Annotated in this window: 57 protein-coding genes and 1 tRNA gene (2 of these 58 running past the window's edge); 23 read left to right on the top strand and 35 right to left on the bottom strand. The window is 71.1% G+C overall.

Annotated features, from left to right (window positions below; translation table 11 throughout):
- Nucleotides 1–31: the end of a hypothetical protein gene (locus tag FJ658_RS06780; RefSeq protein ID WP_219995728.1), read on the top strand. 242 nt of this gene lie to the left of the window's left edge; only the last 31 of its 273 coding nucleotides appear in the window; the start codon falls outside the window, past its left edge; it ends in the stop codon at nt 29–31.
- Nucleotides 32–167: 136 nt separating this feature from the next.
- Nucleotides 168–845 carry a response regulator transcription factor gene (locus FJ658_RS06775; RefSeq protein ID WP_181408350.1) on the top strand — a complete coding sequence of 226 codons (678 nt, stop codon included), beginning with the start codon at nt 168–170 and terminating at the stop codon, nt 843–845.
- Here the strand turns inward: FJ658_RS06775 and FJ658_RS06770 are convergent.
- The 4 genes from FJ658_RS06770 to FJ658_RS06755 all read right to left on the bottom strand — a co-directional run bounded on the left by FJ658_RS06770 (nt 778) and on the right by FJ658_RS06755 (nt 4,423).
- Nucleotides 778–1,452: a hypothetical protein gene (locus tag FJ658_RS06770; protein ID WP_219995727.1), complete on the bottom strand. Its 675-nt coding sequence runs from the start codon at nt 1,450–1,452 to the stop codon at nt 778–780. The two genes, FJ658_RS06775 and FJ658_RS06770, sit on opposite strands and share 68 nt — an antisense overlap.
- Nucleotides 1,449–1,880 (bottom strand): VOC family protein, encoded by a 432-nt coding sequence (locus tag FJ658_RS06765; RefSeq protein ID WP_141144601.1) that lies wholly within the window; start codon nt 1,878–1,880, stop codon nt 1,449–1,451. The genes FJ658_RS06770 and FJ658_RS06765 overlap by 4 nt, the downstream gene beginning before the upstream one ends.
- Nucleotides 1,881–1,932: 52 nt before the next feature.
- Nucleotides 1,933–2,892, bottom strand: coding sequence for a pirin family protein (locus FJ658_RS06760; RefSeq protein WP_141144600.1), 960 nt, complete (start codon nt 2,890–2,892; stop codon nt 1,933–1,935).
- A gap of 67 nt (nt 2,893–2,959) precedes the next feature.
- Nucleotides 2,960–4,423: an MFS transporter gene (locus FJ658_RS06755; protein WP_141144599.1), complete on the bottom strand. Its 1,464-nt coding sequence runs from the start codon at nt 4,421–4,423 to the stop codon at nt 2,960–2,962.
- Nucleotides 4,424–4,494: 71 nt separating this feature from the next.
- On the opposite strand from FJ658_RS06755, the gene FJ658_RS06750 reads away from it, so the two are divergent.
- The gene (locus FJ658_RS06750) at nt 4,495–5,085 is read left to right on the top strand and encodes a TetR family transcriptional regulator (protein ID WP_141144598.1); all 591 of its coding nucleotides are present in this window, start codon (nt 4,495–4,497) and stop codon (nt 5,083–5,085) included.
- A gap of 582 nt (nt 5,086–5,667) precedes the next feature.
- Here the strand turns inward: FJ658_RS06750 and FJ658_RS16975 are convergent.
- The 6 genes from FJ658_RS16975 to FJ658_RS06715 form a co-directional block, all read right to left on the bottom strand.
- The gene (locus tag FJ658_RS16975; RefSeq protein ID WP_219995726.1) at nt 5,668–5,781 is read right to left on the bottom strand and encodes a LysR family transcriptional regulator; all 114 of its coding nucleotides are present in this window, start codon (nt 5,779–5,781) and stop codon (nt 5,668–5,670) included.
- A 95-nt stretch (nt 5,782–5,876) separates the two neighbouring features.
- Nucleotides 5,877–6,863, bottom strand: a complete 987-nt coding sequence (locus FJ658_RS06735; RefSeq protein ID WP_141144597.1) for an ABC transporter permease — start codon at nt 6,861–6,863, stop codon at nt 5,877–5,879.
- Nucleotides 6,864–6,940: 77 nt separating this feature from the next.
- On the bottom strand, nt 6,941–7,942 hold the full coding sequence (locus FJ658_RS06730) for a sugar ABC transporter substrate-binding protein (RefSeq protein ID WP_141144596.1): 1,002 nt from the start codon (nt 7,940–7,942) through the stop codon (nt 6,941–6,943).
- Nucleotides 7,943–7,989: 47 nt separating this feature from the next.
- The gene (locus tag FJ658_RS06725; protein WP_141144595.1) at nt 7,990–9,021 is read right to left on the bottom strand and encodes an ABC transporter permease; all 1,032 of its coding nucleotides are present in this window, start codon (nt 9,019–9,021) and stop codon (nt 7,990–7,992) included.
- A complete protein-coding gene (locus FJ658_RS06720; RefSeq protein WP_141144594.1) occupies nt 9,018–10,550 on the bottom strand; it encodes a sugar ABC transporter ATP-binding protein in 1,533 nt (510 codons plus the stop codon). Before FJ658_RS06720 ends, FJ658_RS06725 begins: the two co-directional genes overlap by 4 nt.
- Before the next feature lie 106 nt (nt 10,551–10,656).
- Nucleotides 10,657–11,499, bottom strand: a complete 843-nt coding sequence (locus FJ658_RS06715) for a helix-turn-helix domain-containing protein (RefSeq protein WP_219995725.1) — start codon at nt 11,497–11,499, stop codon at nt 10,657–10,659.
- A gap of 81 nt (nt 11,500–11,580) precedes the next feature.
- Between FJ658_RS06715 and FJ658_RS06710 the strand changes: the two genes are divergently transcribed.
- The gene (locus FJ658_RS06710) at nt 11,581–12,963 is read left to right on the top strand and encodes a Xaa-Pro peptidase family protein (protein WP_141144593.1); all 1,383 of its coding nucleotides are present in this window, start codon (nt 11,581–11,583) and stop codon (nt 12,961–12,963) included.
- 179 nt (nt 12,964–13,142) lie between these two features.
- On the opposite strand, the gene FJ658_RS06705 is transcribed toward FJ658_RS06710, so the two are convergent.
- Both FJ658_RS06705 and FJ658_RS06700 read right to left on the bottom strand, forming a co-directional pair.
- Nucleotides 13,143–14,504, bottom strand: coding sequence for a dihydrolipoamide acetyltransferase family protein (locus FJ658_RS06705; RefSeq protein ID WP_141144592.1), 1,362 nt, complete (start codon nt 14,502–14,504; stop codon nt 13,143–13,145).
- Nucleotides 14,504–16,708 carry a thiamine pyrophosphate-dependent enzyme gene (locus tag FJ658_RS06700; RefSeq protein ID WP_141144591.1) on the bottom strand — a complete coding sequence of 735 codons (2,205 nt, stop codon included), beginning with the start codon at nt 16,706–16,708 and terminating at the stop codon, nt 14,504–14,506. The genes FJ658_RS06705 and FJ658_RS06700 overlap by 1 nt, the downstream gene beginning before the upstream one ends.
- 149 nt (nt 16,709–16,857) lie before the next feature.
- Between FJ658_RS06700 and FJ658_RS06695 the strand changes: the two genes are divergently transcribed.
- The 5 genes from FJ658_RS06695 to FJ658_RS06675 all read left to right on the top strand — a co-directional run bounded on the left by FJ658_RS06695 (nt 16,858) and on the right by FJ658_RS06675 (nt 20,463).
- Nucleotides 16,858–17,382 (top strand): VOC family protein, encoded by a 525-nt coding sequence (locus FJ658_RS06695; RefSeq protein WP_141144590.1) that lies wholly within the window; start codon nt 16,858–16,860, stop codon nt 17,380–17,382.
- On the top strand, nt 17,379–18,350 hold the full coding sequence (locus FJ658_RS06690; RefSeq protein ID WP_141144589.1) for an NAD(P)-dependent oxidoreductase: 972 nt from the start codon (nt 17,379–17,381) through the stop codon (nt 18,348–18,350). The genes FJ658_RS06695 and FJ658_RS06690 overlap by 4 nt, the downstream gene beginning before the upstream one ends.
- A gap of 26 nt (nt 18,351–18,376) precedes the next feature.
- A complete protein-coding gene (locus FJ658_RS06685) occupies nt 18,377–19,063 on the top strand; it encodes a GntR family transcriptional regulator (protein ID WP_141144588.1) in 687 nt (228 codons plus the stop codon).
- 68 nt (nt 19,064–19,131) lie between these two features.
- Complete coding sequence (locus tag FJ658_RS06680; protein WP_181408349.1) at nt 19,132–19,434, top strand: Dabb family protein; 303 nt, start codon at nt 19,132–19,134, stop codon at nt 19,432–19,434.
- A gap of 3 nt (nt 19,435–19,437) precedes the next feature.
- Nucleotides 19,438–20,463 (top strand): ketopantoate reductase family protein, encoded by a 1,026-nt coding sequence (locus FJ658_RS06675; protein ID WP_141144586.1) that lies wholly within the window; start codon nt 19,438–19,440, stop codon nt 20,461–20,463.
- An 84-nt stretch (nt 20,464–20,547) separates the two neighbouring features.
- Here the strand turns inward: FJ658_RS06675 and FJ658_RS06670 are convergent, their stop codons facing one another.
- The 3 genes from FJ658_RS06670 to FJ658_RS06660 are packed head-to-tail and all read right to left on the bottom strand — an operon-like array spanning nt 20,548 to nt 22,669.
- Nucleotides 20,548–21,252, bottom strand: coding sequence for an SDR family NAD(P)-dependent oxidoreductase (locus FJ658_RS06670; RefSeq protein ID WP_141144585.1), 705 nt, complete (start codon nt 21,250–21,252; stop codon nt 20,548–20,550).
- Nucleotides 21,249–21,698 carry a hypothetical protein gene (locus FJ658_RS06665; protein WP_141144584.1) on the bottom strand — a complete coding sequence of 150 codons (450 nt, stop codon included), beginning with the start codon at nt 21,696–21,698 and terminating at the stop codon, nt 21,249–21,251. The genes FJ658_RS06670 and FJ658_RS06665 overlap by 4 nt, the downstream gene beginning before the upstream one ends.
- Nucleotides 21,695–22,669 (bottom strand): zinc-binding dehydrogenase, encoded by a 975-nt coding sequence (locus FJ658_RS06660; RefSeq protein ID WP_141144583.1) that lies wholly within the window; start codon nt 22,667–22,669, stop codon nt 21,695–21,697. Before FJ658_RS06660 ends, FJ658_RS06665 begins: the two co-directional genes overlap by 4 nt.
- 154 nt (nt 22,670–22,823) lie before the next feature.
- Here FJ658_RS06660 and FJ658_RS06655 point away from each other — a divergent pair, with 154 nt between their 5' ends.
- On the top strand, nt 22,824–23,108 hold the full coding sequence (locus FJ658_RS06655; protein ID WP_141144582.1) for a hypothetical protein: 285 nt from the start codon (nt 22,824–22,826) through the stop codon (nt 23,106–23,108).
- A gap of 428 nt (nt 23,109–23,536) precedes the next feature.
- On the opposite strand, the gene FJ658_RS06650 is transcribed toward FJ658_RS06655, so the two are convergent.
- The 12 genes from FJ658_RS06650 to galU form a co-directional block, all read right to left on the bottom strand.
- Nucleotides 23,537–23,609 (bottom strand) — tRNA-Ala (locus FJ658_RS06650).
- Nucleotides 23,610–23,706: 97 nt separating this feature from the next.
- Nucleotides 23,707–24,189: a nitroreductase family deazaflavin-dependent oxidoreductase gene (locus FJ658_RS06645; RefSeq protein ID WP_141144581.1), complete on the bottom strand. Its 483-nt coding sequence runs from the start codon at nt 24,187–24,189 to the stop codon at nt 23,707–23,709.
- 78 nt (nt 24,190–24,267) lie between these two features.
- Nucleotides 24,268–25,263, bottom strand: coding sequence for an ABC transporter permease (locus FJ658_RS06640; RefSeq protein ID WP_141144580.1), 996 nt, complete (start codon nt 25,261–25,263; stop codon nt 24,268–24,270).
- Nucleotides 25,260–26,222 (bottom strand): ABC transporter permease, encoded by a 963-nt coding sequence (locus tag FJ658_RS06635; protein WP_141144579.1) that lies wholly within the window; start codon nt 26,220–26,222, stop codon nt 25,260–25,262. Before FJ658_RS06635 ends, FJ658_RS06640 begins: the two co-directional genes overlap by 4 nt.
- Entirely contained in the window at nt 26,219–27,844 is a 1,626-nt protein-coding gene (locus FJ658_RS06630; protein ID WP_255447605.1) for a sugar ABC transporter ATP-binding protein, read from the bottom strand. The genes FJ658_RS06635 and FJ658_RS06630 overlap by 4 nt, the downstream gene beginning before the upstream one ends.
- Nucleotides 27,845–27,969: 125 nt before the next feature.
- Nucleotides 27,970–29,040: an ABC transporter substrate-binding protein gene (locus FJ658_RS06625; RefSeq protein ID WP_141144578.1), complete on the bottom strand. Its 1,071-nt coding sequence runs from the start codon at nt 29,038–29,040 to the stop codon at nt 27,970–27,972.
- A 181-nt stretch (nt 29,041–29,221) separates the two neighbouring features.
- The gene (locus FJ658_RS06620; protein WP_181408348.1) at nt 29,222–29,983 is read right to left on the bottom strand and encodes a DeoR/GlpR family DNA-binding transcription regulator; all 762 of its coding nucleotides are present in this window, start codon (nt 29,981–29,983) and stop codon (nt 29,222–29,224) included.
- Between the two features lie 192 nt (nt 29,984–30,175).
- A complete protein-coding gene (locus FJ658_RS06615) occupies nt 30,176–30,832 on the bottom strand; it encodes a recombinase family protein (RefSeq protein ID WP_141144576.1) in 657 nt (218 codons plus the stop codon).
- A gap of 144 nt (nt 30,833–30,976) precedes the next feature.
- On the bottom strand, nt 30,977–31,651 hold the full coding sequence (gene pdxH, locus FJ658_RS06610; protein WP_141144575.1) for a pyridoxamine 5'-phosphate oxidase: 675 nt from the start codon (nt 31,649–31,651) through the stop codon (nt 30,977–30,979).
- Nucleotides 31,651–32,610, bottom strand: a complete 960-nt coding sequence (locus tag FJ658_RS06605; protein WP_141144574.1) for a hypothetical protein — start codon at nt 32,608–32,610, stop codon at nt 31,651–31,653. The genes pdxH and FJ658_RS06605 overlap by 1 nt, the downstream gene beginning before the upstream one ends.
- Before the next feature lie 129 nt (nt 32,611–32,739).
- Complete coding sequence (locus FJ658_RS06600) at nt 32,740–33,387, bottom strand: GNAT family N-acetyltransferase (RefSeq protein WP_141144573.1); 648 nt, start codon at nt 33,385–33,387, stop codon at nt 32,740–32,742.
- The gene (gene galU / locus FJ658_RS06595) at nt 33,365–34,312 is read right to left on the bottom strand and encodes a UTP--glucose-1-phosphate uridylyltransferase GalU (RefSeq protein ID WP_141144572.1); all 948 of its coding nucleotides are present in this window, start codon (nt 34,310–34,312) and stop codon (nt 33,365–33,367) included. The genes FJ658_RS06600 and galU overlap by 23 nt, the downstream gene beginning before the upstream one ends.
- A 71-nt stretch (nt 34,313–34,383) precedes the next feature.
- Here galU and FJ658_RS06590 point away from each other — a divergent pair, with 71 nt between their 5' ends.
- The 3 genes from FJ658_RS06590 to mscL all read left to right on the top strand — a co-directional run bounded on the left by FJ658_RS06590 (nt 34,384) and on the right by mscL (nt 35,894).
- Entirely contained in the window at nt 34,384–34,971 is a 588-nt protein-coding gene (locus FJ658_RS06590; protein WP_141144571.1) for a 5-formyltetrahydrofolate cyclo-ligase, read from the top strand.
- Nucleotides 34,972–35,046: 75 nt separating this feature from the next.
- Complete coding sequence (locus tag FJ658_RS06585) at nt 35,047–35,367, top strand: FmdB family zinc ribbon protein (RefSeq protein ID WP_141144570.1); 321 nt, start codon at nt 35,047–35,049, stop codon at nt 35,365–35,367.
- A gap of 41 nt (nt 35,368–35,408) precedes the next feature.
- Nucleotides 35,409–35,894, top strand: a complete 486-nt coding sequence (gene mscL / locus FJ658_RS06580) for a large conductance mechanosensitive channel protein MscL (RefSeq protein ID WP_141144569.1) — start codon at nt 35,409–35,411, stop codon at nt 35,892–35,894.
- A gap of 62 nt (nt 35,895–35,956) precedes the next feature.
- Here the strand turns inward: mscL and FJ658_RS06575 are convergent, their stop codons facing one another.
- The 3 genes from FJ658_RS06575 to FJ658_RS06565 form a co-directional block, all read right to left on the bottom strand.
- Nucleotides 35,957–36,163 carry a hypothetical protein gene (locus tag FJ658_RS06575; protein WP_141144568.1) on the bottom strand — a complete coding sequence of 69 codons (207 nt, stop codon included), beginning with the start codon at nt 36,161–36,163 and terminating at the stop codon, nt 35,957–35,959.
- Nucleotides 36,156–39,863 carry an AAA family ATPase gene (locus FJ658_RS06570; protein WP_255447604.1) on the bottom strand — a complete coding sequence of 1,236 codons (3,708 nt, stop codon included), beginning with the start codon at nt 39,861–39,863 and terminating at the stop codon, nt 36,156–36,158. The genes FJ658_RS06575 and FJ658_RS06570 overlap by 8 nt, the downstream gene beginning before the upstream one ends.
- A 222-nt stretch (nt 39,864–40,085) precedes the next feature.
- Entirely contained in the window at nt 40,086–40,361 is a 276-nt protein-coding gene (locus FJ658_RS06565) for a Fe-S cluster assembly protein HesB (protein ID WP_255447603.1), read from the bottom strand.
- A gap of 333 nt (nt 40,362–40,694) precedes the next feature.
- Between FJ658_RS06565 and FJ658_RS06560 the strand changes: the two genes are divergently transcribed.
- From FJ658_RS06560 to FJ658_RS06550, 3 genes are all read left to right on the top strand, one after another.
- Nucleotides 40,695–41,195 (top strand): MarR family winged helix-turn-helix transcriptional regulator, encoded by a 501-nt coding sequence (locus FJ658_RS06560; RefSeq protein WP_141144565.1) that lies wholly within the window; start codon nt 40,695–40,697, stop codon nt 41,193–41,195.
- 187 nt (nt 41,196–41,382) lie between these two features.
- Nucleotides 41,383–41,565, top strand: a complete 183-nt coding sequence (locus FJ658_RS06555; protein ID WP_141144564.1) for a hypothetical protein — start codon at nt 41,383–41,385, stop codon at nt 41,563–41,565.
- Nucleotides 41,562–41,861 (top strand): DUF3263 domain-containing protein, encoded by a 300-nt coding sequence (locus FJ658_RS06550; protein ID WP_141144563.1) that lies wholly within the window; start codon nt 41,562–41,564, stop codon nt 41,859–41,861. Before FJ658_RS06555 ends, FJ658_RS06550 begins: the two co-directional genes overlap by 4 nt.
- Nucleotides 41,862–41,977: 116 nt before the next feature.
- Here FJ658_RS06550 and FJ658_RS06545 read toward each other — a convergent pair whose 3' ends face one another.
- On the bottom strand, nt 41,978–42,217 hold the full coding sequence (locus FJ658_RS06545) for a hypothetical protein (RefSeq protein ID WP_141144562.1): 240 nt from the start codon (nt 42,215–42,217) through the stop codon (nt 41,978–41,980).
- 194 nt (nt 42,218–42,411) lie between these two features.
- Between FJ658_RS06545 and FJ658_RS06540 the strand changes: the two genes are divergently transcribed.
- Entirely contained in the window at nt 42,412–43,869 is a 1,458-nt protein-coding gene (locus FJ658_RS06540) for an NCS2 family permease (RefSeq protein ID WP_255447630.1), read from the top strand.
- Between the two features lie 74 nt (nt 43,870–43,943).
- On the opposite strand, the gene FJ658_RS06535 is transcribed toward FJ658_RS06540, so the two are convergent.
- Together FJ658_RS06535 and FJ658_RS06530 are read right to left on the bottom strand one after the other, a co-directional pair.
- The gene (locus FJ658_RS06535) at nt 43,944–44,795 is read right to left on the bottom strand and encodes a PhzF family phenazine biosynthesis protein (RefSeq protein ID WP_141144560.1); all 852 of its coding nucleotides are present in this window, start codon (nt 44,793–44,795) and stop codon (nt 43,944–43,946) included.
- 44 nt (nt 44,796–44,839) lie between these two features.
- The gene (locus FJ658_RS06530; protein ID WP_141144559.1) at nt 44,840–45,673 is read right to left on the bottom strand and encodes an alpha/beta fold hydrolase; all 834 of its coding nucleotides are present in this window, start codon (nt 45,671–45,673) and stop codon (nt 44,840–44,842) included.
- 259 nt (nt 45,674–45,932) lie between these two features.
- Here FJ658_RS06530 and poxB point away from each other — a divergent pair, with 259 nt between their 5' ends.
- Together poxB and FJ658_RS06520 are read left to right on the top strand one after the other, a co-directional pair.
- Nucleotides 45,933–47,675 (top strand): ubiquinone-dependent pyruvate dehydrogenase, encoded by a 1,743-nt coding sequence (poxB, locus tag FJ658_RS06525; RefSeq protein ID WP_141144558.1) that lies wholly within the window; start codon nt 45,933–45,935, stop codon nt 47,673–47,675.
- Between the two features lie 58 nt (nt 47,676–47,733).
- Entirely contained in the window at nt 47,734–49,524 is a 1,791-nt protein-coding gene (locus tag FJ658_RS06520; RefSeq protein ID WP_141144557.1) for an AarF/ABC1/UbiB kinase family protein, read from the top strand.
- 540 nt (nt 49,525–50,064) lie between these two features.
- On the opposite strand, the gene FJ658_RS06515 is transcribed toward FJ658_RS06520, so the two are convergent.
- Entirely contained in the window at nt 50,065–51,237 is a 1,173-nt protein-coding gene (locus FJ658_RS06515; RefSeq protein ID WP_255447602.1) for a hypothetical protein, read from the bottom strand.
- Nucleotides 51,238–51,426: 189 nt separating this feature from the next.
- On the opposite strand from FJ658_RS06515, the gene FJ658_RS06510 reads away from it, so the two are divergent.
- From FJ658_RS06510 to FJ658_RS06500, 3 genes are all read left to right on the top strand, one after another.
- Nucleotides 51,427–51,819 carry a DUF3592 domain-containing protein gene (locus tag FJ658_RS06510; protein ID WP_141144556.1) on the top strand — a complete coding sequence of 131 codons (393 nt, stop codon included), beginning with the start codon at nt 51,427–51,429 and terminating at the stop codon, nt 51,817–51,819.
- 100 nt (nt 51,820–51,919) lie between these two features.
- Complete coding sequence (locus tag FJ658_RS06505; protein ID WP_141144555.1) at nt 51,920–52,354, top strand: hypothetical protein; 435 nt, start codon at nt 51,920–51,922, stop codon at nt 52,352–52,354.
- Between the two features lie 129 nt (nt 52,355–52,483).
- Nucleotides 52,484–52,888 (top strand): DUF3592 domain-containing protein, encoded by a 405-nt coding sequence (locus FJ658_RS06500; protein ID WP_181408347.1) that lies wholly within the window; start codon nt 52,484–52,486, stop codon nt 52,886–52,888.
- A 40-nt stretch (nt 52,889–52,928) separates the two neighbouring features.
- On the opposite strand, the gene FJ658_RS06495 is transcribed toward FJ658_RS06500, so the two are convergent.
- The gene (locus FJ658_RS06495; RefSeq protein WP_255447601.1) at nt 52,929–54,491 is read right to left on the bottom strand and encodes an alpha-L-fucosidase; all 1,563 of its coding nucleotides are present in this window, start codon (nt 54,489–54,491) and stop codon (nt 52,929–52,931) included.
- Nucleotides 54,492–54,698: 207 nt separating this feature from the next.
- Between FJ658_RS06495 and FJ658_RS06490 the strand changes: the two genes are divergently transcribed.
- A protein-coding gene (locus FJ658_RS06490) for a nucleotidyltransferase domain-containing protein (protein ID WP_141144553.1) crosses the window boundary here: on the top strand, nt 54,699–55,287 show its 5' portion. The gene runs 29 nt beyond the window's last position; 589 of the gene's 618 nt are visible here — the first part of the coding sequence; the start codon lies at nt 54,699–54,701; its stop codon lies beyond the right edge, outside the window.

Raw genomic sequence — 55,287 nt, 5'->3', positions numbered from 1 at the left:
CGTCTGGCTCATCGTGCCCTTCTTCCACTGAGGGGAGACCCGAAACGACCCTCGAACCGATCTGCGGCAGGTCGTCGCCGGCCGCTGAGCCGATTCCCGGGCGGCGTTCAGCGGACTACTCCCGCCGGATGACGTGGCGCACGGCTGGGCGGCGAAGAGTGGGGGGCATGGAATCCGACCCCGCGCTCCGCATCCTCATCGTCGACGAGGAGGAGCCGATCACCCACGTGCTGCGCATCGCGCTCGAGCTGGAGGGCTGGCGCGTGACGACCGCGGCGTCCGGCGAGGCCGCGATCCCGCTGGCCGTCGACGCCGACGTGGTGCTGCTCGACATGATGCTGCCCGACCGCCTCGGCACCGAGGTGGTCGCCGGGATGCGCGCGGCCGGCAGCCGAGCCCATGTCATCTTCCTGACCGGGAGGGCCGAGCTCGACGACCGCATGGCGGCGTTCACGGCCGGCGCCGACGACTACGTGACGAAGCCCTTCGGCGTCGAGGAGGTCGTGACCTGTGTCGCCGGAGCCGCCCGGCGCCGCGGACTCACCGCCGGCAGCCTGCGGGTCGACGACCTCGTGCTCGACATCCGCGACGGCTTCGCCTGGCGCGGCGACACCCTGCTCGACCTCGATCCGCTGCAGTTCGCCCTGCTGCGCGAGCTCGCCGAGCGTCACGGCGAGACGCTCGACTCGGGCGAGCTCGTCGCGGCCGCCCGCGCGCACGACGTGCACGTGCCCGCCGCGCTCGCGCCCGAGCTGATCGGCCGGGCCGGTCGCGCGGTCAACGAGCTCGGCGATCCGATCGTGCTGGTCGACGAGCGCGGCTGGATGCTCGCCGGATCGTCGTGACGACGGCGACCATCGACGGGGTCCGCGGCGGCGAGGCGAAGCCGAACCCGACCGGCGGATCGACCGGCGCCATCGCCCCCAGACCGACGCCGTCGAGTCGCGCCGCGGCGGCGTCGAGGCGCCAGGCGTCGGTGACGCCGTAGAACTCCCGCGCGCCGCCGCCCGCGGACCCGGCGGTGCCCGAACCCGGTGCAAGGCGGCGCGCGACGGGGTCGATCGCCGCCAGCCAGCGTGGATCGACCGCGAGCGGCCTTGGGACGAGTCGCAGCAGCCGGCCGAGAGGGGTGCGCCGCCCGACCGCAAACGACAGCTCGAGCCGCGGCGAGCGCAGCGCGAGTGTGCGGCCCTCGCGATCGACGTCCAGCGGCGCGACCACGACCTCATCGAAGCGATACGTCTGCGCCACGAAGTCGGCGAGCGCGGGATGCGGGGCGAACAGCATCCGGTGCCCGTCGGCGTTCTCGACCATCACGTCGGTCACCGCGCCGAAGGGCGACCGCGCCCAGTGCCCGACGACGAGCCGGGTGCCCGACGCCGCGCCGAAGCCGGCGATGCGGCCGTGGAAGCGCACGTCGCCGCCGACGTCACGGCGCCGCTCCCTCGTCACTGCAGGCAGAACTCGTTGCCCTCGGGGTCGCGCATCATGATCGCGTACTCCTCGTAGGGCCCCCACGGCTCGGTGAGCTCCTTCTCGAGCGTCGCGCCGAGGGCGATGAGCCGGTCGCGCTCGACCTCGAGCTCGGCCCGGGATGCGCGCCGGTCGTCGAAGGGCGTGACGTCGATGTGCATCCGATTCCGCTGGCGGCGCTCGTGCCGATAGCGGGTGAAGTAGAAGCGCTGGTGCGCCGGATCCTGGTCCCAGGCCTCGGCCCGCGCCGCGATGTCGTCGTCGCTCAACCCGGCGGCGCGCAGCTCGGCGACCTCGTCCGCCGGCCAGCCGGTCGGCTTGGGGTATCCCATCGCGGCCGCCCAGAAGCGGGCCAGCTCGGTCGGGTTCTCGGCGTGGAACGTCACGTTGCTGATGCGGGCGACCATGCCTCCACGCTAGGGCGGGGCCGGCGCGAGCACCCGCGTCGTCAGGCTCTGCTCAGTCGCGCGGGCGCAGCCGCACCGGCGGCAGCTCGGGCGCCGGCAGCGGGGCGCGGTCGTCGTCGATCGCGTCGAAGCGCGTGTCGGCTCCCCCGAGGCGCTGCTGCCAGTCGGCGCGGGCCTGCGCGATCTCGTCGTGATCGCGGCCGACGAAGTTCCACCACATCACGAGCTGCTCGCCGAAGGGCTCGCCGCCGAGCAGCAGCAGTCGTGCGCCCTCCGCCCCGGCCGCGAGCTCGATGCTCCCGGACCCGGGCGCGCGGTACGCCAGCTGCGTCGGCGCGACCTCGACGCCATCCACGGTCACCGCGCCCTGATCGACCAGCACGCCGTGCTCGAACGACGCCGTGACGGGCAGACTCACCCGGGCTCCGGGTGCGATCCGCACCTCGGCCCCGAGCAGCGGCGAGAGCACCGCGGCGGCGGCACTGCGGTCCGCCAGCTCGCCGATGAACAGCTGGATGCGCGCCTCCCCGATCTCGAACGCGACCGCCTCCGTCGCCGCGAACGCGGGCTCTCGACGGCGCTCCCCGCCGGGCAGCGCGACCCACAGCTGCACGCCGTGCAGCATCCGCGTCGACGCCGTGGAGTACTCGGAGTGCTGGATGCCGCGCCCCGCCGTCATCAGGTTGAGCGTGCCCGGCGTCACGGTGGCCCGCGAGCCGACCGAGTCGCGGTGCTCGATCTCGCCCTCGAACAGCCAGCTCACGGTCTGCAGCCCGATGTGCGGGTGCGGCGGCACGACCATGCCCGCGGTCTCGGCCAGGTCCGCCGGCCCGTAGTGGTCGACGAAGCACCACGCGCCGATCAGGCTGCGCGCCCGCTGCGGCAGGGTGCGGTGCACGAGCATCGCGCGGGGTCCGCCGAGCGGCACCTCCCGCGGCTCCAGGATCTCGATGCCGCTCGCCGGCGGGCTCGCCAGCAGCACCTCGCCGGGCTCGTGCTCGAGGTTGCTCATCCTCGGATCGTAGAGCGCGGGGCGAGGTGCCGCCGGGAATCCGGCAGGCCGCCGGCCGTGCCCGCCGCTACTCCGCGAGCTCGATCGCTCCCGTGTCGAGCTTCTTCGGGCGCGGGATGAACGCCGCGATCACGAGACACACGACCGCCGCGCCGAGTCCCAGTGTGAGGGCCAGCAGGAAGCCGCCCTCGCTCGGGCCGGGAACGCCGTTCACCGTGGTCATCGACTGCGCCAGGATCGCGCCGACGACCGCCGAGGCGACGCTCGTGCCGAGCGAGCGCATGAGCGCGTTGAGTCCGTTGGCCGCGCCGGTCTCGTGCGCCGGCACCGCCTGCATGATGAGCGTCGGCATGGCCGCGTAGCCGAGGCCGATGCCCACGCCGAGCAGGATGTTGAGCACCAGGATCTGCCACCACTCGGCGTGGAACAGCAGCGCCCCGCCATACGCGATCGCGATCACGGCGGCACCCGCGATCAGCAGCGGCTTCGGCCCGTGGCGACGCTCGAGCCGGCCGGCGACGGGCGACATCGCCATCATCGCGAGACCCGACGGGGCCAGGATGAGCGCCGCGACCGTGAGCGTCAGCCCCAGTCCGATGCCGGTCGCCGCCGGCAGCTCGAGCAGCTGCGGAAAGACGATGTTCGACGAGAACAGCGCGAAGCCCATCGCGACGGAGGCGAGGTTCGTGAGCAGCACGGGTCCGCGCACGCTCACGCGCAGGTCGACGAGCGGCTCGCGCACGCGCAGCTCGACGACGCCCCAGATGACGAGCACGACCACGCCGCCGATCAGCAGCGCGAGGGTGCGCGGGTCGCCCCAGCCCCAGTCGCCGCCGCGCGAGACGGCGACGAGCACGCCCACGAGACCGAGCGCGAGGCCGACGATGCCCGCGATGTCGATGCGACCGGGGCTGCGCATCCCCGTCGACGGCACGATCACCGCATAGAGCAGCACGCACAGCAGGGCGATGCCGGCCGCGACCCAGAACAGGACGTGCCAGTCGAGATTCTCGGCGACGACGGCGCTGAGCGGCAGGCCGAGCGCGCCGCCGACGCCGAGCGTCGCGCTGACGAGGGCGATCGACGAGCCGAGCTTCTTCGGCGGCACCGTGTCGCGCAGCAGCGAGATGCCGAGCGGGATCACGCCGGCCGCCATGCCCTGCAACACGCGCGCGATGATCATCGGCAGCAGCGCGTTCGAGAGCGCGGCGAGGATGGCGCCGGCCGCCTGCACGATGAGCAGCGCCATGGCGACGCGGCGCTTGCCGAACATGTCGCCGAGGCGTCCGGCGACGGGCGTGCAGACCGCCGCGGCGACGAGCGTCGCCGTGATGACCCACGCCGTGTCGTCGCTCGAGGCGTTCAGCAGACGCGGCAGCTCGGGCTGGATCGGGATGAGGATCGTCTGCATGAACGAGGCCCCCATGCCGGCCAGAGCCAGCACGGCGACGACGAGGTTCGGGTGCCTGGCGCGGGCGGGCCGGCTGGATGGCGCGGCAGACGTCGTGTCGGATGACGATGGGGCAGTCATGATCGGGGATCCTCTCGTGTGAGACGGCGTCTCAGTACCGCGTCACCGTATCATCTTGTAGACTCGGTCGCATGGCGGAGCTGCTGAGAGACCGGAGTCGCGAGATCCTGCGAGCGCAGCTGGCCGACGCCGCGGCCGACTTCTGCGCCGAGCGCGGCTTCGACGCCGTCACCGTCGAGGAGATCGCGCAGCACATCGGCATCTCGCGCGCGACGTTCTTCCGCTACTTCGAGTCGAAAGAGGATGCGGTCGTCACCTCCACCCGCACCGGTCGCGGCACCCTCATCCAGGCCCTGCGCGACGCCCCCCGCTCCCCTGGCGCGAGTGCGATGGATGCCGTGCGCGCCGCCCTCGAGACCACCGCCGCGCTCGCACGCGAACGCCCGGAGTCGCTGCGCGCGCACATCCGCATGATCTCGGCCACCGCATCCCTGCGCCGCCGACTCGCCTTCGACCGCGCCGAGCAGCGCAAGCAGCTCGACGACGCCCTCGCCGAGCTGATCGGCTCCCCCGTCGAGGCGCAGGCCGTCGCCTCCGCGTCGATGGCCGCGAGCGAGCTCGGCTGGGCGCTCTGGGTCGCCGACGAATCGGCCGACCTCGGCGACTGCCTCGATCGCGCCTTCGACCTCATCGCCCGCGCGAGCGAGGTGCGCCTGGCCTGAGGCGCCGGCGACCGCGAGCGCCACGGGGGGTGTCCGGCGCGATCCCCGAAACGACGAAAGCCCCGCCTGAGCGGGGCTTTCGTGTCGTTCTCCGGTGGACCCAGGGGGATTCGAACCCCCGACCTTCTCATTGCGAACGAGACGCTCCAGCGGGGATCGTCGCCTCTGTTCTCCAGGGTTTGCAGGCCGGAGATCCGACTCGATCCGACTGCATCCGACACCGCCAGTGGCAGGAAAGAGGAAGGTCTTCCGTCTGCTCGAGACGATGCGGCGCACCCGAGAGCCGACCGTTCGACATCATCAGACCCGACCACTCGTTCCTGGCTCGATAGACGGTGAATGACTCGAGCGGCGGCTACGCCCGGATTCGCGACCCGGAACGCCCCCGACGACGCCGGGATGCTCGGGAGATCGTCGCCGACGGCGACGCCGAGTCGTGCTCGACCGGACACTTCCCCGGCGGCGCTGCTGACCGCATCCGCGCCACCTTGGATGGCCTCGGCCGAGCGGCGCGCCCACGGCAGCAGCGCCTCGCCCGCGGCCGTAAGCGACGCTCGCCGCGTGGTCCGCTCGAAGAGACTCTCACCCCAGCTCGGTCTCCAACGCCGCCATGGTCGCCGACGCCGCCGACTGGACTACCTGAAGCTCTCGCTCTGCCGCGGTGAAGCTCCCGAGACGAGCGACCTCGGCGAACACCTGCAGCTGTCGACCGTCACCGTCTCTATCGTCTCAGACGATCAATGCGCGCGGTCCGATTCACCGTCCGTGCGGAGACGCCGTGAATGCCGACGTCAGATCGCGCGAACGGCAGCTCGGCTCCCCCGCGTCCATCGGCGCGTGAGCTGAGTGCCGAGGAGGATGACGATGCCGAGCACGATCGACTGGTCCCAGAACTGGAATCCCATGAGGCTGAGGCCGCTGCTGAGCGCGATGATGACGAGTGCTCCGAAGACCGTGCGCACGACGCCGCCGTGTCCGCCGGCGAGAGCGGTGCCTCCGATGATCGCGGCGGTGATGGCGCGCAACAGCAGGTCGTCTCCCGAAGCGGGGTTGCCTGATCCGAGCCGCATCGAGAGCATCACCCCGGCGATTCCACTGAGCAGTCCGGCGATCGTGTAGGTGACGAGCTTGATGAAAGGCACGTTCACGCCGTTGAAGCGTGCAGCCGTCTCGTTCTGCCCCACCAGCCGCACGTAGCGCCCGTAGCGGGTCTTCGCCAGCAGTACGGCGGTGACGGCGACCACGACGATCGCGAGGACGAAGAGATTCGGCACGGCGGCGATGAAGCCGCGGCCGAAGAGAGTGGCCGACTCGGGCAGGTCTCCCACGGCGGCGGCGGTTCCGCCAGCACCGGCGGCGACAGCCGCGGCGAGGTAGGCCACCGCGCGCACGACGAGGAGCATGCCGAGAGTGAGCACAAAGGGAACGAGCTTGGCGTAGCCGATGAGCAGCCCGTTGAGCACTCCGATCACGATGCCGATCACGACCCCCACCACGACGCCGAACAGCACGCTGCGGGTGGTGCTCATCGCGATCGCGGCGCCGACCGCCGAGCCGGCGACGACCGATCCCACCGAGAGGTCGAGGCCGCCGATGAGGAACACGAGAGTGGTGCCGGTGGCGGCGACCATGAGGACCGAGCTGTCGCGCAGGATGTTGTAGAGGTTCGTCGGGCTCGTGAACCCGTCCGCGAGCAGCGCGAACGCGATCACCGCGATGACGAGAACCGGCACCATCGGCGCCGTGCGCAGGATTCCGGTGAACGGTCGACGGACCATGATCGTGTCTCCTCGAGGTGGTGGAGTCGGTGAGAGGAATGCGGTGGCCGGGCGTGCCCGGCCACCGCACGAGGGCTCTAACTCGCGCAACCCCACACCTGCGACGCGAGCTTGTCGACGTCAGCGGGCGTGTAGGGGGTGCCGGGCAGGAACTCGGCCTTGTTCTTGGGCTTGCCCTTCGCCGCAGCGATGGCGGCCTCGAGAGCGTTCTTGGTCATCGCCGGAATCGGTGTGGCGATGTCCATGTCGACGTACCCGTCCTTGACGGCCTTGCAGCCGTTCGAGTCGCCGTCGATCGCGACGATGTCGACGTGCCCCTCCTGACCGGCGGGCACGAAGCGGTTGGCGGCCTTCAGCGCGGAGTACGCCGGCGGGATCTGACCGTCGGTGGGGATGAAGATGCCGTCGAGGTCGGGGTACTTCTGCAGCGTGTTCTGGATGCCGGTGAGCGCGGGCTCCGGCTTCCAGTCGGTGGGGATCGACGACACGATCGTGATGTTCGGCGCGTCCTTGATCCCCTCGTGCAGACCCGACGACCGGCGGATGCCGTTGTCGTTGTTCAGCGCGCCCTGCAGCTCGAGAAGCTTGTACGGCTTGCCTGCGGCGAGCTCGACAAACTTCTTGCCCGCGGCCAGGCCGTCGGCGTGGGGGTCGCCGCCGACGTGGTAGCTGACCCAGGAAGTCTCGGACGGGGCCTGGTCCAGCGTGACGATCGGCACACCGTCGGCCTGAGCCGAGTCGATGTCGGCCTTGATGGCCTCGATGTCGCTCGGGATCGCGACGATCGCCCTGGCGCCCTGAGAGATGAGGGTCTGGATCTGCGTCGACTGGGTCTGCGCGTCGAGCTGCGCGACCTGGTACTTCAGCTTCACGCCGAGCTCTTTCGCAGCCTTGTCGAGTGCGGCCTTCTCGCCCTCGCGGAACGCGGTCATGTTGTCGAACGAGACGCCGATCGTGATGTCGTCACCGCTGGCCGAGCCGGACGAGGTGCCTGGCACCTCCGAGCTGCATCCGGCGAGCGCGCCCGCCATGACGACCACGGCGCCGACGGCGAACGCCGTCATTCTGGTCTTGCCCATGATCAATACCCTTCGTTGCGTACTGTGTGATCGCCGCGGCCGGTGGCTCAGGCGTGTGCTCCCGCCGAGGTGGCTTCGGCAAGGATCTGCTTCTGTCGGCCGCGTCGGCGCAGCGACAGACGTCGAGTGGTGAGCGAGTCGGCGAGCACCGCGGCGACGAGCACGAGGCCGCGAACGACGTCGTACACGTAGATGGATGCGTCGATGCTGTTGAGCCCGTTGACGATCACCGTCAGCAGCAGAGCCCCGAGCGCGGTGCCGACGATCGAGCCCTTCCCCCCGAAGAGGCTGGTCCCTCCGACGATCACCGCGGTGATGACAGTGAACTCGTAGTTCACGCCGAGAGAGACCTGAAGTGTTCCGATCTGGCCGACGGTCAGGATGCCGGAGATGACCGCGCAGAGCGCCGAGATCACGTAGACGGCGATCCGGAGCCGTCGGACCGGGAGCCCGGTCTCGCGAGCGGATCGCTCAGATCCGCCGAGCGCGACGACCTGGCGGCCGAACACCGTCGAGCGCATCACGAAGGATCCGAGCAGCACGACGACGATCGCGACGATGATCGGCACTGCGATGCCGCCGATGTCGCCACGGCCCAAGGCGGTGATCGGGCCGGCGGCCGCGCGGTCGCCCGCACCCGTGATGTGCAGGGCGATGCCGCGATAGAGCGTGAGCGTCCCGAGGGTGACGAGCAGCGGGTGCACCTTGAGCAGGTTGATCGCAAGACCGTTGAACAGGCCGCAGGCGAGCGCGACGGCGATCGCGACCACGTAGGTCCACCCTGAGGAGTCGCCCGACGATGCCGAGGTGACGCCCGAGGCGGCGATCGCCGCGACCATCGCGAGATTGATGAGCGAGCCGACCGAGAGGTCGATGCCGCCGGTCATGATGACGAAGGTCATGCCGACCGCGGCGACGACGGTGGGTGCCGCCTGCAGCAGCACGTTGCCGACGTTGCCGACGCTGAGAAAGCTCGGCGAGAGCACGAAGAACACGAGCGAGGCGACCACGATCACGCCGAGCAGGACGAGCGATTGAACGGGCACGCGCACGCGGCGGCGCGAGGAGACCTCGGTCATCGGGTTCCCTCCGTTTCGACGGAGCTGGAGGCGGCGCGAAGGATCGCGGTGGCGTCGAAGTCGGCGCGCGCGAGTTCGGCGGAGATCCGCCCCTGCTTCATGACGAGGATGCGATCGCTCATCGTGAACAGCTCCGGCAGGTCGCTGGAAACCACCACGACGCCGACGCCCTGTTCGGCGAGACCGAACACGGTGTGCTGCACCTGAGCCTTCGCCCCAACGTCGATGCCCTTGGTGGGTTCGTCGAGGAGGCAGACCTTGGGGCCGACGCTGAGCCAGCGCGCCAGGATCGCCTTCTGCTGGTTGCCGCCGGACAGGGATCCCAGATCGGCCTCGGTGCCCGCGGTCTTGACGTCGAAGTCCTTGACCAGACGCGACGCGATCTCGTTCTCGACGCGCGACTGGATCCACCCCCATCCGGTGGTGAAGCGATCCATCAGCTGCGAGGTGATGTTCTCGCGCACGGGCCGCTCGAGAAAAGCCTGCTCGTCGCGACGATCCTCGGAGACGAGCACCAGTCCACGCTTCTTGGCGGTGGGGATGGAGCGGCGCTCGAAGGGTCCGTCTTCGAGGATGACTTCCCCCTCGGCGGCGCGAACACCGACGATCGACTGCATGAGCTCGCTGCGGCCGGCCCCGGTGAGCCCGGCGATGCCGACGATCTCGCCGGCACGCACCGAGAAGGAGACGCCGTCGAGAAGCTGATCCTCGCGCAGGTCGCGCACCTCGAGCACGACGGGGCTGTCGGCGGTGACACGGCTGGCGTCGCGGGTGACCTCAGCCAGCTCGCGGCCGACCATGGCCTCCTCGATCTGGTGCGTCGACAGCTCGCCCTTCTCCGCGAGGGCGACGATGGCCCCGTCGCGCATGATCGCGACCCGGTCGCCGACCGCCTCGACTTCTTCGAGGAAGTGGGTGACGTGGATGAGGGCGTACCCCTTCTCCCGCAGTCGGCGCATGACAGCGAAGAGCTGCTGACGCTCGTCGAGGCTGAGCGACGTCGTGGGCTCGTCGAGTACGAGGACGCTGGAGGAGACCTGGATCGCCTTCACGATCTCGACGAGCTGACGCTGACCGAGCGGCAGCTCGCCGACGAGGCGGGAGCTGTCGAGGTCGATTCCCAGCAGATCACGGAAGAGCGCGTCGGTGCGACGCTCGAGGGCGGTCATGCTGACGAACGGTCCACGCGTGCCGAGGTGGTGGATGTTGACGTTCTCAGCGACAGACATGTTCGGGAAGAGGCTGAGTTCCTGGTGGATGGCGCCGAGGCCGAGCTCGGAGGCTCGGGCGCCGCTCCAGCGGGACTGGGTCTCGCCGCCGAACACGATCTCTCCGGAGTCGGAGCTGACGAGCCCGCAGAGGATGTTCTTCAGCGTCGATTTCCCGGCGCCGTTCTCTCCCAGCAGGATCAGGGTCTGGCCGGCGTGGACGTCGAGGTCGAGGTTCTTGAGAACCGGCGTTCCATCGAACGACTTGCTCACGCCGCGCAGACTGAGCAGGGGTTCGGATGCGACGTCGTGCGTCGTCATGTCGGTCTCCAATCGATACCTCGGCGTAGTCGATGGAGCGACTGTACAGCAGGACTACACGCTCGGCAACGCGAGTGTTCGATGCGAGCAAACCGTCGAGTGGCGCTCAGTCGAGCTCCGCGGCGGAAGCGCCACGATTCATGCCCTGCAGCGCATTGAGCACGTCGATGGCGTTGCCGATCCCGCCGCGAACGACCGCCTCCGGCGAGGCAGAATCGGCCGCATCGGGCGGCGTGAAGTCCCGCCGCCCGACGACGAACCACAGCCCGCGGGCGGGCGCGCCGCTCTCATTCGAGTACAGGTGCGGCCGGATCGAGTCGAAGCAGAACGAGTCTCCGGCGCGGATCGTGTGGCGATCGAAATCGAGCTGGAGGATGAGTTCGCCCTCGAGCAGGTAGCCGTACTCGATGCCGGAGTGCCGCATCAGATGCCCGTCGACCGAGCTGCTGCCCCCGGGGCGATAGGTCACGACGAGCGGATCGACCAGGTTTCCCGGTCCTACGGCAAGGCGCTCCCAGCGCACGCCGTTCTCCATGTCGATGATCGGATTGTCGGCGGCACGCTGCACGACATCGTCCGAGGGGAGGTCTTCGGGACGGTCGTCACATTCCGGATCGCCGGAGCCGAGCATCGCCGCCGTGCCGAGGAGGTCGTCGAGCGAGGCCCCGAGATGGTTCACCAGCGCATACAGGGTGCTGACCGACGGCTGCGTCTTGCCGGTCTCGACCTGTGACAGCAGGCTGGGCGAGACGCCGAGCTCGACAGCGACCTTGCGCAGGCTGAGACCCTTCGCCTCGCGCGCCGCCCGCAGCCGCGCACCCAGATCCGCTCGCATTCTCTCTCCTCGCCGGTCGACACCGGAAACGCGAGGATCTCCCCTGATCCGGTGGCGCCAGACTAGTGCACGGCTGGCCGAGCTCAGCCCGAAGTGTTCATCCAGGCCGAACATGTGTTTACACTGGCTCCGTTTAGTGTCGCTGAACATCGCGACGCGTCAGAACAGAGTCGTTCGAGCGAGAGGAACCACATCATGGGCACCGCCACCTCCGGCACCATGGCCGTCGACTGGGAGCAGAGAGTCGACTTCGAGCGCCTTCGGCGTGAGCGGGTCGCGCGACTGCGGGCTCAGCTCGACGCCTCCGATCTCGGCGCGGTGCTCGCCTTTGACTTCGCGAACATCCGTTACATGACCTCGACCCACATCGGCACCTGGGCGATGGACAAGATGATCCGCTTCGCCCTGCTCGCCCGCACCGGAGACCCGATCTCGTGGGACTTCGGCTCGGCAGCGAAGCATCACCAGCTGCACAACCCGTGGCTCAACGAGACCAGCGCCGAACTCGACAGCGACCCGCACGCCGCCCACCACGGCGCCGTCAAGCCGCGCGAGGTCTCGGGCGCCCGCGCGGGCATCTCGGTTCTGCGCGGCGCCTTCCACCCGGATGCGAACATCGCCAGGGAGCTGGCCGTCAAGGTCAGGCGCGAGCTGGAGATCCTCGGGCTGCAGAACGAGCCGCTGGGCGTCGACGTCATCGAGCTGCCGATCCTCTTCGCCCTGCAGGAGGCCGGAATCACGGTGCGCGACGGACAGCAGGTGTTCCTCGAAGCCCGGCGCATCAAGACCGACGACGAAGTCTCCCTGCTCACCCAGGCCGCGTCGATGGTGGACGCCGCCTATGACAACCTCTACGAGTTCCTGCGCCCGGGGATCCGCGAGAACGAGACCGTCGGCCTCGTCGCCAAGACGCTCTACGATCTCGGCTCCGAGTACGTGGAGGGGGTCAACGCAATCTCGGGCGAGCGGTGCTCCCCTCACCCGCACGTCTACTCCGACCGTCTCATCCGGCCTGGTGATCCTGCTTTCTTCGACATCCTGCACAGCTTCAACGGCTATCGCACCTGCTACTACCGCACCTTCGCGGTCGGCTCGGCGAGCGTCGCGCAGCGCGACGCCTACATGCGCGCTCGCGAGTACATGGATCGCGCGATCGCCCTGGTGAAGCCGGGGGCCACCACCGCCGACATCGTCGCGGTGTGGCCCAAGGCCCAGGAGTTCGGATTCCCCGACGAGGAAGCCGCGTTCGCGCTGCAGTACGGCCACGGCGTCGGACTCTCGATCTGGGAGAAGCCGATCTTCTCCCGCCTGGTCTCGTTCGACCACCCCGAGGTGCTGGAGGAGGGCATGGTGTTCGCTCTCGAGACCTACTGGCCCGCCGCCGATGGCTGGGGCGCCGCGAGGATCGAAGAGGAGATCGTCGTCACTAAGGACGGCTGCCAGGTCATCACCAAGTTCCCGGCGGAAGAGCTCATGGTCGCGGGCGGTCGCCGCTACTACACGATCGACGGCCCGATGAACCTGCAGCGCGACTCGCAGTCGCATCTCAACACCAGCTGGGGCCGCGGCGAGGCCTGAGAGAGACGCCCCGTCTTCGGGAGGCGCACGGGCAGGAGAAGCGGGGATGCGCATCGGGTGCGGATCCCCGCTTCGTCGTCGGAGGCGACGCCGATGCGGACGGCCGAGCGGCAGAACGGCCGAGCGACACAGGGGATGTCGGCACCACCACCAGGCGCCGACATCCCCGAGGACCGCTGTCAGATCAGGATCGACAGCGGATTCTCGATGCGGCGCTGGAACGCGCCGAGCCACTGAGCCGCCACGGCGCCGTCGATCACTCGGTGGTCGGCGGAGAGGGCGACGGTCATGACCGTGCCGACGGCGAGCTCGCCGTCGATCACGACCGGCTTCGGCACGGCACGGCCGACAGCCAGGATCCCGGCGTGCGGCGGGTTGATGATCGCCGAGAACGCGGTGATGCCGAACATGCCGAGGTTCGAGACCGAGAACGATCCGCCGTCGAGCTCGCGCTGCTTGAGGCGACCCGCGCGAGCGCGCTCGGCGAGGTCGGCGATGCTCGCGCTGAGCTCGCTCAACGTGAGCCGCTCGACGCCGCGGACGACCGGGGTGACGAGCCCGCCGTCGATCGACACCGCGATCGCCAGGTCGACGCCGGAGAACCGCGTGATGGCGTCCTCGCCCCAGATGGCGTTCGCCTCAGGCACGTCGACGAGCGCGAGCGCGACCGCCTTGACGATGAAATCGTTCAGCGAGAGCGGCTTCGCCGCCGCCTCGTTGACGCCCGTGCGCAGCGCGATGAGCTCGTCGACACGGCACTCGGCTTCGAGGTAGAAGTGCGGAACCGTCGACTTCGACTCGGTGAGTCGCCGGGCGATCGCACGGCGCATGCCGGTGTGCGGAATCTCGGCACTCTCGGCGCCGTGCGGGCCGGCCGAACGCTGCGGCGGCGCTGCGGCAGCAGCGTCGGACGTCGGCACGGCAGCGGATGGAGCGCTGTCAGGAACGTTGGTGCCGCCGACTTCGGTGTTCGCTGGCACCGCATCGACGTCGCGTCGTGTGATGCGCCCACCGGGTCCTGTGCCCTCGACTGCGCCGAGATCGACGCCGCGCTGGCGGGCGAGACGGCGCGCGAGCGGGCTGATGAACCGGCGAGCTCCGGATACCGGCGTCGGCACGGCGGTTGCCTCGGCGCCGGACTCGCCGGTCGCCGCGGCGGGGGTCGTCGCGGCGGGAGCCTCCGAACCGCCGACGGTCGCTGCGATAGCCGCCTCCCCGACGGAAGGCTCGGTCTCGACCGCCGGCACCGCCGACGCGTGGCCGACCTCGGCGAGCACCGCATCGATCGCGTCGTCGCTCTCGCCGGGCGCGAGCAGCACGGCGATCGGCTCTCCCACCACCAGCGTCGCGCCCGCCTTGGCGAGCACCCGCCCGATCGTCCCTGCGGCCTCCGCCTCGTACTCGATGACGGCCTTCTCGGTCTCGATCTCGGCGATCGGAATGCCGACCTCGACGCTGTCGCCGACCTCGACGAGCCAGCTCTGGATCGCGGCTTCGGTCACGCCGGCGAGCGCCGAGGGCATGCGCACGATGCTCGCCATCAGCACATCCCCATTCCGCGGCGCACGGCCCCGAGGCCGGCGACGATCTCTTCGGTGCGGGCGATGGCCGCTCGCTCGAGCACCTTCGAGATGCTCGGGCTGGATCCGCTCCCGGTCACCCGCTGCACGGGCTGGTCGAGCCAGTCGAACAGGCGGCGCTGGATCTCGTCGGCGAGCCAGCCGCCGTAGGACGTTCCCTGGGCTCCCTGCTCGACGATCAGCACCGCGCCGGTCTTCTTGACACTCGTCTCGATGGTCTCCCAGTCGAGCGAAGCGCGGTCGAGCCAGCGCAGGTCGATGAGATCGGCGTCGATGCCGGTCTGCTCGATCGCTTCGGCCGCATGGCCGACCATCGAGAGATAGCTGATGACGGTGACCTCGTCGCCAGTGCGGCGCACCGCGGCGCGGCCGGGCGGCAGGATGTAGTCGAGCGAGTCGGCGGGGACGCGGTCGGCATGAGCGTAGAGGTCGACATGCTCGATCACGAGCACCGGGTCCTCGAGCGCGAGGGCCGCGTTCATGAGGCCGACGTAGTCGGCGGCCGTCGACGGGGCGACGATGCGCCATCCCGGGGCGGTCGCGAACAGGCCCGCCGGGTCCATGAGGTGCTGTGAGCCATAGCCCGATCCCATGGCGACCTTGGTGCGCAGCACGAACGGCACCGGGTTGTCGCCGCCGAACATGTGGCGAGCCTTGCCGACCTGATTGAACACCTGGTCGGCGGCGACCCACATGAAGTCGGGGTACATGAACTCGACCACGGGACGGAAGCGGCCATCGAGCGCAAGCCCGCCGGCGAGCCCGGTGAAGGCGTTCTCGCTGATCGGGGTGCCGAGTACGCGGCCCTCGGCGAGCAGGTCGGAGCCGAAGCGCGTCGCGAGCCCCTTCGTGGCGCCGTTTGTGCCGCCGCCGAGCCGGTGCACGTCCTCCCCCATGACGACGATGCGCGCATCCTCGTCCATCCGGCGCTCCATGGTCTTCGCGACCGCGTCGACGAACTTGATGTCGGTCCACGCGCCGGTGTGGTCGAGGGGATCGGCGACGGCGAGGGCGTCGAGCTCGCTCGCGTCGCCGCGCACGCCCACGTCGACGAACGAGGGGTCGGGCCAGAGCGCGGGGATGATGCGGCGCTTGCCCGCGTTCTCGGGGTCGGCTTCGAGCAACTGGCCGACGGCGGCGGTCATCGCCGTTTGGGCCTGCTGTCGCACCGAGGCGACCGTGGCGGCGTCGACGAGGCCGCGCTTGATCATCTCGTCGGCGACGCGCTCGAGGGGATCACGAGCTCGCCAGCTCGCCTCCTCGTCTTTCGTGCGGTAGCCGAAGGCGCTGCCCGGGTAGGGGCCGTTCTGGTGGAAGAAGCGGTAGACCTCGACTTCGACGACCGCGGGGCCCTCGCCCGAGCGCATCCGCTCGGCGGCCTGCTCCATGGCGAGGTGCACCGCGAGCGGGTCCATGCCGTCAACGCGCCAGGAGGGGATGCCGAAGCCCTGGCCGCGCACCGAGAAACGCGTGTCGGCGCTGATCTCGTCGGATCTGGTCGAGACGGCGTACATGTTGTTCTCGATGAAGAAGCAGACGGGCAGCTTCCACGTCGCGGCGAGATTCATCGACTCGAGCACCGAGCCGATCTGCGCGGCGCCGTCGCCGAAGTAGTTGATGGTGAGGTCGGTCGTGCCTGAGTGGCGCTGCGCCCAGGCGTTGCCGGCCGCCATCGCGGCGCCGCCCCCGACGATCGCGTTGGTGCCGAGCGCTCCGGCCTCGAACCACTGCAGGTGCATCGAGCCGCCGCGGCCGCGGCAGTAGCCCTGGGCGAGGCCGAGGATCTCGGCGAGCGTCTTCTGCAGCACACCCTGCGTGGTGTCGTCGACGAGCGCCGCGAGGTCGAACTCACCGCCGGTGACGTGGGTGAGCGCCTTCGCCAGGAACTGGTGGTGGCCGCGGTGCGAGCCGTTGACAGCGTCGGTGGAGCGCAGGGCGATGATCGAGCCGACGGCTCCGCCCTCCTGGCCGATGGACGAGTGGGCGGGGCCGTGCACGAGCCCCTCGCCGGCGAGTTCGAGGACCGTCTCCTCGAAGGCGCGGATCAGGTGGAGCTCGGCGAGCATCCCCCGCAGCAGCACCGGGTCGGCGCCCTTCCAGTCGGCGGCGGTCGTCGTGAGCTCGACCCAGTCGACGCCGGTCTCGAGTCGGCGGATGCGTGGCATGGCTGCTCCCCGTTGAGTGTGGGCCGACGGTCATCGGCGTCGTCACTGTACGGGCGATTGCATCCAATCTCAAGACCGAGACGAGTCTTTAGCGTCGGCGAACCCATCTCATCGCGGTAATGTATCCAAAATACGTCAAGGAGGTCGATATGCCCCTTCCCGGACTCCGCGGAACCGACCACATCGGTTTCACCGTTCCCGACCTCGACCAGGCCGAGGCATTCCTGGTCGACGTGCTCGGCGGCGAGCGCGCCTACACCCTCGGGACCAAGCGCGCCGACGACGACTGGATGACCCGGCAGATCGGCGTGCATCCGCGTTCCGAGATCACCGAGATCCGCTTCTTCCGCATGGCGAACGGCTCGAACTACGAGGTCTTTCTCTACGACGCCGCCGACGGCCAGGCGCCGCAACCACGCAACAGCGACATCGGCGGCCATCACCTCGCCCTCTACGTCGACGACATGGATGCGGCGGTCGCGTACCTGCGCGAGCAGGGCATCCGGGTCATGGGCGAACCCGTCGCGAGCGTCGGCGCCGCGCTCGGGCAACGCTGGATCTACTTCCTCAGCCCGTGGGGCATGCAGTTCGAGCTCGTGAGCTTCCCTGACGGCAAGGATTACGAGAAGGATGCCGAGCGGACGCTCTGGCATCCGGCGCGACCGAACGCATGAGCGCCGTCGACGACGGCACGGCGACGATCATTGGGACGAAGGAGCACAGCATGAAGGTCGGCATCATCGGACTCGGCGAGATGGGCGCGGCGATGGCCCGACGCCTGCTCGACCAGGGCGTCGGAGTCACGGTCTGGAACCGCACCGCGTCGGCCGCTGACGCGCTCGTCATGCGCGGAGCCGCGCTCGCCGGCTCGGCCGCGGAGCTCGCCACGGGGCACGACCTGATCATCTCGATGCTCGCGAACGACGCCGCCAGCGAGGCCGTGTTCGACGCCGATCTGCTCGCCTCGGCCGGCCGCTCCGCGACGGGTCGCCGCGCGCTGCACATCGCGATGGCGACGCTCAGCGTCGACGCCTGCCGGCGGCTGGCGGAGCTGCACACCGCATCCGGTGTCGATTTCGTCTCCGCACCCGTGCTCGGCCGCTCGCCGCTCGCGGCAGCCGGGAAGCTCAACATCGTCGCCGCCGGCGCCGCCACGGCGATCGAGCGCGCGCAGCCCGTCCTCGATCTGCTCGGCAAGCGCACCTGGGTGCTCGGTGACGATCCGACTCGCGCCGCCCTGGTGAAGATCGGCGTCAACTACAACCTCCTTCACGCACTGCAGGCCATCGCCGAGTCGGTGACCCTGGTCGAGCGCGGCGGGGTCGACCCGTCGGCGTTCGTCGAGATCCTCACCGATGCCGCGTTCACCGGCTCCGCCTATGGCGGCTACGGGCCGATGATCGCCGAGCGCCGCTATGCTCCCCCGGGCTTCACCGTGGGCCTCGGTCGCAAGGACCTCGGTCTCGCGCAGGACGCCGCGGCCGGTCTCGGCGTCGACCTCGCCGTCGCTCCCGTGCTCGCCGAGATCTTCGACGCCGCCCTCGCGCGACCCGATCTGGCGGAGCTCGACTGGTCGGCGGTGGCCGAGATCACGCGCGACGGCGTCGTCGGCCCCGCCGCTCCGTCCGACGCGAGCGCGTGACGCCGACCGCGCGAGAGGCTGTGCGCATGGCTTCGACCCCGACCGCGCCCGATGCGCCGGCCGTGATCCCCCGCGATGGCGGAGCGAGCGAGCGCGTCGCCGAAGCGCTGCGCACGGCGATCCTGCACGGCGAGTACCCGCCCGGCACGCGCATCCGACAGGAGGACGTCGCCGCGCAGCACGGCGCGAGCCGACTGCCGGTGCGCGAGGCGCTGCGCCTGCTCGAGGCCGAGGGCCTGGTGCGACTGGTGGCGAACACCGGCGCCTGGGTGTCGAGCCTGAACCTCGACGAATGCGACGAGCTCTACCGCATCCGCGAGCGCATCGAGCCGCTCCTGCTGACCTACAGCATCCCCGCCCTGAGCGACGACGCGATCGCCGAGCTGGGTGCGCTCGCGGCGCGGATGGAGGCGGGAGTCGCCGTCGAGGAGTTCCTCGAGCTCGACCACCGGTTCCACCTCGCGACCTATTCGGGCGCCCGCACCCTGACGCTCGGCGAGACCGTGGAGCGCCTCTGGAATCGCACTCAGCACTACCGTCGGCTCTACTCGCTGGGCCTCGACGCCGACAGCAACCGGATCGTGCACGATGAGCATCACATGCTGGTGCGGGCGATCGAGAGCCGCGACGCCGACGACGCGGAGCGCGTGCTCGCCGGTCACATCCGTCGCACGCGCCTCGAGCTGGCGCGCCACCCGCACATCTTCGACTGAGCCCATGCCCTGCCCAGGCTGTTCACCTATACTGAACGCGTTCACGTCAGGCAATCAAAGGAGATCACGTGATCCGGCACATCGTCGCCTTCGATCTCGTCGCCGAGGACGCCACCGCGCGCGCCGAGACCGTCAGCACCATCCGCGGGCAGCTCGAGCCGCTCGCCGGAGTCATTCCGGGCGTGCTCTCGCTCGAGCTCGGTGACGACATCGGAGGCATCCCAACGCACTGGCCGCTCGTTCTCGTCACCGAGCACCCCGACCTCGAATCGCTGCAGGCCTACCAGGCGCACCCGGCGCACCAGGCCGCAATCGCCGCGATCGACCCGCTCGTGCGCACCCGCGCCGTCGTCGACTACGCCCGGAGCTGAGGCGTGCCGCACATCGCCATACTGGGCAGCGGCGCGAACGGCGCCGGAATCGCGTGCGACCTGGTCGACGCCGGCCACGACGTCACGATCATCGAGCAGTGGCCCGAGAACGTCGCGGCGCTGCGCGAGCACGGGATCCGGGTCGATCTGCCCGACGGAACCCGAGCGACCGCGCCCATCCGCGCGCTCAACCTCTCCGATGTCGCGACCCTCCGCGGCGAGCGCTTCGACGTGGTGCTCGTCGTCATGAAGGCCTACGACACCCGCTGGGCCTGCCAGCTGATCGAGCCCTACCTGGCGCCCGACGGCATCGCGGTCGGGCTGCAGAACGGCATGACCGTCGACATCATGAGCGACGTGTTCGGACCTCATCGCACGCTCGGCGCGGTCATCGAGATCGCCGCCGCCATGTGGGAGCCCGGCCTCGTCGAACGCCACACCGGACCCGCCGGCACGTGGTTCGCCGTCGGAAGCCTCAGCGACGCGACCGTGGGTCGCGAGACCGAGATCACCGACATCCTGCGGCACGCGGGCACCGCCGTGGCTGTGGACGACATCCGCAGCGCCAAGTGGATGAAGCTCGTCGTCAACGCCGCCGAGCTCGTCACCAGCGCGATCGTCGACCTGCCGCTGCTGTCGGCCGCACGCCTCCCCGGCATGCACGACTTCATGCTGAAGACCGGCAAGGAAGCCATCCACGTCGCGGTGGCGAGCGGTCGATCCGTCGTGCCGATCTTCGGGCTGACCGACGTCGATCCGGCGAACCCGGACGGCTTCGTCGAGTCGATGCTCGACGCCGTCTACACGCAGTGGTCGCTGCCGAAGACGAAGACGACCGTGCTGCAGGACTGGCAGAAGGGACGCCGCGGCGAAGTCGACCAGCTCAACGGCTATGTCGTCGAGATCGGAGCCCAGGTCGGGGTCCCGACGCCCGCGAACCAGCGCACCGTTGAGATCGCGCACCTGATCGAATCGGGTGAGATCGCCGGCTCGCCGGACAACCTCCAGCGCCTGATCACGGGTATCTGACCCTTCCGTCCCGCCCGCGGGACAGCGAGAGAGCCGGGGAGCGATCCGCTTCCCGGCCCTCTCGCTGTCGCCAGCGTCATGACCTCAGCTGAGCACCTCACCGCCGGTGACGGCGGCCACGATGAGCGCAGGGCTCGGCACCTCGACCAGCCACGTCGCAGCCGCGCCGAGGTCCTCCGGCCGACCGAGACGCCCGGCTGGCACGCTCGCCGAGCGCTCGGCGAGCACCTGGTCGTAGCTGATCCCTGCAGACGCGGCCATGCCCTCGAACGCCGATCGCAGCAGCGGCGTCTCGGTCGCGCCCGGACACAGCACGCGAAGGCGCGGCGCACCTCCCGCGGCGACGAGGCCGCGCGCCCATCCGATCAAGGCGAACTTGGAGGCGCAGTACGGCCCGTTATTCGCCTCGGCGACGAGTCCGGCCTGACTCGAGATCACGACGAAGGCCCCGCCGCTGGCGCGGACGCGCTCGGCGAGGGCGTCGTAGAGATGGAACACGGAGACGGCGTTGATCCGCATCGCCCGCTCGAGGAACGCGCGGTCGGTTCCCGCCAGGTCACGAGCGGCCGCGATGCCGTGGGCTGCAAGCACGGAGTCGACGCCGCGGCGCTCGCTCTCGGCGACGAGGCGCGCGGAATCGGCCGCGTCCGTCATGTCGCCCTCGATGTCGACCGGATGAGCCGCCGAGCCGCGGACATCGTGACGCACGACCTCGTGCCCGGCGGCTTCGAGAGCGGCGGCGATCGCGGATCCGATACCCCCGCCGGCTCCGGTGACGAGCACGCTCACGGGCGCACCTCCCGCAAGTCGTAGGTGGCGCCGCGCGAGAAGTCACCGTGGTCGCCGGTGAGGTAGGCGACCGTGCGCTCGCGCGCATCCGCCTGCCCCTCGGTCGACACGAGCAACGTGAGGGCCGGGGCTTCCGGACCCGACTCCAGCGTGTGAGCCTGCATCAGCCCGCGCACGGCCTCGACGAAGGCCTCGGTTCCCGGCAGATGCGCGGAGTCGAGGTCGTCCGCGAGACGGACATCGAGGATCGAACGGCCACGCGGAACTTCCGCGGTCGCGGCGTTGATGTGCTCCAGAACGGCGAAGACGCCGTCGGTCAGCAGCGCGTCGCGATCCTCGCGCGCGGCGCCCGCGCGTGCTCGCACGACCGCGATCGCGACTCCGCCGCCGAGAGTCGCCTCGATCGCGAACGGCGCCGTGGAGGACGAGCTCGACGTCGCGGTCACAGAGTCGCGCTCGACTCGATGTGCGCCTTGATCGTGACGGTGCGGTCGTGCGCCGCCTCGATCGCCTTGAGCGAGTCCGCCAGATCGAAACGGCCGGTGACGAGCGAGCTCAAGTCGAGGCCGGTGGTCGAGAGGAAGCGCAGTGTGGCCGGCCAGGCGCCGGGCGCGCCGATCAGGCCGGTGATGAAGAGCTCCTTCGACTGGATCAGGCCCAGCTTGGCCGGCGCGTCGCGGCCCACATCGATGCCGACGTAGATCACGCGCCCCTGGAACGCGGCGAGTTCGAGCGCCTGCGCCATGACCTCGGGACGACCGCTCGCTTCGAGCACGACATCGGCCCCGCGTCCACCGGACAGCTCGGCGAGCTTCGCCACGATGTCCTCAGGAGCGACGGCCGAGTGCGCGCCGAGCGCGATCGCCGCATCGCGACGCGATTCCGACGGCTCCACGACGATCGTTGTCGCGCCGAGCGCGGCCGAGGCCGCCGCGATCATGAGGCCGATCGGCCCGGCGCCGAGCACGACGACGACGTCGCTCGCATCCACGTTGCCCGCCTTGCGCAGCGCGCCGTAGGCGACGCTGAACGGCTCCACGAGCGCGGCGTTGGTCCACGAGACGTTCGCGGGCACTTCGTGCAGCCACGCGGACTTGGTGACGAAGAACTCGGCGCCGGCGCCGCTGATCGAGAACCCGAAGTGGTCGAGCCCGATCACGCACTCGCCGACGACCCGGTCGCCGGGGGCGAAGTCGGTCACCTTGGCGCCGACCCGCACGACCTCGCCGGCCCACTCGTGGCCGGGGATGATCGGATAGCTGAAGGGGATGATGTATCGCCCCTCGAGCAGCTCGATGTCGGAATGGCAGACGCCCACGGCGCGCAGTGCGACGAGGACCTCGTCGTCGGCGATGTCGGGAACGGGCAGGTCCACCATCTCCGCGGTGTCCTGGGCTGTGAACTGCAGTGCCTTCATGGCGGCCTCTCTTCGGTGAGCGGGTGATGGCGGGCTGCGGCGGCGACCGCCTCGAAGCGACGAAGCGCGAGCACACACCCGTGTACAGTATAGATGAACACTCTCGGATACCGTGGCGTGGCCGAGAACCGGCAGACCGATGATCGGGGAGTCGATGGCGAACGAGCCTGGTGGCGCGCGCATGAACCGGGACGCCGCCCTGGGCAGAGGACCGGTGCCACGACCAGCCGATGACGACCTGCCGCGCGCCCGGTCCGCGAGAACCTCCTCCTGGGCGTTCGGCATCTGGATGTTCACCCTCGCCGCCACCTTCGCGGCCGGTATCGCCACGCAGAATCCGCTCTTCTTCTACGGCTGCGTCGGAGTGATCGCCATCGGCGCCCCACTGACCTGCGTCGCCGCGGGCGTGCTCGATGAGCCGAGACGTTCACCCCGCTGATTCCCGTCACCACTGACACACGCGAGCCCTTCGAGTTGCGCGGATCGTTGCCGGGCTTGGTCACCGTCCAGACGTGGGAGCCGTCGGGGACGACCGCGCGCTCGTTCGGGTCGCTGCTCGTGACGATCACCGCCTCTCGTCGTCGAGCAACGCGAGTATGCGCCGGCAGACCCGTGTGCGCACGCAGACACACGTCCCGCACGGCACGAGTTCGTGACGATCGGACCTCAGCCGAACCTTCTGGCTCATCCGCGCATGTCACGAAGTCTCGGTGGAGGCACTGGTGGGGCCAACGACCGCGAGGGTTGCGGATGTCCGGCGATGTCCTTGTCGCCGAGCGGCCCTGATGCCGGCGACGCGTTCGCCGAAAGTGCAGGCCCGAAATGGAAGGCCGCGATATCTCGCGGCCTTCATATTCGTGGAAACGGTGGACCCAGGGGGATTCGAACCCCCGACCTTCTCATTGCGAACGAGACGCGCTACCAACTGCGCCATGGGCCCGGAACTCGAAAAGCCTAGCATCCCGGAGCCGCGCCGCCTGACCATCGCCGGCGCCGCATCCACCGCCGCGGAGTCGGCCGGCGGCCCGACCGGCGGCTCAGCCGGCGAGTGCCGGTGCGAGCAGGAAGATGCGCAGCTCGCGGCCGCTCGAGCGCTCGTAGCCGCGGTACCCGGGCCAGTTCTGCTCGAGCTCGGCCCAGACCTCCTCGCGGCGCACTTCCGGTACGAGCGCGGCGCGCACCGGCACCTCGTTGAGCCCGATCGTGATCGAGGCGCCGGGATGCGCGAGCAGGTTCGCGGTCCAGGCCGGATGCGACTCCCGCGCGAAGTTGCTGCCGGTCACGTACCAGCCGCTCCGCGTCGGGCAGCACATGAGCTTCACCGAGCGCGGCTGGCCGCTCTTCGCGCCGGTCGTGTGCAGCTCAAGCGAGGGCACGACGAGCCCGCTCGAGATGACCCGTCCGCCGGTCGCGCGGGTGAGCATCCGCTCGAATCCGGGCATGACGCTCGGGCCGACGCGACGGAACAGCCGCGTGCGCGAGAAGGCCGCCACGGCGGGGCGGAGCGCGCGAGGGAGCATGCGGTCATCCTCCTCCGCGCGCCACGCCGCCGCCACCGGCACCGCCGGCCGCTGAGGGCGCGGCCAGCGCCGACGCCGCTACAGCCGCTGCTGCCGCGACAGCACCGTCTGGATGATGACGACGACCGCCAGAAACCCGCCCGACACGATCGACTGCACCGACGAGGTGAGCGATCCGACCTGGTTGATCACGTTCTGGATGACGCCGAGCAGCAGCACACCGGCGAGCGTGCCGACGAGCGAGCCCTTGCCGCCGGTCAGCAGCGTGCCGCCGATCACAACCGCCGAGATCGCCGACAGCTCGAGCCCGACGCCCACGACCGGGACGCCCGACGACGTGTACGCGGCGTTGAGCGCGCCCGCGAGCGAGGCGGTGAGCCCGCTCAGCACGTAGACCGACAGCTTCACCCGGGCGACGGGCAGACCCATGAGCGTCGACGCGTTCTCCGAGCCGCCGACCGCGATCACGCCCTGGCCGGTGCGCGAGCGGGTGAGCAGCACGATGCCCACGACCAGCAGCACGAGGCCGATCACGACCGGCCACTCGATGCTCGCGAAGCCGCCCTGGCCGATGCCCTTCAGCACCGGGTCGGTGATGAGCGGGGTCGTCGACCCGCCGTTCGTGATCGCGAGCACGATGCCCCGCACGGCGAGCAGTCCGGCGAGCGTGACGATGAACGGCGCCATGCCGCCCCAGGCAACGAGAGCGCCCTGGATCACGCCGATCACCGCTCCGACGACGAGCGGGACCACGAGCGCGGCCACCCATCCCCACTGCGAGGCGTAGGCGGCGAGCACGCCGCCCAGCGCGAACACCGATCCCACCGACAGGTCGATGCCGCCGGTCACGATCACGAAGGTCATGCCGATCGCGACGATCAGCAGGAACGACGACTGCAGCAGGATGTTCGTCAGGTTCGTGACCGTGAAGAACGTCGGGAACGAGAACGCCGCGACGATGACGACGATCGCCAGCACGATGGGCGCACCGAACGACTGCACGACGCCGACGGCGCGCTCGCGCGCCAGCTGCGACGACGAAGCGGGGCCGGCACTCGGCTCGATCGCGGTCATTTGCTGAAGACCTTCCCACGCTGGATGTAGACCGCGACCACGATGATCGCCGCCTGGATGATCTGCGAGTACGCGTCGGGCACGTTGTGCTTCACGAGCGTCGCCGTGATGATCTGCAGCAGCAGAGCGCCCGCGACGGTGCCGGCGATCTTGACCTGGCCGCCGCTCAGCGGCGTGCCGCCGACCACGACGGCGGTGATCGCCGACAGCTCGATCAGGTTGCCGATCGTCGACGGCACCGAGGCCGCGAGACGGGCCGTGCCGATGATGCCGGCGACGGCCGCGAGACCGGCGCAGACGAGGTAGATGACCAGCAGGATGCGCTTCACCGGGAGGCCGGCGAGCTCGGCGGCGCGGCGGTTGCCGCCGATCGCGACGAGCTGCTTGCCGAAGGTCGTGCGGTTCACGAGCACCGCGACGATCGCGACCAGCGCCGCCGCGACCAGCACGGCCCACGGCACGCCGAGGATCGTGCCGCGCCCGAGCGCGAGCACGCCGGGGTCGATCACGGGGCGCAGCTGCTCCCCCGCGACGAGCAGCGCGAGTCCGCGCCCGGCGACCATGAGCGACAGCGTCGCCACGATCGGCTGCACGCCGATGAAGGCGATCAGCGCGCCGTTGACCAGGCCGATCACGAGGGCGGCGACGATCGCGATGAGCAGCGCCGGCAGGAATCCGTAGCCGATGTAGAGCGGCAGCACGGCCGCCGCCATCGCCATCGCGGCGCCGACCGAGAGGTCGATGCCCTCGGTGCCGATCACGAGGGCCATGCCGAGCGCCACGATCAGCACCGGCACGACCTGCACGAGCTGCGTGCGCAGGTTGTCGACCGTGAAGAAGTTGGGCGTGAAGATCAGGTTCGCCACGAGGATGAGCACGATCGCCAGGTAGACGCCGTACTTCTGCAGCAGCTTGAGCGCCGAGCCCTGGCGCGGCAGCGGGATGGTGACCGAGCTCATGCGCGCTCCTCCGTCGGGGTCTCGGGGGCCGCATCCGAAGCAGTGGATGCGGCGGCTGCGGTCGAGGTCGCTGCGCCGTCGCCGGCGATCGCGTCGAGCAGATGCTTCTCGTCGACCTGGTCGCCGGTCAGCTCGGTCACGACCTGGCCGTCGCGCAGCACGACCACGCGGTCGGCGCCCTCGACGACCTCCTCGAGCTCGCTCGAGACCAGCACGATCGCGAGGCCCTCCTTGGCGAGCTCGTCGATCAGCGCCTGCACCTCGGCCTTGGCGCCGACGTCGATGCCGCGCGTCGGCTCGTCGAGCAGCAGCACCTTGGGGCTCATGGCCAGCCAGCGGGCGATCATGACCTTCTGCTGGTTGCCGCCCGACAGCTCCGACACGGCCTGGTCGGGACTCGAGGCCTTGATGCGCAGGCGGCGCATGAACACGTCGACGACCGCATCCTGGTTGCGGCGCGAGCTGAAGCCCGCGCGCGACAGGCGCGGCAGCGCGGCGAGCACGATGTTGTCGCGCACCGAGAGGCCCGGGATGATGCCCTCGGCCTTGCGGTCCTCGGGCAGCATGACGATGCCGGCGCGGATCGCCGCGGGCACCGATCCCGAGCGCACGGTCTGGCCGTCGATCACGACCGAGCCGCGGTCGAGCTGCATCACGCCCGAGATGCCCTTGAGCGTCTCGGAGCGCCCCGCGCCGAGCAGGCCGCCGAGTCCGACGACCTCGCCCGGGCGGATGCTGAGGCCGACGCCGTCGATCTGGTGACGGCGGCTGAGATCGGTCGCCGTGAGCACGGGGGTCGCCTCGCTCACGTGCGACTCCTCGCCGAACGCGGTCGCACCGCGCTTCTCGACGGCGTCGACGCTGCGGCCGAGCATCTTCGACACGAGCTCGACGCGCGGCAGGTCGGCGAGGTCGCCGACGTGCACGACCCGACCGTCGCGCAGCACCGTGACCTTCTCGCAGACGCGGTAGATCTCATCCATGCGGTGGCTGACGTAGACGATCGCGATGCCCTGCGCGCGCAGCATGCCGATCACCCGGAACAGCGTCTCGACCTCGGCGGTCTCGAGCGACGAGGTCGGCTCGTCCATGATGACGACGCGCGCGTTGATGCTCACGGCGCGGGCGAGGGCGACCATCTGCTGCACGCCGAGGGCGAGGCTGCGCAGCGGGCGGCGCACATCCACCTGGATGCCGTAGGTGCCCAGCAGCTCGCGCGCATCGGCGTACATGCGGCGGTGATCGATGAGGCCCAGGAACCCGCGGGGCTCGCGGCCCAGGAAGATGTTCTGCGCGACCGACATCAGGGGGATCAGGTTGACCTCCTGGTAGATGGTCGACACCCCCGCCTTCTGCGCGTCGAGCGGTCGGGCGAAGCGGGCGGGCTCGCCGTGCAGCGCGAGCTCGCCGTCATCCGGCTGGTAGACGCCGGTCAGCACCTTGATCAGCGTCGACTTGCCGGCGCCGTTCTCGCCCATGAGCGCGTGCGCCTCGCCGGGCAGCACCGTGAAGTCGATGCCGTCGAGCGCGGTGACGCCCGCGAAGCGCTTCGACACGCCACGGGCCTGCAGCACGGGCGAGGTCGACGTGGTCGCGGGGGTGGATGGGGACTGCACCGTCACAGTCGGTCCTTCTTCCTCGGGTCTCGGGTGGCCCGGTCGGCGTGCAGGGTGCCTGCCGGGCCGGGCACGGGTGCGCCGGCCCGGCGGATCCGTGGTGGTGGACCCGCCGGGCCGGCGGCGAGGGATCAGTAGGCCCCGTCGACCTTGCTGCTCGCGTTGTCGGCGTCGTACTCGCCGTCTTCGATGATGATGTCCTGGCCGACCGCGTCACCCGCGAGGAACGACTTCAGGGTCTTGAAGGCCAGCGGTCCGAAGCGCGGGTTCGACTCGACGACGCCGTTGTACTGCCCGGCGACGATCTGCGAGACCGCGTTCTTGGTGCCGTCGATCGAGTAGAGCTGGATGTCGGTGCCCGGGGTCTTGCCGGCGGCGATGATCGCGGCCTGGGCGCCGAGTCCCATCTCGTCGTTCTCGGCGTAGATCGCCGTGATCTCGGGGTTCGACTGCAGCAGCTGCTCGGTCACCGACTGGCCCTTGTCGCGGGCGAAGTCGCCGGTCTGCTGGGCGACGATCTCGATCCCGGGAGCCTCGGCCTTGATCTCGTCGACGAAGCCCTTGGTGCGGTCGGTGGTCACGCCGTTGCCCGAGGCGCCGAGCAGGATCGCGACCTTGCCCTTGCCGCCGGTGCCCTTGATGAGCTGGTCGGCGGCGCGCTTGCCCTGCTCGACGAAGTCCGATCCGAGGAACGAGACGTAGTCCTTGCAGGCCTCGGCGTTGAGCTTGCGGTCGACCGTGATGACGGGGATGTTCTTCTCGCGCGCCGCCGACAGGGCCGGCTCGAGGCCGTCGCTGTTGAGCGGGGCGACGATCAGCACGTTGGCGCCCTGCGAGATCATGTCCTGGATGTCGCTGATCTGCTTCGACAGGGTCGACTGCGCGTTGGTGGTGATCAGCTTCTTGACGCCGATCTTGGCGGCCTCGTCCTTGATCGACTGGGTCTCGGCGATGCGGAAGGGGTTGTCCTCCTTCTCCGACTGCGAGAAGCCGACGACGGCGTCCTTGAGGTCGATCTTCTCGCCGCCGTAGGTCGAGATGTCGCAGGTGGGACCGTCGCTGGACTTGACCTTCTGCTCGGAGGAGCCCGACGAGGTGTTCGAGCCGGTGCCCGTGTTGGTGCAACCGGTGAGGATCAGTCCGACCGCCGCCGCGAGGGAGACGGCGGCGACCAGGCCGCGCGAGGTGCGCTGGAGTGCCATGGGAACCAACTTCCTTGTTGATGTGACTGCCGGGTGGGCGAGAGCGGCGAGGATGCCGTTCTGCTCAGAAAGGATCACGAACTCTCAGAAGAGAACGTGTCCGGACGTGATTGTTGCAAAACCGTGTTCATAAGTCCAGCACCGGCGGACGCCGTTGCCGATTCGCAATCGAAGCGGGCCATCACGGCACCACCGTGACGTCGATGCCGACCGCCGACAGGGCCGCGATCGCGGCCGCATCCGTGCCCCGATCGGTGATGACCTGGTCGATCGCCGACGGCGCGAGCGTCTGGATCGCGGCGCGCTCGCCGAACTTCGTGTGGTCGACGAGCGACACCACGCGATGCCCCGCCGAGGCCATCGCGCGATCCGTCTCGGCGACGGTGAGGTTCGGCGTCGACACCCCGAACTCGGCGTCGATGCCGTTGCCCGACAGGAAGGTGAGATCGGCGTGCAGCCCGCGCAGCATCCGGGTCGTGCCCTCGCCGACGAGCGCCCGGATGCCGGCCCGCAGGGTTCCGCCCGTCACGACGACCTCGTTTCCGGGCGAGTCGACCAGGATGTCGGCCACCAGGAGCGAGTTCGTGAAGACCGTGAGCCCGGCGCGGCCGGCCAGGGCCCGGGCGAGCTCGGCCGTGGTCGTGCCCGGGCCGATCACGACGACGTCGCCCTCGCCGACGAGCTCGGCAGCGGCGCGGCCGATCGCCGCCTTCGCCTCGGCGGCCTGCCCGACCTTCTCCGACCACGAGGACTCGTGCAGCGGCTGGCCGCTGACGGCGCCGCCGTGCGAGCGGGTGAGGCGGCCGATCGAGTCGAGGTAGTCGAGGTCGCGGCGGATCGTGATGGCCGAGGTGTCGAGCAGCTCGGCGAGCGCGCGGATCGACACGGCACCGTCCCGGTGCACGGTCTCGAGGATGAGCTGTCGTCGCTGCGCTGCGATCACGTGCACAGAGTACACAAACCTGTCCGAAACGGATCAGATCCGATCATCCCGATTCGAACACGATCACCAGATCACTCCGCGGGAGGGGTTGTCGGCGACACGCCGCGTCGGGCGTGTCGTGACGCGGCATGTCGCGCGAACGCCCTCCGGAAGGGAGATCTCGGGCGGGATGCGCGGGATGCGCTCTGAGCGTCAGTCGCCGGCGATGAGCGGCTCGGTGCCGTCGCCGATCGCCGGGGTCGCCCAGCGCACCGTGAGCTCGCGGCGCTCTTCGGCCTCGGCATCCCGACCGCCCGTGGCGGTCTCGAGCACGCGGTACACGGTCGCCCGCGAGGTGCCCATCTCCTGGGCGATCTCGCGCACCGTGGCGCCCTGCTCCTTCATCATGATCACGCGCTCGACGTTGGTCGTCGAGAGCGCGCGGGGGCGTCCGCCGACGCGACCGCGGGCCCGGGCCGCGTAGACGCCCGCCATCGTGCGCTCGCGGGTCAGGCAGCGGTCGAGCTGGGTGAAGGCGGCGATCGTGGCGAGCAGCGCCTCTCCCCCGTCGCCCGAGGTGTCGAGACCCTCGGCGATCGTGGCGACGCCGACGCGGCGCTTGCCGAGCAGCTCGAGCAGCGCGAGCACCGACGACATGGTCGAGCCGAGGCGGTCGAGACGCCACACGACGAGCGTGTCGCCCGGGCCGACCTCTTCGAGCGCCGAGGTCAGCTCGCTGCGGATCGGGGTCGAGGTGTGGGCGCTGATGTCCTCGAACATCCGGTCGACGCCCTTGGCGCGCAGCAGGTCGCGCTGGAACTCGGCGTTGTGCTCCAGCGGCCCGACCCAGATGTATCCGACGCGCGTCATGGGGGCGAGAGTAGCACCGCGACCCCGGGGTTCCCGCGGTGGGTTCTGCCCCGTGTTTCCAGGCCGGACGCGGGTGCGATCAATCGCGATCAGGACGGATCGGAAGTGCTCATCCGGGCGCTCTTCGGGCGCACCGGATGACGCTCAGGGCTGGCGGCGCAGGAGGCGCCAGGCGGCGTCGACGGCGGGTCGTCCGGCCGCCGGCACGCGCTCGAGCACGAGCCGATCGTGCAGCCGCGACGGTCGACCCTGCCAGAACTCGACCGAGCGGGGCTCGACGAGCCAGGCGCCCCAGTGCGGCGGGCGGGGCACCGCATCCACGTCGGCGAAGCGCGCCTCGGCCGCGGCGACCGCGCGCTCGAGCTCGGCGCGATCGGCCGCCGGCCGCGACTGCCGGCTGGCCCAGCCGCCGATCTGCGAGCCGCGCGGGCGCGTCGCCCAGTACTCGTCACTCAGGGCGGCAGGGGCGGGATGCGCGACCCCGTCGACGATCACCTGACGCCGCAGCGCGTACCAGGGGAAGAGCAGAGTGACCCGCTGCTCGGACGCCAGCGCGATCCCCTTGCGCGACTCGCTGTTGGTCACGAACTCGAGCGCAGGCCCGTCGGGACCGGCGAGGCCCTTGAGCAGCACCGTGCGGCTGCTCGGGGCGCCATCGGGGTCGACGGTGCCGAGCACCATCGCGTTCGCGTCGGGCAGTCCCGCCGCCTCGGCGTCGCCCAGCCAGCGACGCAGCTGCACGAAGGGATCGCGATCGATCAGCGACTCGTCGAACGGAGGCCCGTCGTAGTCGTCGTGCCGCGCGAGCGAGTCGGACATCAGCCCGTGCGCCGGCGGCGCAGCACCTCGTCGAGGTCGAGTCCCGAGCCGGCGACGTCGCCCACGACGCCCATCGACGACCAGCGGCTCGGCGGAGCGGTGGGGGCCGGCGAACTCGTCGAGCCCTCGGCCCGACGGCGCGGCTCGGCCGTCGGCGACGCGGTCTCGGCCGTGCGTGGGGCGGGGAACGCGACAACGCCCGGCTGGGCGTGCGCGTCGCGCAGACGGCGCTCGGCCTCGGCCGCGGCGGCGCGCATGCGCCGCTGCGCGTCGATGCCCGGCTCGGCGGTCTGCCGCTGCGGCGCGTCGATATAGAGGGGCCGGGGCAGCGGCACCGGGGTCCAGCCGGGCGCCGGCGCGGCCTGCCCGCTCTGCTCCATCGCGAAGTCGCGCAGCTGCTGGCGTGTGGGCGCGGTCGTCTCGGCAGCGAGCCGGGGAGCCGCGACCCGACGACGCGCGAGTGTGCGCAGAGTTCCCGCCGAGCTGACGGCGACGATCGCCGCGACGGCGAGCACGATGATGCCGCCGGCGGTCACCGGGGCGGCGAGCAGCGCGACTCCCTGGATCGCCGCGACGACGAGGCCGGCGAGCAGACCGCCGGCGCTGATCAGACGCACGCGGCGCAGGCGGCTGCGACCCTGACGGGCGCGCACGATCTGCGGGTCCTCACGGCGCCGCACGGCAGCCAGCTCCGCCTCCTCGCGCGCGACGCGCTGGCGGTCCTGCTCGCGCAGGAGTCGCGCCTGGTGGGCGACGTCGCGGGCCTTCGCCTCGAGCCGCACCTCTTCGGGCGCCTCGGCCGACTCGGCCATGATGCGGATGGTCTGCTGCAGCCGCGTGGCGTTGCGCTCGGTCGCGAGGTACTCGCGCCGGCGCGTCCACGTGGGGATCAGATAGGCGAACCACAGGAGCGCGGCGACGGCGACCATGACCGCGGTGCCGAGTCCGGTGAGTTCCATGGGGGCACAGTACGGGCGCGATCTGCGTGCGCCGCGGAGGCGCGCGGGCTTCAACCTCAGCTTGAGGTCGCACCCCGTTCGGGGGACACGGCGCGAGGTCGCGGGCCGCGCGCGGCGCGCATCCTGAACTCAGCCGAAGCGCAGCGGACGCTGGGCGGCCAGCCGGTCCTCGTCGGGCACCCGGCCCACCGTCGCCGGCACCCGCCCCTCGCGCCAGCGCCGCAGCACGCCCTGCGGCAGCTCCTCGACCGTGAGGGCGAAGCAGAAGTGGTCGCGCCAGTCGCCGTTGATGTGGATGAACCGCCGACGCAGTCCCTCATAGCGGAAGCCGAGCTTCTCGACCACGCGCAGGCTCGGCCCGTTCTCGGGTCGGATGCAGATCTCCATGCGGTGCAGCCCGAGCCCGAAGAAGCAGTGGTCGGTCGCCAGCGCGACCGCCGTGGGCGTGACCCCGCGCCCCGCCACGCGCTCGGATACCCAGTAGCCGATCGACGCCGACGACAGCGAGCCGTAGGTCAGCCCCGACACGTTCAGCTGCCCGACGAACTCGTCATCGACCTCGATCGCGAACGGGATGCCGCCGCCGGCTCGCGCGTTCGCGAGCAGCGAGCGGATGCTCGAGCGGGTGTCGATCGTGACCGGACCCAGCGGGTTCGTGGCCTCCCACTGGCGCAGCCAGGCGCGGTTGAGGGTCAGCTCGCGCTCGAGGGCGCGGGCGTCGCGCAGCCGGATGGGTCGGATCGAGACCGCGCCGTCACGCAGCGTCGGGATCGCCATCGTCGCGGACGCCGTCCGCTTCGGCGGCCGAGCCGTCGCTGTCGAGTCCGCCCGCGAACTCCTTCAGCCAGGGCCGCAGCTCCGGGCCGAGGTCGTCGCGCTCGGAGGCGAGCTGCACGATCGCCTTGATGTAGTCGAGCTTGTCGCCGGTGTCGTAGCGGCGGCCGCGGAAGACGACGCCGTAGACGCCGCCCGCCCAGGCCGGGCCCTGGGCCATCGCCTGCAGCGCATCCGTCAGCTGGATCTCGCCGCCCTTGCCCGGCGGGGTCTGCTCGAGGATGTCGAACACCTCGGGGCGCAGCACGTAGCGGCCGATGATGGCCAGGTTCGACGGCGCCTCGCCCGGCGGGGGCTTCTCGACCAGGCCGGTGATCTTCACGACGTCGTCCTCGTCGGTCGACTCGACCGTGGCGATGCCGTAGAGGTGGGTCTGCGAGGGGTCGACCTCGAGCAGCGCGATGACGGTGGTGCTGCGCGACTGCTGCACCTCGAGCATCCGGGTCAGCAGGGGGTCGCGCGCATCGATGATGTCGTCGCCGAGCAGCACCGCGAAGGGCTCGTGGCCGACGTGCATCTTGGCGCGCAGCACGGCGTGGCCGAGGCCCTTGGGGTCGCCCTGGCGCACGTAGTGCACGTCGGCGAGGTCGGTGGAGTGCTTGACCTTCTCGAGCTTCTCGACGTCGCCCTTCGCGGTCAGCACCGACTCGAGCTCGCCCACGCGGTCGAAGTGGTTCTCGAGGGCCGTCTTGTTGCGACCGGTGACCATGAGCACGTCGTGCAGGCCGGCCTGCACGGCCTCCTCCACCACGTACTGGATCGCGGGCTGGTCGACGACGGGGAGCATCTCCTTCGGCATCGCCTTGGTCGCGGGGAGGAAGCGCGTTCCGAGTCCGGCGACGGGGATGACGGCTTTCGTGATGGCCATTCAGCGATGCTAGCGGGCCGCATGCCCGCCAGGGAGACGGGTTGTCCTGGATGCCGACCTAGAATCGGCACGTGCCCGACGACATCGACCTGGCCAAGCGCGCCCTCCGCGCCGAGCTGCGCGAGCGCCGCCGCATCCGCACCTCGACCGAGCGCGCGAACGACGAGCAGGCGCTGACCTCGCACCTGGGTGCGCTGCTGCAGCGCACCGGGGCGCGTTCGATCGCCGCGTACCTCTCCACTCCCGACGAGCCGCCGACCCGCGCGTTCCTGCGCGCCGCCGACGCGGCCGGGGTGCGCATCCTGCTGCCGATCTCCCGCGTCGACGGGCTGCTCGACTGGGCGACCTACGACGGCGCCGAGGAGGACGAGGACGTGCTCGGCATGCCGACGCCGACCAGCGAGCTGCTCAGCCCCCTCGCGATCAACGAGGTCGACCTCATCCTGGTGCCCGCGGCGAGCGTCGACCGACAGGGCATGCGCATGGGCTGGGGCCGCGGCTACTTCGACAAGACCCTCGGATCGGTGGAGGGTTGCCCGCCCGTCTATGCTGTGATCTTCGACGACGAGCTCGTCGACGAGGTGCCGAGCGAGCGCCACGACGTGCCGGTCGACGGGGTCGTGACCCCCGGCGGCATCACCGAGCTGCGGGCCTCCTGATCCTGGAGCTCGCCGCTCGCTCCCGGAGCACCGCCGCTCCCCCGCCCGGATCCGTCCGCTGACCTGAGGTCGCCCATGCCCACCTACTCCTACCGCTGCACCGAGTGCGGGAACGCCTTCGACATCCAGCAGGCCTTCACCGACGACTCGCTCACCGAGTGCCCGGCGTGCGGCGGCAAGCTGCGCAAGCTGTTCAGCGCGGTGGGCGTCACCTTCAACGGCTCGGGTTTCTACCGCACCGACAGCCGCGCTAGCGTGAAGTCGGGCGGCGGATCGTCGTCGAGCTCCTCGGGGTCCGGCTCCGGCTCGTCGTCCTCGTCGTCGTCGTCGAGCTCCGGCAGCGCCTCCTCGGGTTCCTCGGGCTCGTCCTCGTCGTCGGGTTCCTCCTCCAGCTGATCCGGTCCCCGTCCGGATCCCCCTCAGTGGAAAGGTCCGGCATGCTCAAGGGATTCAAGGACTTCGTCCTCCGCGGCAACGTGATCGACCTGGCCGTCGGTGTCGTCATCGGCACGGCGTTCACGGCGATCGTCACCGCGCTGGTGAACGGCATCTTCAACCCGGTCATCACGCTGCTCTTCAACGCGGACGACCTGAACAGCGCTGGCATCACGCTGCGCGAGAAGGCCGGCGACGTGCCGGCGGTCGTGCTGTCGTGGGGCTCGGTGATCGCGGCGATCATCCAGTTCCTGCTGATCGCGATCGTCGTCTACTTCGCGCTGATCACGCCCATGAACTACCTCAAGAAGATCTCCTTCACGAAGAAGAAGGAGGAGGAGGCGCCGCCGGCCGACCAGCCGCCGAGCGAGATCGACCTGCTCGTGCAGATCCGCGACCTGCTGTCGTCGCAGAACGCCGCGCAGCGCGGCGCCGACGACCACCCGCCGTACGACAGCGGCGCGCCGGAGGCCAAGCCGGCGAGCTGATCATCGTTGTCGCGAAGGGCCGAGGAGCACTGCTCCCCGGCCCTTCGTCGTGCGCCGGTTCGTCAGTAGTGCGGCGGCTTCTCGGCGCGCATGCGCGCGTCGTTGTCGGTCCCGCTGCCCCGGGCCGGCTCGGGCGCGGGATGCGGGTCGCTGCCGGGCGGGGGCGCGGTCGTCACGCGACGGCGACGACGCGGGGCGGCGGATGCGGTGCCGGGCCGGGGGTCGGGGGCGTCGCCGGGTCGCGCATCCGGTTCGACGGCGTCAGCCAACGACCGGGATCTCCTCGGTGATCGGCCCACCGGTCGCGATCCCGGCCAGCCGGGCGATGCGGTCGGCGACGCCGTCGGGATCGGCGAAGAGCTCGAAGGCGTGCACGCGGGCGTAGTGCCAGCCGAGGCGGCGCAGCACCTCCGGGCGCAGGCGCAGCGACTCGCGCAGACTGCGACCGAGCAGCGCCGCGTCGGTGTCGACGACGACGCAGGTGCCGCCGTTGGCGGCCACGAGACCGAGCTTGCCGCGGTGGCCGAGAGCCACGCGCAGACCGCGCTCGGCGAGACGGCGGCCCAGGTCGACCAGCATCGGGTCGGAGGCGTCGACCTGCGGCGGATCGTCGCGGCGGTCGGCGATCTCGTCGAGGATCTCGGCGAGCGCGATCGCGCCGTGCTGCATGCGGCCCTCGTCGACGTCGGCGGGGCGGAAGCAGGTGACGATCACGAGCGAGCGCCGCGCGCGGGTCATCGCGACGGCGAGCAGCCGCTCCCCGCCCGGCCGCCCGAGCGCGCCGAAGTCGCTCAGCACCCGGCCGTGCGGGGTGCGCCCGTAGCCGAGCGAGAAGATCACGCGGTCGCGGCTCTGCGCGAGCGCGCGGTCGATCGTGGTCACGGCGAAGGGTTCGGGCCGGTCGCCGAGCAGCGCGTCGGTGAGCTCCGGGCGCGCGCCGACCGCCGACAGCACGGCCTGCTGCACGCGCACGGCGTGGCGCTCGTTCGCGGTCACGACCATCAGCGACTCGCGCGGACGGGTGGTGACGTGCTCGATGACGAGGTCGACGACCCGGTTGACCTCGGCATCCACGCTCTCGACCGCGCCGGTGACGGTGTCGGGCAGCCCGGTGCCGTTCTCGACGTAGTCGAGCGCGAGCGAGTTGTGCCCCAGGAACGAACCGGCCCACGGCAGCGAGTCGATGCGCCCGCCGTAGAACTTGCGGTTCACGAGCTCGGCGAGGTCGTCGCCGCCGGCACGGTAGCTGCGGGTGAGCGAGAGCACGGGCAGCAGGCTCGAGAGCTGCGCCAGCGCGGAGCGGTCGTGCAGCTCGTCGACGTCGAACGGCGCCGTGCGCGCCGGGTCGTCGGGCTGCAGCACGGCGGTCGTGAACGGCGAAGGGGTCTGGGTGACCGGGTCGCCGACGGCCACGAGCTGCTTGGCCCGGCGGATCGCGCCGAGCGTCTCGGCGAGCGTGACGGTGCCCGCATCCACGAGCACGACGGCGTCGAAGGCGAGCTCATCGCTGATCGACGGCACCTCGTAGGGCGAGGCGAGCCACACCGGCGCCACGACACGGGCGAGGTGCGGGGCGGCGCGGTTCAGTACGGATGCCGAGAGGCCTCCGCCGCGCAGCGTGCGCTTGAGCGCGTCGGCCTCCTCGGGCCAGTCGAGCAGCCCGATCTTCCAGTCCTCGGCGAGCTGCCAGGCGAGCAGCTGCGAGCTGCCGGAGGCGTGCGCCTCGTCGACCAGCCGGAAGTCGGCCTCGAGCCGCTCGAGCACGCCGGTGTTGGCGCCGAGCAGCGCGCGCTCCGACTCGAGCAGCCCGTCGAGCGCCGAGCGCCACCAGGCCAGCTCGAGCTCGGCCGCGACGCGGTCCTCGGGCACGTGCCGCTCGGCCAGGTCGCCGAGGAAGCCGTCGAGCTCGAGGTGGCGCAGGGTCGAGAGCAGGTCGCTGCGCTCGGTGATGCTGTCGAGCACGTCCGACTCGGCGGCGAGCCCCTCGACCATCGAGCCCAGCTCGTCGATCGGCAGGGCGGCCAGCCGCGTGTCGCCCGAGCGGTCGAGCGGGATGTCGAGCTCGGCCAGATCCTGCGAGACCTGCTGCCAGGCCACTTGCACATCGGCGATGCCGACGGGCACCTCGGGCGTGACCCCGGCGGCGACGTAGCGCTGCCACATCATGCGCTGCTGCTGCACCCGCGTGAGGGCATCGTGCAGGTCGCCGACGTGCATGCCGGGGCGCACGTACTCCTTGGCCAGCGCCTTGAGGCGGCGACGGTTGCCGCTCGACATGGTCGGCGACTCGCGCCGCGGAGCGGTGGCGGCGATCAGCTCGCTCAGCGAGCGGTCGAACACCGAGGGCTGGAAGCGATCCAGGGTGTCGCGCAGGTCGGTCAGCAGCTTCAGGTAGGTGCCGAGCTCGGCGACCGACTCGAAGGGGCGCAGGTGCGTCGAGCCGATCAGCTCGCCGGCCCGCACCAGCAGGCGCGGCAGCTCCTCGTCGTGCAGACGCTTCGCGACAGAGTGAGCACGGTGAGCGGCCTCGCCGTCGGCGAAGCTGGCGCCGTACCAGGGCGAGTCGTTCGGGCCGTAGCGGAACTCGCCCAGGCGAGCGGCATCCACCATCGTCTGGGCCACGCCCGAGCGGTCGAGCGCGAGCGCCTCGACGGCCGAGCGGGGCAGACGCGCGGTGGTCGACGGGGGATCGGGCAGCAGCGCCAGCCGCGAGAGCTCGGTCACGCAGTCGAGCACCGAGACGCCGAGGATGCCGTCGGGGCGGCCGAGCGCGCCGCGGTAGTCGATGAGCACGCCGCGCAGCCGCACGAGCGCCTCGTCGATGTCGCCGAGACCGGGCCGCTGCGCCTTCTCGTTGCGCGTGATCGCCTGGATGACGTCGCGGCGCAGCGACCGCGGCGTGACGGTGAGGCCGGTCAGGCCCACCTCCGCGACGCGGTCGGCGATGCCCTGGAGGGTCGCCCGGCGCGGGCTGACGACCAGCACGCGCTTGTTCTGGCGCACGAGCGCGCCGATCGCGTTGACGACGGTCTGCGTGCCGCCGGCGCCCGGCATGGTCTTGACGACGAGCGAGTTGCCCGCCTCGACCTGCGCGATCACCTGCTCCTGCTCGGCGTCGGCGTCGAGCAGCAGCGTGTCGGTCGACGGCTCGCGGCGGTCGGGGTCGCTCGGCTCGACCGCGGCGTTCGCCTCGCCGAGCGCGTACTTCGCGCCGGCGTTGCCGCCGAGCGCGTCGAGCACGGGATGTGCGAGGTCGGTCGCGTCGGCCAGCAGGCCGTGGGCGACGTCGGCGAAGGTCGAGACGACGAGGCGCGGCGACACGGCGAAGTCGGTCAGGTGCCCGGTGAGCCCGCGCAGCTGGTCGATGACGGCGTTCGGCTTGAACGTGCCGCCCGCGTCGGTCAGCGCGACGAAGGCCGCGGCGTCGAGCGAGATGCCGAACTGCTCCTCGAGCGCCCGCGCGAAGGCCGGGTTCAGGCGGGGCCCGCCGCGCAGCTTGAGCTCGAAGTCGCGGCCGGCACGGCGGATCGCGAGCGGCCGCAGCAGGATCGGGCCGCAGAACTCCTCGCCCGCGTTCGTCCAGCGGGCGATGCCGATGCCGAGCTGCACGGCGTCGATGCCGCGGGTCGTGCTGAGCTCGAGGCCCTTCGCGGCGATCTGGTCGGCGGCGATCCGCGCCGAGCGGAGGGCGACGTCGTCGCGGATGAGGTTCGAGAGCAGCGTCGCCGCGCCCGTGATGAAGCGGGCGAGACCGCCGGGATGCGTCGTGCTCAGCTCGATGCGGGTGGAACGCGCATCGACGAAGTGCAGCAGCGGCGAGCGGCCGCCGACCTCGCTCAGCTCGGAGCGCCAGAGCGACCAGGTGGGCTGCGCGACATTGCCCGTCGACCAGTCCTCGCCTCCGACGCCCAGGGCGTGCGGAGCCGTCAGCTGGGGGTCGGCGCGCACGTCGCCGTCGTTCTCCTCCACGAGAGCACCTCGTCGATCAGCTGGCCACACACGGTCACGATAGGGCGACACGCCGCCGATTCCGGGGAGACCGGCCCGCCTGTCGCGATTCGCGTTTCGATCTCGACCCTATCCCCGCATCCCGGGCCGCAGCCGGGAGGCGGCTGCGGTGCGCGGGTCGGCGACGCAGAACGGCGCCGCACCCTCGCGAGGAGGATGCGGCGCCGTCGCGCGTCGGAGCGCTCAGCCCTGCTGGGCGATCGCGAACTGCACCGCGCCGGCGTCGTCGACGCTGGCGTCGAGCACCTTGTCGTCGAGCACCATCACGGCGCTCTCGCCGAGGAACACCTTGGCGCCGTCGGACTCGACGACGGAGTCGGTGGGCTCGGGGGTCTCGGTGATCGAGACGGCGAAGTCGACGCCCTCGGCGCCGCCGGCGTCGATGCGCAGGCCGCCGTCCTCGACGTCGGGGTTCTGGGCGATGAGGGTCTTGACCACGGTGCTGGCCGCGGGAGTCATGGTGAGCATGGTTTCTCCGGTTCCGTATGGATGGGTCCGTTGCGTATCCGACGACCTGGTGCCGAGCATCCGGTGAGACGGTGGCCTCGGGATGCCGCGGCTCCGTGCCGTCGAGTCGGCCACGATTCCGAACCCCGGCGCCCGGCGTCAACGCGATGGAGGTCTCTCCCAGGGGGCTCTCACGAGGCTCATCAGGATCGCGCTCGTCGGCGTATCGTGCACGCTCGGCTGGCTCGAGAGACAGCGCCGCGTCCTGCGCGTTCTCTGTGCAGCGCCGCCACCCCAACCGCTTTGGCTAGACAAACTAGCGATCCCGGGATTGACTCTGGGGCGATGACTGCGGCACGCGTGGAGAGCATCTCCGGCTACTGGTATGGCGACGAGCACGCCACGACCAGCGTCGACGTGCTCAACGCCCTGCGCCGCTACCGCTCCGCCGAGGTCGCGATGCGCCGGCGCACGCGGTCGTCGATGGGCATGGGCGAGACTGATCTGCTCGCTCTCCGCTACCTCCTCGAGGCCGCGCGGCGAGGCGACGTGGTCACGCCGAAGGACCTGGCGACGCGGCTCGACATCTCGTCCGCATCCACCACCGTGCTCATCGACCGGCTCGTCAAGAGCGGTCATGTGCGGCGCGACCCGCATCCCACCGACCGGCGCTCGATCATCGTCGTCGCGACCCCGTCGAGCGACGACGAGGTGCGGCACACCCTCGGGCGCATGCACGAGCGCATGGTCGAGGTGGCCGAGTCGCTGACGCCGGCGCAGTCCGACGCTGTCGTGCTGTTCCTGACCCGGATGCGCGAGGCCGTCGAGACCGTCGACGCCGACTGATCCCGCTGGCGGCACTGGGCTCGCATCCGCGATCCGCATCGGCGATCCGCGGCACCGAACCCGCTGCGACCCGCCTCCGAATGATGAGGTGAGGTCGCAGTTGCCTTCTCGCCGGACTAGTAACTAGTTTGTCTAGTAAATAGTCCACGGAGCGAATACCGCTCCGGTCGTCGAGGAGGTCAGGCTCATGAGCGTCACCGAACTCTCCCGCCCCGAGCTGCGCACGCAGCCCGAGGCATCCCGCCGTGCGGCGCTCGACGCCGAGCGTCCCGCCCGCTGGACCGCCGAGCCGGGCGTCATCGCCGGCGTGATCACCGGATCGCTCGCGCTCGTCGCGGCCGTCGCCGGAGTCTGGAGCCTTCTCGCATGACCGACATGATGGTCCGCCCCGCCGGTGGACGCTACGGAGCCGCCTTCAACACCGCCGCGCTCGACGAGCTGCAGCACCGCATCCTGGCCTTCGAGACCGAGAACACGGTCGCGGGCGGCGAGAAGAACGGCCGCATCGTGAGCGAGTTCAAGATGTCGGTGCGCCAGTACCTGCACGTGCTCGAGCGCACGATCGAGATGCCGATCGCCCTCGAGGAGTACCCCGAGGCCGTCACCCGCCTGCTGCGCGAGCCGCGCCTGCACAGCACCGAGACCCTCTGGCGCCGCGTCAACTGACCCGCCGGACCCCAGCGATCGGGGGATCGCGTCGACGACCGTCGAGCTCTGCGGGGCCGGCGGTCGTCGCTCTTCCGGGCGGCGTCGGGACTGCGGCGCCGGACCCGGCCGCGAGTTCAGGCCGGCAGCGCCCCGCCGTCGGGATGCGCGCCGGCCTCGCGCTGCAGCCGCTCCAGCACCGCGGCGAACAGCACGCCCGGCACGACATCGCCCGGCTCGCCGCCCACCAGGATCTCGTGCTCCTCGACCATCACGGTCTCGACGTGGCCCCGACCGGCCCCCGGGAAATGCGCGCAGAGCTGGTCGAGCAGGGTGGCGGTCGGCAGGGCAGATCCGTCGAAGGGGGAAGCAGACATCCTGCGTACCTTCTCGCGGGCCGTGGATGCGCGCAAAGGGTTGACACGCACGGTCGCGCCTGCCATCGCGCGCGGCGGGCGCCCGCCCGCGCGCCCGCCGCGCGCGAGGCCGCGGCCCGCCGCTACGCTCGATCCGCGGGCTCGCGCATCCGCGTCCCGCATCCACCCCTCCCCCTCACCACCGGAGGCCCCTCATCGTCAGGTCCGCCGTCGCCAGCACGCTCGGCCGTCGTCTCGACGGCTTCTTCGAGATCACGAAGCGGGGATCGACGATCCCGCGCGAGGTGCGCGGCGGTCTTGTCACGTTCTTCGCGATGGCCTACATCGTCATCCTGAACCCGCTCATCATCGGCGGCTTCAGCGCCGATCAAGCGGCCGTGGATGTGGAGGGCGGCTGGCTGCCGAACGCGCAGGTCGCCGCCGCGACCGCGCTGGCCGCCGGCCTGCTGACGCTCGCCTTCGGCGCGATCGCGCGCCTGCCGTTCGCGCTGGCCGCCGGCCTCGGCATGAACTCGTTCCTCGCCGTCAACGTCGTCGGCCAGGTGACCTGGGCCGAGGCGATGGGCCTCGTGCTGATCAACGGCGTGATCATCGTGATCCTGGCCGCGACCGGGCTGCGGGCGATGATCTTCGCCGCCGTGCCGCAGGAGCTCAAGATCGCGATCACGGTCGGCATCGGCCTGTTCATCGCCTTCATCGGCCTCGTCGACTCGGGCTTCGTGCGCTCAAGCGGTGCGAACTCGCCGCCGGTGCAGCTCGGCCAGGCGGGGTCGATCGCGACGCTGCCGACCGTCACGTTCCTGATCGGCCTCGTGCTCATGGGCGTTCTCGTGGCCCGCAAGGTGAAGGGCGCGCTGCTCATCGGCATCGTCGGCACGACCGTGCTGGCGGTGATCCTCGAGGCGATCTTCCACGTCGGCTCGAGCGTGACGAACACGACCGGCGGCTGGAACCTCAACGTGCCGACGCTGCCCGACAGCCTCGTGTCGCTCCCCGACTTCGGGCTCATCGGCCACGTCAGCTTCGGCGCCTTCGCGCGCATCGGGCCGCTCGCGGCGATCATGCTCGTCTTCACGCTGCTGTTCCTGAATTTCTTCGATGCCATGGGCACCATGACCGGGCTCGCCAAGGGCGCCGGCCTCTCCGACGAGAAGGGCGACTTCCCGCGGCTGCGCTCGGCGCTGGTCGTGGAGGGGGTCGGCGCGATCGTCGGCGGTGGCGCATCCACCTCGTCGAACACCGTGTTCGTCGACTCGGCCGCCGGCATCGGCGAGGGCGCCCGCACCGGGCTCGCGTCGATCGTGACGGGCGTGCTGTTCCTCGCCGCGATGTTCCTCACGCCGCTGACCCGGGTCGTGCCGCTCGAGGTCGCCGCGGCCGCGCTCGTCGTCGTCGGAACCCTCATGGTCGCGCAGATCCGCGAGCTCGAATGGGGCGACTTCAGCTCGGCGCTGCCGGTGTTCCTGACGATCATCGTGATGCCGATGACCTACTCGATCGCGAACGGCATCGGCGTCGGCTTCGTGAGCTGGGTGCTGATCCGCTCGCTCACGGGTCGCGCCCGCGAGATCTCGCCGCTGCTCTGGATCGTGGCCGCCGGCTTCGTGCTGTTCTTCGCGCGCGGGCCGATCGAGGCGCTGCTGGGGGCCTGAGACCGGGCGACTCGGACGAGGCCGACGACGCCGACGACACGGACGAACGCGGGCGGCTCCGAGCCGGGCCGCTCCTACAGCTCGACCGTGCCGCGGATGACCGTGGTGCTGGGCCCGCCCACCCAGATGCCGTCGGCATCCGCGTCGACGTCGATCACGCCGCGGCGGCCGATCGCGGCGCCCTGCGTCGCGCGGTAGCTCGCCGGCAGCCGTCCGGCGGCGATCAGCCACTGGGCGACGCTCGCGTTGAGGCCCCCGGTCACGGGATCCTCGGGCACGCCGACGCGGCCGGCGAAGCCGCGCACCTCGATCGCGGCGAGCGATCCGACGGGATGCGGACCGACGACGCCGAGCATGTGGTGCCGGATGCGCACCGGATCGGGCACGACCGCGAGCGCCTCCTCGGCGCTCGCCAGCAGCAGGGCGGCCCAGCCGGGCCCGTTGTCGACCCAGGCGTGGTCGACGATGCGGTCGGGCGCGATGCCGAGCACATCCGCGATCTCGGTCAGCTCGGCGGCGTCGATCGGGCCGGAGCGCCGCAGCGGCGGGGCGGCGAATGCGAGACCGGTCGGGGTTCGGCGTAGCGGCACGACGCCCGCGCCGCACTCCTGCCGCAGCACGTCGCCGGCGAGCGGGGCGCCGCCGCTCTCGAGCCAGGCGTGCGCCGAGCCGAGGGTCGGGTGCCCGGCGAAGGGCAGCTCGCCGCCAGGCGTGAAGATGCGCAGGCGGTAGTCGGCTCCGGCGGCGCGTCCCTCGGGCGTCGGCGGGAGCACGAAGGTCGTCTCGCTGAGGTTGGTCCAGCGGGCGAAGACGGCCATCTCGGCCTCGGTCAGATCGACCGCATCCAGCACGACGGCGACCGGGTTGCCGAGCCCGGGCTCGGCCGAGAAGACGTCGACCTGGGCGAAGGATCGCGAACGGGGCATGCGTCGATCCTGGCGGATCGAGAGCACCCCGGACCGACTGGCCGTCAGCGCGTCACGAAGCCGAGCAGCGCCCGCGTCACCTCGTCGGCGTGCGTCGTGAGCAGGCCGTGCGGCGCCCCTTCGATCTCGATGTACTCCGCGTGCGGCAACGCCCGGTGGAAGCGCCGCGCCGTCGCGTCGATCGGCAGGATGTTGTCGGCCGTGCCGTGCAGGATCAGCGCCGGCACGGTGACGGCGGCGATGTCGTCGCGGAAGTCGGTGCCCCAGGTCGGGATCGCCGCCCACGCCGCCGTCTCGCCGCTCTTCCGCGCGACCTCCATGCTCTCGTCGAGCTGCTGCTGCGTGATGCGCGAGCCGAGGTTCTCGTCGAGGTTGTAGAAGTCGCTGAAGAAGCCGGTGAACCAGGCCTCGCGATCCTTCTTGACCTGCGCGATCGAGTCGTCGATGAAGCCCTGGTCGATCGCGCCGTCGGGGTTGTCGTCGCTCTTCTTCAGCGCCGGCTCGAGCGAGCCGAGGAACGCGACCTTCGCCACGCGGTCGCTGCCGTAGCGCGACAGGTAGCGGGCGACCTCGCCCGTGCCCATCGAGAACCCGACGAGGATGGCGTCGGTCACCTCCAGGTAGGTGAGCACCGCATCGAGGTCGGCGGCGAAGGTGTCGTAGTCGTAGCCGTCGGGCGTCTTCGTCGAGCGCCCGAAGCCGCGGCGGTCGTAGGTGATGACGCGGAATCCGGTGTCGAGCAGCGCCTGCTGCTGCGCCGCCCACGACTGCCCGTCGAGGGGATAGCCGTGGATCAGCACGACCGGCTGACCCGAGCCGTGCTCCTCGACGTAGAGGTCGATCGGGGCGTCGTCGGTTCCGGCGGGAACGAAGGCCATGATGGTGCGTCCTCTCCGGCGCCGCCGGGGGTGCCGAGTCGGGGCTCGGCGTCGACGATCGGCATCGACGGGTGCGGCGCCTCATCCAGCATTCGTGCCGGATGAGCGAGTGGATGCGCGCCCCCAGCCGACACGCAGGCGGCGCCCCGCGCGCGGCCAGCGTCACGAGCCCGCGCAGTGTCACGAGCCCGCGTGCGCGTGCGCTGGGAGTCCGCGCCCGACCGGGCCGTCGCATCCACCGCCTCAATAGCGTGTGGGCATGGCCACCATCGCCGATTCCATCGTCGACATCCTCGCCCTCTCGGGCGTCCGCCGCGTCTACGGGCTGCCGGGCGACTCGCTCAACGGCTTCACCGACGCGATCCGCCGTCGCGACGACGTGGACTGGGTGCACGTGCGGCACGAGGAGGCCGCGGCCTTCGCGGCGAGCGCCGACGCCGGGCTGACGGGCGATCTCGCGGTCTGCGCCGGCAGCTGCGGCCCCGGCAACCTGCACCTGATCAACGGGCTGTTCGACGCGAACCGCAGCCGGGTGCCGGTCGTGGCGATCGCGGCGCAGATCCCGTCGAGCGAGATCGGCAGCACCTACTTCCAGGAGACGCATCCGCAGGAGCTGTTCCGGGAGTGCAGCGTCTACGCCGAGCTGGTGTCGACGCCCGAGCAGATGCCGCGGGTGCTCGAGATCGCGATGCGCGAGGCGCTCGAGAAGCGCGGCGTCGCCGTCGTGGTGATCCCGGGCGACGTGCTGCTGGCCGAGAACGTGGGCCGCCGCCCCTCGGCGCCGATCACGACGACGCCGCGGGTCATGCGTCCCACCGACGCCCAGCTGGCCGAGGCGGCCGGCATCCTCAACGCCGCGAAGAAGGTGACGATCCTGGCCGGAGCCGGGGTGGAGGGCGCACACACCGAGCTGCTCGCGCTGGCCGAGCGCCTGCAGGCGCCGATCGTGCACGCGATGCGCGGCAAGGAGTTCGTCGAGTACGACAATCCCTTCGACGTCGGCATGACCGGGCTGCTCGGCTTCTCGTCGGGCTACCGCGCCATGGAGGACTGCGACGCGCTGCTGATGCTCGGCACCGACTTCCCCTACCCGCAGTTCTTCCCCTCGAAGGCGAAGATCATCCAGCTGGATGCGCGGGGCGAGCAGATCGGACGCCGCACCCCGGTCGACCTCGGCCTCGTCGGCCGCGTCGCCGACAGCATCCCGCCGCTGCTGCCGCTGCTCGAGGGCCAGCGCTCGTCGCGTCACCTCGACAGCTCGACGAAGCACTATCGCAAGGCCCGGGAGGAGCTCGACGAACTCGCCTCGGACGACGGGCGCACGCCCATCCACCCGCAGTACCTGGTGAAGCTCGTGAGCGAACTGGCCGACGAGGATGCGGTGTTCATCCCCGATGTCGGGTCGCCGGTCGTGTGGGCCTCGCGCTATCTGCGCATGAACGGGAGCCGTCGTCTGATCGGCTCGTTCGCGCACGGCTCGATGGCCAACGCCCTGTCGCAGGGCATCGGCGCCCAGGCGGCGTTCCCGGGTCGGCAGGTCGTCGCCCTGGCCGGCGACGGCGGGCTCGCGATGCTGCTCGGCGAGCTGCTCACGCTGCGCCAGAACAGGCTGCCGGTGAAGGTGATCGTGTTCGACAACTCGTCGCTGAACTTCGTCGAGGTCGAGATGAAGGCGGCTGGCTTCGTCAACTTCGGCACCGAGCTCGACAACCCCGACTTCGCCGCGGTCGCGTCGGCGATCGGGCTGCACGCCGCGCGGGTGACCGAGCCGGCCGATCTCCCCGGCGCGCTGCGCGAGGCCTTCGCGCACGACGGCCCCGCGCTCGTGAACGTCGTCACCGCGCGACAGGAGCTGTCGATCCCGCCGACCATCACGGCGGCCCAGGCCAAGGGCTTCGCGCTCTACGCGCTGCGCACGGTCATGTCGGGCCGAGGGGACGAGCTGGTCGACCTCGCGGACACGAACGTGCTGCGGCGCCTGCTGCACCGAGGGGGCGAGTGATCGGGCGGGCGATCAGGATCGCCGAGCGCTCCTCAGCGGGATGTGCTGAGGTAGCCGCATGAGCACGGGCCGCGGCGGGATGCCGACCATGGGCGATTTCGCGGATCGCGGCGAGCGCGGCAGCGGCCGCGGGTCGCGCGGAGCCGGCGGCGCCGCCGGTGCCGCGGGCGAGGACCGTGCCGTCGGCACGGGACGCCGCTTCGCCCAGCTCGTCGGCATCGCCCGCCGGCACGGACTGCTGCCGCTGCGCCGGCTCGACTTCAGCCGCGACCCCGCGACCGCCGAGCGCCGTGCCGTGCAGGCCGACGAGCTGCGTCGCGCACTCGAGGAGGCCGGCGGCGCCTTCGTCAAGATGGGCCAGCTGTTCTCCACCCGCAACGACCTGCTGCCTGACGAGTGGACGACCGCGCTCGCGCGCCTGCAGCGCGAGGTCGCTCCGGCGCCGTTCGAGGAGGTGCGCGCCCTGGTCGAGCGCGAGCTCGCGGCCCCGCTCGACCACGTGTTCCGCGAGTTCGACGTCGAGCCGGTGGCCGCCGCATCCATCGCCCAGGTGCACCGCGCGGTGCTGCCCGACGGACGGGTCGTGGCCGTGAAGGTGCAGCGCCCCGGCGTCGAGCCGTCGGTGCGACGCGACGTCGCGATCGCGTTGCGCGTCGCGCACACGCTCGTGCACGGATCGACCGTCGCCCGCGACCTCGGCATGCACCGCATCGCGGAGCAGTACGCGGCCGACCTGCTGCGCCAGCTCGACTTCCGGCTCGAGTCCACCAACCTGACCGCGCTGCGCGCCACGATGCTCGCCGGGCCGCGCGCCGACGAGGTCGTGCTGCCCGAGCTGCACGACGAGCTGTCGACGCGGCGCGTGCTCGTGCTCGAGTACCTCGAGGGCGAGACCGTCGGGCACCGGATGAGTCGCGCATCCACGGGGGTCGACGGGCCGGATCGCGATTCGGCTCTCGGCGACGCCGCCGTCGACTCCGCGATGCGCGCGGTCATGCGCGCCTTCGTGCGGCAGGTCGTGATCGACGGCGTCTACCACGCCGATCTGCACCCGGGGAACGTGATGATCCTGCCCGACGGGCGCCCCGCGCTCGTCGACTTCGGCAGCGTCGGCCGGCTCGATCGGCGACTGCGCGAGACGGCGCAGGAGGTCGTGGTCGCCTACCTGGCGAGCGACTCGCAGCAGTTCGCGGATGCGCTGCTCTCGCTCGTCGAGCTGGGTCCGCGCGCCGACGAGCGCGAGTTCCGGCGGGAGCTCGCGACGTTCCTCAGCTACGAGCTGGGACCGGGCGCGCGGCTCGACGTGCGCACCGCCGACGCGCTCGTCGCGATCCTCAGCAAGCACGGGCTCAACGTGCCGCCCGATCTGGTCGCCGCGGGGCGCGGCTTCGCGATCCTCGACGGCACCCTGCGCACGACGGTGCCCGCGTTCGACGTGCTCGCCGAGGCGCGCGTGCTCGCCGGAGAGATGGTGCGCGACCAGCTGCAGCCCTCGCAGCTGCGCACGATGATCGCGACCGAGGCGCTCGGGATGCTGCCCTCGATGCGCCGCATCCCGCGCCGCGCCGAGCGCATCAGCCGCGACCTCGAAGACGGACGGCTGACGGTCAACATCCGCCTGCAGTCGACCGCGCGCGATCGCCGTGTGGTGGTCGCGGTCGTGCGGCAGGTCGTGCTCGTGCTGGTCGCCGTCGTGATCGGACTCGTCGCGCTCGGCTACCTGACGGCCGCGCCGCCCTCGTCGCCGGGCGTGCTGTCGCCCGCCGCCGTCGGCGTGGGCGGCGCGATCGTCAGCGGGGTGCTGCTCATCGTCGCGGCGGTGGATGCGCTGCGCGCGCGTCGCCGCTGAGCCCACGCCTTTCCGTCACGCGTTTCGGATGAGCCGCGCGCTCGAGCCCCCTCGCGGCTCGCTCGCACTGCCCATCCGAAACGCCGTACACCAGTCCGTCCCCGTGCGTGTGCACGGAGACTGGTGGAGAGGACCACCGAGCTGTCATGCGGCTCGACGTCACCCCTGACCGGTTTCCGTGCACGCGTCGGCGCGCCGGCCGCGCGGGCCGTCAGGCGTTTCGGACCGGCGGTGGGGTCAGGCTCCCCGGCAGCTCGAACACCTCGTCCATCCGAAACGCCGAACCGCGACCGGCGTGCACGGAAACCGGCGGAGAGCCTCACCGGGCCGTATTGCGACTCGACGTCACCCCTGACCGGTTTCCGTGCACGCGTCGGCTCGCCGGTCGCCCGGGCCGCCAAGGGTTTCGGACCGGCGGTGGGGTCAGGCTCCTCGACAGCTCGAACACCCCGTCCATCCGAAACGCCGCACCTTCACACCGTGCACAGCCGGCACGCCGCGCGCCCACGCGCCAGCGGGCCCGAGTCAGGCGCGCGCGCGTCAGGCGCGGCCCGCCCAGCGCAGCGCGCGCAGGGAGCGCAGGGTGTTCCAGCGGCTCGGGGCTCCCCCGGCGGGCTCCATCGGCACCTGGTACTCGCTCTCCTCGCCGAGGCTCTCCGCCGCGGCGGCATCGGCGTCGGCTCCAGCTCCGACCCCGGCTCCCGCGCCCGCCGCCGCCCCGAGTGACCAGCGCCCGTCGGCGCTGCGCCGCCGCTGCACGAGGTCGAGCGCGGGCGCGAGCCGCGCATCCACGGCCCCGCCCTCGCGCGCGCCGGGCAGCGCCGCGACGAAGTGGTCGAGCCCGCGCAGCACGTCGTAGCGCCAGCGGTAGGGGAAGGCGAAATGCGTCATGACCGGGTCGACGATCTCGCCCGTGCGACGCGAGAGGAAGAGACTGCGCTCGAGCAGGTACTCCTCACCGCGGTGCCGCGCGGCGATCGCGTCGACCGCCTGCACCCCGCCCGCCTTCTCGTATTCGAGCAGCCCGTCGAGCACGCAGATCGTGCTGTGGAACGAGCCGACCGAGCTGCCGTCGGGCGCCTCGCAGTTCCAGCCGCCGTCGGGCAGCTGCTCGCTCAGCAGTCGCGCGACGAGCGGCTCGCTCACCGTGCCCTCGATCACAGCGACGCCGTCGGGCGTCGCGGAGCTCGACGCCGCCCCCGAGAAGTAAGCGCCGATCGCGAGCGCGTTGCCGTTGATGCACGGCTCGGTCTCACCCGCGAAGAACGGGCTCTCGTCGTGCCACGGACCCCACGTCACCCGGTCGCGCACGAGCTCGATCGCGGCCCGCACCCGCGCGTCGGCCGGGTCGGGCCGCAGCAGCCGCAGCTGGATAAGCGAGTACAGGTCGAAACGCCAGCGCTCGCTCTCGTCGTCCACGCCGCCGAAGTCGCCGGTCGAACCCTGCCGGTCGAGCAGCGCCGAACCCCATCCCTCGAGCGGAATACGACTCCGCTCCCCCGCGACCTCGGCCGTGGATGCGCGGCTCAGGTCGCGCAGCGCCTGCGCCCGGATCGCGGGGTCGGCGTCGTCGGCGAGCAGCCAGGCGACAGGGTCGATGGCGCCGGGCGTTCCCGTCGTCGACGGCCCCGACGGCCCGGTGGACTCGGACGGCTCGGTCGTCTCGGTCGTCTCGCTCGCGGCCTCGCTCGCGGATCCTGCGGTGTCGCTCATGCGCACTCCTCCGGCTCCTCGGGCGCTCCCGCTCCGGGTTCTGCCGCGAGAACCGCGGGGCGGCCCGGCGGGCGCCGCGCCCGAGCGGACGCCCGCGTCAGACGGTAGGCCCGTCGCCCGCCGGGGTCAACGGTCCATGGGAACCGCTCACCATCGCCGGGAATCCGAGGATGCCGCACACTGGCTCCGATGAGCACCCGATCCCCGCGACGCCGCGGCGCGACACCGCGTCGGCGCTTCGAGCCCTGGCACGTCGTGCTCGGCGTGGCGATCGCGCTCGTGATCGTCATGGCCGTCGGGTTCTACGTCAACGGCCAGCGCGATCGCGCCGCGGAGCTGATCGAGACCGGCGGGAGCACCGAGGGCGTCTCGATCTCGTGCGCCGACACGAAGGACCGGTTCAGTCACGACAACCACTGCTTCCCGACCTGGCGCTACGAGGTCGACGGACGGCGCTACGAGTTCGAAGACCGGCTGAACACTTTCGACCGCGACGAGGAGGAGGAGATCGGACGCCACGCCGCGATCCACTACGACCGCGCGCATCCCGATCAGGCGGCTCGCGGCGAGCTGCTCGACTGAGCCCGACCGTCTCGATCGCGCTGGCACCGCGTCGCCATTCCGGCCACGATGGATGCGTGTCCCCCACCCGCCCGCGCCGCGTCACCGGAGCCGGTGCGCCGTGAGCTTCGAGATGCTGCTGCTGGCGCCGGGCATCCCGTCGATCGCCTCGGCCCGCACGGCGCAGGCTGACGGACGCGGACCCCGGGCGATCGAGGCGGAGGCCGCGCACGTGCTGCGGCGAGCGCGCGCGGCCGGACACAAGCTGCTCGAGGAGCGGCGGTGGAACGACGCGATCCGGCTGGAGTTCCGGCCGGCCGACGCACCCAGCCCGGCCGACGCATTCACCTCGACGGACGCGCCTCGCCCCGCCGACGTCGCCGCATCGCCCACCCGCTTCCGCGCCGAGTTCTCGCCCGACGGCACGGTGTTCGTGCAGCTCTGGGGCGCCGGCGACGACACGGTCGCCGAGGCGCGCTGCCGCGCGCTGGTCGAGGTCCTGCTCCCCGACTGCGAGGTCGTCGGCGCGAACCCCGGCTGGGAGCCGCCGGAATAGTCGAAGGTGGATGCGCATCCACTCTTCGTCCGGCAGCGGTTCGCGCGGGGCACCCTGCTTCGCCCTCGCGCGTGCATGGGCACCGCTGCCCGTCGCTGCGGCGGGCGCGCATGCACCAGGATCGAGGTGATGAATGATCGCGTCTCGGTCTGGCACCGCGCCACCGCTCCCCGCCGGCAACGCAGCGGTGTCGCGGCGCTGGTGATCGCGCTGGTCATCGTGGCGCTGGTGGTCGGGATCGGCATCACGAGCCGCGTGATCACGCAGAACCGTGCCGACGAGATCATCGCGCAGGGGCAGGTCGTCGTCGGCGACGCCGTCGAGTGTCCGCGCGGCGCCGGGCGCTATGGACGCAGCCGCTGCTTCATCGTGTGGAGCTACGAGGTCGACGGCACGACCTACACCTTCAAGGACCGGCTCAAGCGCTACGCGCGATTCCTCGGTCAGCAGGTGGTCGATCGCGGCCAACGCGCCGAGATCTACTACGACCCGGCCGACCCGTCGCAGGCGGCGCTGGGGCGGTTCGTCGACTAGGCAGGAGCCACTGGTGCCAGGCCCACTGGCGCGGGTCGTGTCAGTGCCGATGCGCGTCACCGACCCGCACGACCGCGAAATCGCGCAGCACCGGCTCGGCGCGGAACTCAGGCAGCTCGACTCGAACCGCCGTCACGTCGTCGGCGTCGACGAGGCGGACGATCCGCCGATAGCCGACGGCGCCCGCCTCGGCGACGGTGACCCAAGTGCCTACGTCGCCGTCGCCGTCATCCTCCCCGTCGCCCCGCCGCCGCACCCGCACCATGACCCGCTCGATCCGCTGCCCCTGCGTGATGTCCTCGCCCAGCACGACCGCCTCGATGGACGCGGGATGCGCGAACTCCAGCGCGAGCGCCGGCACGGCGTTCCCGCCGCCGGCGTGACGCCGCGCATCCACCGCCCCCTCGATGCGCCGCGACGTGAAATCGCGGATGCGCTCCCCCAACCCGGCGAGCGCGGCCCGGTCGGGCGCCGCGATGCGCCCGGCGCGGGTCGGCGGCACGTTGAGCAGCAGCGTCGAGTTGCCGCCGACGGAGCGCATCCACAGCTCGAAGAGCTCGTCGGCCGACGTCACGGAGCCGTCTTCGGCGGGGTGGTGGAACCACCCGGGTCGGATGCTCGTGTTCACCTCGGCCGGGTACCAGACCAGCTCGTCGGCGGGCACCCCGGCGAGCGCCGCGCGGCTGCCGAGGTCGCGCTCGTCGCTGCGGATCGTGCGCTGCGCGAAGTCCGCGTCGTCGCTCTGCTGCGAGGCGGCCGCCGTGCGCTCGGCGCTCTGCAGCGCGCGCGGCACGACGCTCCACTCGTCGGGGCGCGTGTCGCCGGCCTCGTTGCCGCACCAGCGCGCGTCGGGTCCGCAGACGCTGATGACCGCGTCGGGCTGCAGCGCGCGGATCACGGCGTAGTACCGATCCCAGTCGTACTGCTGCACCCGCCCGTCGGGCCCCTCGCCGTTCGCGCCGTCGAGCCAGACGCTGAAGATCGGGCCGTAGCCGGTGAGCAGCTCGGTCAGCTGCGCGACGTAGGCGTCGTCATAGGGGATGCCGGAGCCGTAGCGCGGGTCGGTGCGGTCCCACGGCGAGAGGTAGACGCCGAACGCGAGCCCGTGCCGGCGGGCGGCGTCAGCGACCTCGCGGACGAGGTCGGGTTCGGGGTTGCTGGCGGCGCCTTCGCTCTCTCTGCCGTCGGCGCGCGGACGCTCGTCGGCGCCCTCGCTCTCGCGCCGCCGCCGCGCACTCCACGGAGAGCTCGCGACACTGTGCGCCGTCGACGCGGTCGGCCACAGGCAGAACCCGTCGTGATGCTTCGCGGTGAGGATGACCCCGCGCATCCCGGCGCTCGCGAGCGCGCGCATCCACTCGTCGGCGTCGAGGTCGTCGGGGTCGAACATCCCCGGATCCTCGTGCCCGTCACCCCACTCGCGATCGGTCATCGTGTTCATGCCGAAGTGGATGAAGCCGTACATCTCGAGCCCCTGCCACGCCACCTGCCGTGCGTGCGGCCGCACCCCGGCGAGCGCGGCCCCGCGTGCGTCAGGCTCCTCGGTGCTGTCGCCGCCCGAGCCGCCACTCGCGCCGCTCAGATCAGTGGATGCGCTGCTCACGCCGGGAGCCTAGAAGCACCCGCCGACCGCATCCAGGTCGGCTGCCCGAGTCGATCGAAGCCATCGACCGACGGTGAATACGTCTGTTCGCAACGGCCCGCTTGTTGCGGGGCGGTGCCGCGACGAGTCAACTCGCATTGCTTTTCGGCAACCGTAGTTGCACAATGTCAACCAAAGTTGCAACTGCCACCGGAGCGAGGAGATCATGTGGACATCGAGTCGCCATTGCGCACCATCGCCTCACCGGTCGAAGCCGAAGCGCTGCGCATCCTCGCTGGAGCTGACACGGAGTTCTCGGTTCAGCAACTTCACCGGCTGGCGAATCCCGCCTCCCTCTTCGGCATGCGCAAGGCGCTGACTCGCCTCGCCGACGCAGGTCTCGTGGACCAGGTCGCGCACGGACGATCCAACTTCTACCGCGGCAACCGCTCTCACGTGCTCTGGCCGGCCGTCGAGTCAGCCGTCGCGGCGCGGGTGGTCTTCCTCGAACGGCTGCGCGCATCCATCGCTCGCCGCTCCGGCCTGCTCGCCTACCTCTATGGTTCGGTCGCCCGAGGTGAATCGGTCGCGGCGTCGGATGTCGATGTCCTCCTGATCTTCGACGACGGCACCGCACGCGGATCGATGGCCGACGTCGCGGACGAGCTGTCGAGCGAGATCCGCACCTGGACCGGCAATGAAGGTCAGATCTACAGCACGACCCGGAGCGAACTCCGCGAATCGGTCTCACGGGCCGATCCGATCGTCGACTCTTTTCGTCGCGATGCGATCGCCCTGGCTGGGCCGCCGATCGCGA

Source organism: Schumannella sp. 10F1B-5-1, assembly GCF_006517535.1.
Classification (GTDB): Bacteria; Actinomycetota; Actinomycetes; order Actinomycetales; family Microbacteriaceae; genus Schumannella.
Note: the sequence above shows the minus strand (reverse complement) of the source record. Positions and strands in the feature narration are given on the sequence as shown.

Bases quoted from the DNA above. Each gene is read 5' to 3' on its own strand.
- FJ658_RS06775 (WP_181408350.1), top strand. From the start codon at position 168: ATGGAATCCGACCCCGCGCTCCGCATCCTCATCGTCGACGAGGAGGAG.
- FJ658_RS06765 (WP_141144601.1), bottom strand. From the start codon at position 1,880: ATGGTCGCCCGCATCAGCAACGTGACGTTCCACGCCGAGAACCCGACC.
- FJ658_RS06760 (WP_141144600.1), bottom strand. From the start codon at position 2,892: ATGAGCAACCTCGAGCACGAGCCCGGCGAGGTGCTGCTGGCGAGCCCG.
- FJ658_RS06755 (WP_141144599.1), bottom strand. From the start codon at position 4,423: ATGACTGCCCCATCGTCATCCGACACGACGTCTGCCGCGCCATCCAGC.
- FJ658_RS06750 (WP_141144598.1), top strand. From the start codon at position 4,495: ATGGCGGAGCTGCTGAGAGACCGGAGTCGCGAGATCCTGCGAGCGCAG.
- FJ658_RS06735 (WP_141144597.1), bottom strand. From the start codon at position 6,863: ATGGTCCGTCGACCGTTCACCGGAATCCTGCGCACGGCGCCGATGGTG.
- FJ658_RS06730 (WP_141144596.1), bottom strand. From the start codon at position 7,942: ATGGGCAAGACCAGAATGACGGCGTTCGCCGTCGGCGCCGTGGTCGTC.
- FJ658_RS06725 (WP_141144595.1), bottom strand. From the start codon at position 9,021: ATGACCGAGGTCTCCTCGCGCCGCCGCGTGCGCGTGCCCGTTCAATCG.
- FJ658_RS06720 (WP_141144594.1), bottom strand. From the start codon at position 10,550: ATGACGACGCACGACGTCGCATCCGAACCCCTGCTCAGTCTGCGCGGC.
- FJ658_RS06715 (WP_219995725.1), bottom strand. From the start codon at position 11,499: ATGTTCGGCCTGGATGAACACTTCGGGCTGAGCTCGGCCAGCCGTGCA.
- FJ658_RS06710 (WP_141144593.1), top strand. From the start codon at position 11,581: ATGGGCACCGCCACCTCCGGCACCATGGCCGTCGACTGGGAGCAGAGA.
- FJ658_RS06705 (WP_141144592.1), bottom strand. From the start codon at position 14,504: ATGGCGAGCATCGTGCGCATGCCCTCGGCGCTCGCCGGCGTGACCGAA.
- FJ658_RS06700 (WP_141144591.1), bottom strand. From the start codon at position 16,708: ATGCCACGCATCCGCCGACTCGAGACCGGCGTCGACTGGGTCGAGCTC.
- FJ658_RS06695 (WP_141144590.1), top strand. From the start codon at position 16,858: ATGCCCCTTCCCGGACTCCGCGGAACCGACCACATCGGTTTCACCGTT.
- FJ658_RS06690 (WP_141144589.1), top strand. From the start codon at position 17,379: ATGAGCGCCGTCGACGACGGCACGGCGACGATCATTGGGACGAAGGAG.
- FJ658_RS06685 (WP_141144588.1), top strand. From the start codon at position 18,377: ATGGCTTCGACCCCGACCGCGCCCGATGCGCCGGCCGTGATCCCCCGC.
- FJ658_RS06660 (WP_141144583.1), bottom strand. From the start codon at position 22,669: ATGAAGGCACTGCAGTTCACAGCCCAGGACACCGCGGAGATGGTGGAC.
- FJ658_RS06655 (WP_141144582.1), top strand. From the start codon at position 22,824: ATGGCGAACGAGCCTGGTGGCGCGCGCATGAACCGGGACGCCGCCCTG.
- FJ658_RS06645 (WP_141144581.1), bottom strand. From the start codon at position 24,189: ATGCTCCCTCGCGCGCTCCGCCCCGCCGTGGCGGCCTTCTCGCGCACG.
- FJ658_RS06640 (WP_141144580.1), bottom strand. From the start codon at position 25,263: ATGACCGCGATCGAGCCGAGTGCCGGCCCCGCTTCGTCGTCGCAGCTG.
- FJ658_RS06635 (WP_141144579.1), bottom strand. From the start codon at position 26,222: ATGAGCTCGGTCACCATCCCGCTGCCGCGCCAGGGCTCGGCGCTCAAG.
- FJ658_RS06625 (WP_141144578.1), bottom strand. From the start codon at position 29,040: ATGGCACTCCAGCGCACCTCGCGCGGCCTGGTCGCCGCCGTCTCCCTC.
- FJ658_RS06615 (WP_141144576.1), bottom strand. From the start codon at position 30,832: ATGACGCGCGTCGGATACATCTGGGTCGGGCCGCTGGAGCACAACGCC.
- pdxH (WP_141144575.1), bottom strand. From the start codon at position 31,651: ATGTCCGACTCGCTCGCGCGGCACGACGACTACGACGGGCCTCCGTTC.
- FJ658_RS06605 (WP_141144574.1), bottom strand. From the start codon at position 32,610: ATGGAACTCACCGGACTCGGCACCGCGGTCATGGTCGCCGTCGCCGCG.
- FJ658_RS06600 (WP_141144573.1), bottom strand. From the start codon at position 33,387: ATGGCGATCCCGACGCTGCGTGACGGCGCGGTCTCGATCCGACCCATC.
- galU (WP_141144572.1), bottom strand. From the start codon at position 34,312: ATGGCCATCACGAAAGCCGTCATCCCCGTCGCCGGACTCGGAACGCGC.
- FJ658_RS06585 (WP_141144570.1), top strand. From the start codon at position 35,047: ATGCCCACCTACTCCTACCGCTGCACCGAGTGCGGGAACGCCTTCGAC.
- mscL (WP_141144569.1), top strand. From the start codon at position 35,409: ATGCTCAAGGGATTCAAGGACTTCGTCCTCCGCGGCAACGTGATCGAC.
- FJ658_RS06565 (WP_255447603.1), bottom strand. From the start codon at position 40,361: ATGACTCCCGCGGCCAGCACCGTGGTCAAGACCCTCATCGCCCAGAAC.
- FJ658_RS06560 (WP_141144565.1), top strand. From the start codon at position 40,695: ATGACTGCGGCACGCGTGGAGAGCATCTCCGGCTACTGGTATGGCGAC.
- FJ658_RS06555 (WP_141144564.1), top strand. From the start codon at position 41,383: ATGAGCGTCACCGAACTCTCCCGCCCCGAGCTGCGCACGCAGCCCGAG.
- FJ658_RS06550 (WP_141144563.1), top strand. From the start codon at position 41,562: ATGACCGACATGATGGTCCGCCCCGCCGGTGGACGCTACGGAGCCGCC.
- FJ658_RS06545 (WP_141144562.1), bottom strand. From the start codon at position 42,217: ATGTCTGCTTCCCCCTTCGACGGATCTGCCCTGCCGACCGCCACCCTG.
- FJ658_RS06535 (WP_141144560.1), bottom strand. From the start codon at position 44,795: ATGCCCCGTTCGCGATCCTTCGCCCAGGTCGACGTCTTCTCGGCCGAG.
- FJ658_RS06530 (WP_141144559.1), bottom strand. From the start codon at position 45,673: ATGGCCTTCGTTCCCGCCGGAACCGACGACGCCCCGATCGACCTCTAC.
- poxB (WP_141144558.1), top strand. From the start codon at position 45,933: ATGGCCACCATCGCCGATTCCATCGTCGACATCCTCGCCCTCTCGGGC.
- FJ658_RS06520 (WP_141144557.1), top strand. From the start codon at position 47,734: ATGAGCACGGGCCGCGGCGGGATGCCGACCATGGGCGATTTCGCGGAT.
- FJ658_RS06515 (WP_255447602.1), bottom strand. From the start codon at position 51,237: ATGAGCGACACCGCAGGATCCGCGAGCGAGGCCGCGAGCGAGACGACC.
- FJ658_RS06510 (WP_141144556.1), top strand. From the start codon at position 51,427: ATGAGCACCCGATCCCCGCGACGCCGCGGCGCGACACCGCGTCGGCGC.
- FJ658_RS06500 (WP_181408347.1), top strand. From the start codon at position 52,484: ATGAATGATCGCGTCTCGGTCTGGCACCGCGCCACCGCTCCCCGCCGG.